52 protein-coding genes and 1 pseudogene (2 of these 53 only partly in view) are annotated in these 57,671 nt (G+C 70.1%); 27 read left to right on the top strand and 26 right to left on the bottom strand.

What is annotated here, in order from left to right:
- From ABZ552_RS17885 to ABZ552_RS17865, 5 genes are all read left to right on the top strand, one after another.
- Window positions 1-706: the 3' portion of a ferredoxin reductase gene (locus ABZ552_RS17885; RefSeq protein WP_281917434.1), read on the top strand. The gene continues 452 nt to the left of window position 1, outside the view; 706 of the gene's 1,158 nt are visible here — the last part of the coding sequence; its start codon lies beyond the left edge, outside the window; the stop codon is at window positions 704-706.
- A gap of 45 nt (window positions 707-751) precedes the next feature.
- Complete coding sequence (locus tag ABZ552_RS17880) at window positions 752-2,188, top strand: fatty acid desaturase (RefSeq protein ID WP_281877899.1); 1,437 nt, start codon at window positions 752-754, stop codon at window positions 2,186-2,188.
- A gap of 100 nt (window positions 2,189-2,288) precedes the next feature.
- Window positions 2,289-3,545 carry a fatty acid desaturase gene (locus tag ABZ552_RS17875; RefSeq protein ID WP_281877898.1) on the top strand — a complete coding sequence of 419 codons (1,257 nt, stop codon included), beginning with the start codon at window positions 2,289-2,291 and terminating at the stop codon, window positions 3,543-3,545.
- 103 nt (window positions 3,546-3,648) lie between these two features.
- Entirely contained in the window at window positions 3,649-4,269 is a 621-nt protein-coding gene (gene bluB, locus ABZ552_RS17870) for a 5,6-dimethylbenzimidazole synthase (protein WP_281880776.1), read from the top strand.
- A 140-nt stretch (window positions 4,270-4,409) separates the two neighbouring features.
- The gene (locus ABZ552_RS17865; protein WP_159847352.1) at window positions 4,410-4,580 is read left to right on the top strand and encodes a hypothetical protein; all 171 of its coding nucleotides are present in this window, start codon (window positions 4,410-4,412) and stop codon (window positions 4,578-4,580) included.
- A gap of 81 nt (window positions 4,581-4,661) precedes the next feature.
- Here the strand turns inward: ABZ552_RS17865 and ABZ552_RS17860 are convergent, their stop codons facing one another.
- Window positions 4,662-5,954 carry an acetyl-CoA C-acyltransferase gene (locus ABZ552_RS17860; protein ID WP_281877895.1) on the bottom strand — a complete coding sequence of 431 codons (1,293 nt, stop codon included), beginning with the start codon at window positions 5,952-5,954 and terminating at the stop codon, window positions 4,662-4,664.
- Between the two features lie 311 nt (window positions 5,955-6,265).
- Here ABZ552_RS17860 and ABZ552_RS17855 point away from each other — a divergent pair, with 311 nt between their 5' ends.
- Genes ABZ552_RS17855 through ABZ552_RS17840 form a run of 4 tightly spaced genes read left to right on the top strand, consistent with a single transcriptional unit; the run spans window position 6,266 to window position 9,144 of the window.
- Complete coding sequence (locus tag ABZ552_RS17855; protein ID WP_281877893.1) at window positions 6,266-6,967, top strand: helix-turn-helix transcriptional regulator; 702 nt, start codon at window positions 6,266-6,268, stop codon at window positions 6,965-6,967.
- Window positions 6,968-6,977: 10 nt separating this feature from the next.
- Window positions 6,978-7,415, top strand: a complete 438-nt coding sequence (locus tag ABZ552_RS17850; RefSeq protein WP_281877891.1) for a hypothetical protein — start codon at window positions 6,978-6,980, stop codon at window positions 7,413-7,415.
- A gap of 47 nt (window positions 7,416-7,462) precedes the next feature.
- Window positions 7,463-7,987, top strand: coding sequence for a hypothetical protein (locus ABZ552_RS17845; protein ID WP_281877890.1), 525 nt, complete (start codon window positions 7,463-7,465; stop codon window positions 7,985-7,987).
- Complete coding sequence (locus ABZ552_RS17840) at window positions 7,984-9,144, top strand: MAB_1171c family putative transporter (protein WP_281877888.1); 1,161 nt, start codon at window positions 7,984-7,986, stop codon at window positions 9,142-9,144. Before ABZ552_RS17845 ends, ABZ552_RS17840 begins: the two co-directional genes overlap by 4 nt.
- On the opposite strand, the gene raiA is transcribed toward ABZ552_RS17840, so the two are convergent.
- From raiA to cofD, 15 genes and pseudogenes are all read right to left on the bottom strand, one after another.
- Window positions 9,120-9,803 (bottom strand): ribosome-associated translation inhibitor RaiA, encoded by a 684-nt coding sequence (raiA, locus tag ABZ552_RS17835; protein ID WP_281880775.1) that lies wholly within the window; start codon window positions 9,801-9,803, stop codon window positions 9,120-9,122. The genes ABZ552_RS17840 and raiA overlap by 25 nt on opposite strands.
- Before the next feature lie 231 nt (window positions 9,804-10,034).
- Complete coding sequence (locus ABZ552_RS17830) at window positions 10,035-10,679, bottom strand: ComF family protein (RefSeq protein WP_357438313.1); 645 nt, start codon at window positions 10,677-10,679, stop codon at window positions 10,035-10,037.
- Window positions 10,680-10,942: 263 nt separating this feature from the next.
- Window positions 10,943-12,766, bottom strand: coding sequence for an MtrAB system accessory lipoprotein LpqB (lpqB, locus tag ABZ552_RS17825; RefSeq protein WP_357438310.1), 1,824 nt, complete (start codon window positions 12,764-12,766; stop codon window positions 10,943-10,945).
- 485 nt (window positions 12,767-13,251) lie between these two features.
- A pseudogene (gene mtrB / locus ABZ552_RS17820) lies at window positions 13,252-14,812 on the bottom strand (MtrAB system histidine kinase MtrB); the annotation flags it as partial.
- Between the two features lie 32 nt (window positions 14,813-14,844).
- Window positions 14,845-15,531 carry an MtrAB system response regulator MtrA gene (mtrA, locus tag ABZ552_RS17815; protein ID WP_174315456.1) on the bottom strand — a complete coding sequence of 229 codons (687 nt, stop codon included), beginning with the start codon at window positions 15,529-15,531 and terminating at the stop codon, window positions 14,845-14,847.
- A 69-nt stretch (window positions 15,532-15,600) separates the two neighbouring features.
- Window positions 15,601-16,248: a dTMP kinase gene (locus tag ABZ552_RS17810; protein WP_281917428.1), complete on the bottom strand. Its 648-nt coding sequence runs from the start codon at window positions 16,246-16,248 to the stop codon at window positions 15,601-15,603.
- Between the two features lie 130 nt (window positions 16,249-16,378).
- A complete protein-coding gene (gene ahcY / locus ABZ552_RS17805; RefSeq protein ID WP_281877884.1) occupies window positions 16,379-17,863 on the bottom strand; it encodes an adenosylhomocysteinase in 1,485 nt (494 codons plus the stop codon).
- A 115-nt stretch (window positions 17,864-17,978) separates the two neighbouring features.
- On the bottom strand, window positions 17,979-19,115 hold the full coding sequence (locus ABZ552_RS17800) for an alkane 1-monooxygenase (RefSeq protein ID WP_357438306.1): 1,137 nt from the start codon (window positions 19,113-19,115) through the stop codon (window positions 17,979-17,981).
- A gap of 189 nt (window positions 19,116-19,304) precedes the next feature.
- Window positions 19,305-19,925 carry a TetR family transcriptional regulator gene (locus tag ABZ552_RS17795; protein ID WP_281877882.1) on the bottom strand — a complete coding sequence of 207 codons (621 nt, stop codon included), beginning with the start codon at window positions 19,923-19,925 and terminating at the stop codon, window positions 19,305-19,307.
- A 40-nt stretch (window positions 19,926-19,965) separates the two neighbouring features.
- A complete protein-coding gene (locus ABZ552_RS17790) occupies window positions 19,966-20,148 on the bottom strand; it encodes a rubredoxin (RefSeq protein ID WP_043730863.1) in 183 nt (60 codons plus the stop codon).
- 9 nt (window positions 20,149-20,157) lie between these two features.
- On the bottom strand, window positions 20,158-20,325 hold the full coding sequence (locus ABZ552_RS17785) for a rubredoxin (RefSeq protein ID WP_281877881.1): 168 nt from the start codon (window positions 20,323-20,325) through the stop codon (window positions 20,158-20,160).
- A complete protein-coding gene (locus tag ABZ552_RS17780) occupies window positions 20,322-21,578 on the bottom strand; it encodes an alkane 1-monooxygenase (protein ID WP_357438302.1) in 1,257 nt (418 codons plus the stop codon). The genes ABZ552_RS17785 and ABZ552_RS17780 overlap by 4 nt, the downstream gene beginning before the upstream one ends.
- A gap of 185 nt (window positions 21,579-21,763) precedes the next feature.
- A complete protein-coding gene (locus tag ABZ552_RS17775; RefSeq protein WP_281877879.1) occupies window positions 21,764-22,282 on the bottom strand; it encodes an NUDIX domain-containing protein in 519 nt (172 codons plus the stop codon).
- Between the two features lie 34 nt (window positions 22,283-22,316).
- Entirely contained in the window at window positions 22,317-23,663 is a 1,347-nt protein-coding gene (locus ABZ552_RS17770; protein WP_281877878.1) for a coenzyme F420-0:L-glutamate ligase, read from the bottom strand.
- Complete coding sequence (gene cofD, locus ABZ552_RS17765; RefSeq protein ID WP_281880774.1) at window positions 23,660-24,613, bottom strand: 2-phospho-L-lactate transferase; 954 nt, start codon at window positions 24,611-24,613, stop codon at window positions 23,660-23,662. Before cofD ends, ABZ552_RS17770 begins: the two co-directional genes overlap by 4 nt.
- 536 nt (window positions 24,614-25,149) lie before the next feature.
- On the opposite strand from cofD, the gene ABZ552_RS17760 reads away from it, so the two are divergent.
- The 7 genes from ABZ552_RS17760 (at window position 25,150) to ABZ552_RS17730 (ending at window position 31,633) form a co-directional block, all read left to right on the top strand.
- Window positions 25,150-25,383, top strand: a complete 234-nt coding sequence (locus ABZ552_RS17760) for a WhiB family transcriptional regulator (RefSeq protein WP_029901515.1) — start codon at window positions 25,150-25,152, stop codon at window positions 25,381-25,383.
- A 123-nt stretch (window positions 25,384-25,506) separates the two neighbouring features.
- Window positions 25,507-25,986, top strand: coding sequence for a metallopeptidase family protein (locus tag ABZ552_RS17755; RefSeq protein WP_168434228.1), 480 nt, complete (start codon window positions 25,507-25,509; stop codon window positions 25,984-25,986).
- Window positions 25,987-26,273: 287 nt separating this feature from the next.
- Window positions 26,274-26,663, top strand: coding sequence for a DUF3499 domain-containing protein (locus ABZ552_RS17750; RefSeq protein ID WP_195046620.1), 390 nt, complete (start codon window positions 26,274-26,276; stop codon window positions 26,661-26,663).
- 52 nt (window positions 26,664-26,715) lie between these two features.
- The gene (locus ABZ552_RS17745; protein WP_281877876.1) at window positions 26,716-28,092 is read left to right on the top strand and encodes a phosphomannomutase/phosphoglucomutase; all 1,377 of its coding nucleotides are present in this window, start codon (window positions 26,716-26,718) and stop codon (window positions 28,090-28,092) included.
- Between the two features lie 118 nt (window positions 28,093-28,210).
- Window positions 28,211-29,413 carry a tobH protein gene (locus ABZ552_RS17740; RefSeq protein WP_357438298.1) on the top strand — a complete coding sequence of 401 codons (1,203 nt, stop codon included), beginning with the start codon at window positions 28,211-28,213 and terminating at the stop codon, window positions 29,411-29,413.
- Complete coding sequence (manA, locus tag ABZ552_RS17735; RefSeq protein WP_281877873.1) at window positions 29,413-30,633, top strand: mannose-6-phosphate isomerase, class I; 1,221 nt, start codon at window positions 29,413-29,415, stop codon at window positions 30,631-30,633. Before ABZ552_RS17740 ends, manA begins: the two co-directional genes overlap by 1 nt.
- 73 nt (window positions 30,634-30,706) lie before the next feature.
- Complete coding sequence (locus tag ABZ552_RS17730) at window positions 30,707-31,633, top strand: cation diffusion facilitator family transporter (protein WP_281877872.1); 927 nt, start codon at window positions 30,707-30,709, stop codon at window positions 31,631-31,633.
- Window positions 31,634-31,667: 34 nt separating this feature from the next.
- Here the strand turns inward: ABZ552_RS17730 and ABZ552_RS17725 are convergent, their stop codons facing one another.
- The gene (locus ABZ552_RS17725; RefSeq protein WP_281917423.1) at window positions 31,668-33,137 is read right to left on the bottom strand and encodes an NAD(P)/FAD-dependent oxidoreductase; all 1,470 of its coding nucleotides are present in this window, start codon (window positions 33,135-33,137) and stop codon (window positions 31,668-31,670) included.
- Window positions 33,138-33,589: 452 nt separating this feature from the next.
- On the opposite strand from ABZ552_RS17725, the gene ABZ552_RS17720 reads away from it, so the two are divergent.
- Window positions 33,590-33,805, top strand: coding sequence for a DUF4287 domain-containing protein (locus ABZ552_RS17720; RefSeq protein ID WP_281877870.1), 216 nt, complete (start codon window positions 33,590-33,592; stop codon window positions 33,803-33,805).
- 54 nt (window positions 33,806-33,859) lie between these two features.
- Here the strand turns inward: ABZ552_RS17720 and ABZ552_RS17715 are convergent, their stop codons facing one another.
- Window positions 33,860-35,218 carry a cation:dicarboxylase symporter family transporter gene (locus tag ABZ552_RS17715; RefSeq protein WP_357438292.1) on the bottom strand — a complete coding sequence of 453 codons (1,359 nt, stop codon included), beginning with the start codon at window positions 35,216-35,218 and terminating at the stop codon, window positions 33,860-33,862.
- A gap of 188 nt (window positions 35,219-35,406) precedes the next feature.
- Between ABZ552_RS17715 and ABZ552_RS17710 the strand changes: the two genes are divergently transcribed.
- Window positions 35,407-36,909 carry an ATP-binding protein gene (locus ABZ552_RS17710; RefSeq protein ID WP_357438344.1) on the top strand — a complete coding sequence of 501 codons (1,503 nt, stop codon included), beginning with the start codon at window positions 35,407-35,409 and terminating at the stop codon, window positions 36,907-36,909.
- Window positions 36,906-37,607, top strand: coding sequence for a response regulator (locus tag ABZ552_RS17705; protein ID WP_281877868.1), 702 nt, complete (start codon window positions 36,906-36,908; stop codon window positions 37,605-37,607). The genes ABZ552_RS17710 and ABZ552_RS17705 overlap by 4 nt, the downstream gene beginning before the upstream one ends.
- Here ABZ552_RS17705 and ABZ552_RS17700 read toward each other — a convergent pair whose 3' ends face one another.
- The 3 genes from ABZ552_RS17700 to ABZ552_RS17690 form a co-directional block, all read right to left on the bottom strand.
- Window positions 37,608-38,909, bottom strand: coding sequence for a cytochrome P450 (locus ABZ552_RS17700; protein WP_281880770.1), 1,302 nt, complete (start codon window positions 38,907-38,909; stop codon window positions 37,608-37,610).
- 123 nt (window positions 38,910-39,032) lie between these two features.
- A complete protein-coding gene (locus tag ABZ552_RS17695; protein ID WP_281877867.1) occupies window positions 39,033-39,755 on the bottom strand; it encodes a TIGR03089 family protein in 723 nt (240 codons plus the stop codon).
- Window positions 39,756-39,758: 3 nt separating this feature from the next.
- A complete protein-coding gene (locus ABZ552_RS17690) occupies window positions 39,759-41,168 on the bottom strand; it encodes an LCP family protein (protein ID WP_357438341.1) in 1,410 nt (469 codons plus the stop codon).
- Between the two features lie 272 nt (window positions 41,169-41,440).
- On the opposite strand from ABZ552_RS17690, the gene rfbD reads away from it, so the two are divergent.
- The 3 genes from rfbD (at window position 41,441) to ABZ552_RS17675 (ending at window position 44,411) form a co-directional block, all read left to right on the top strand.
- Entirely contained in the window at window positions 41,441-42,310 is an 870-nt protein-coding gene (gene rfbD, locus ABZ552_RS17685; protein WP_281917421.1) for a dTDP-4-dehydrorhamnose reductase, read from the top strand.
- An 80-nt stretch (window positions 42,311-42,390) separates the two neighbouring features.
- On the top strand, window positions 42,391-43,287 hold the full coding sequence (locus ABZ552_RS17680) for a glycosyltransferase family 2 protein (protein WP_281917420.1): 897 nt from the start codon (window positions 42,391-42,393) through the stop codon (window positions 43,285-43,287).
- A gap of 44 nt (window positions 43,288-43,331) precedes the next feature.
- Window positions 43,332-44,411, top strand: a complete 1,080-nt coding sequence (locus ABZ552_RS17675; protein ID WP_281877864.1) for an NDP-sugar synthase — start codon at window positions 43,332-43,334, stop codon at window positions 44,409-44,411.
- Window positions 44,412-44,528: 117 nt separating this feature from the next.
- Here the strand turns inward: ABZ552_RS17675 and ABZ552_RS17670 are convergent, their stop codons facing one another.
- Complete coding sequence (locus tag ABZ552_RS17670) at window positions 44,529-46,124, bottom strand: carboxylesterase/lipase family protein (protein ID WP_281877863.1); 1,596 nt, start codon at window positions 46,122-46,124, stop codon at window positions 44,529-44,531.
- A gap of 200 nt (window positions 46,125-46,324) precedes the next feature.
- On the opposite strand from ABZ552_RS17670, the gene ABZ552_RS17665 reads away from it, so the two are divergent.
- Window positions 46,325-46,552, top strand: coding sequence for a zinc ribbon domain-containing protein (locus tag ABZ552_RS17665; protein ID WP_281877862.1), 228 nt, complete (start codon window positions 46,325-46,327; stop codon window positions 46,550-46,552).
- A 9-nt stretch (window positions 46,553-46,561) separates the two neighbouring features.
- On the opposite strand, the gene ABZ552_RS17660 is transcribed toward ABZ552_RS17665, so the two are convergent.
- The 4 genes from ABZ552_RS17660 to ABZ552_RS17645 all read right to left on the bottom strand — a co-directional run bounded on the left by ABZ552_RS17660 (window position 46,562) and on the right by ABZ552_RS17645 (window position 50,321).
- Window positions 46,562-46,837 (bottom strand): SelT/SelW/SelH family protein, encoded by a 276-nt coding sequence (locus ABZ552_RS17660; RefSeq protein ID WP_159847259.1) that lies wholly within the window; start codon window positions 46,835-46,837, stop codon window positions 46,562-46,564.
- 18 nt (window positions 46,838-46,855) lie between these two features.
- The gene (locus tag ABZ552_RS17655; protein WP_281877861.1) at window positions 46,856-47,245 is read right to left on the bottom strand and encodes a YchJ family metal-binding protein; all 390 of its coding nucleotides are present in this window, start codon (window positions 47,243-47,245) and stop codon (window positions 46,856-46,858) included.
- A 135-nt stretch (window positions 47,246-47,380) separates the two neighbouring features.
- On the bottom strand, window positions 47,381-47,869 hold the full coding sequence (locus tag ABZ552_RS17650; RefSeq protein WP_281877860.1) for a hypothetical protein: 489 nt from the start codon (window positions 47,867-47,869) through the stop codon (window positions 47,381-47,383).
- A gap of 7 nt (window positions 47,870-47,876) precedes the next feature.
- On the bottom strand, window positions 47,877-50,321 hold the full coding sequence (locus ABZ552_RS17645) for an AAA family ATPase (protein ID WP_357438284.1): 2,445 nt from the start codon (window positions 50,319-50,321) through the stop codon (window positions 47,877-47,879).
- 434 nt (window positions 50,322-50,755) lie between these two features.
- Between ABZ552_RS17645 and ABZ552_RS17640 the strand changes: the two genes are divergently transcribed.
- From ABZ552_RS17640 to ABZ552_RS17625, 4 genes are all read left to right on the top strand, one after another.
- Window positions 50,756-53,617 (top strand): SWIM zinc finger family protein, encoded by a 2,862-nt coding sequence (locus tag ABZ552_RS17640; protein WP_357438281.1) that lies wholly within the window; start codon window positions 50,756-50,758, stop codon window positions 53,615-53,617.
- Window positions 53,614-54,714, top strand: a complete 1,101-nt coding sequence (locus tag ABZ552_RS17635; protein ID WP_357438278.1) for an AAA family ATPase — start codon at window positions 53,614-53,616, stop codon at window positions 54,712-54,714. The genes ABZ552_RS17640 and ABZ552_RS17635 overlap by 4 nt, the downstream gene beginning before the upstream one ends.
- Window positions 54,711-57,323, top strand: a complete 2,613-nt coding sequence (locus tag ABZ552_RS17630; protein WP_357438275.1) for a DUF5682 family protein — start codon at window positions 54,711-54,713, stop codon at window positions 57,321-57,323. The genes ABZ552_RS17635 and ABZ552_RS17630 overlap by 4 nt, the downstream gene beginning before the upstream one ends.
- 267 nt (window positions 57,324-57,590) lie before the next feature.
- Window positions 57,591-57,671 carry the start of a VWA domain-containing protein gene (locus ABZ552_RS17625; protein ID WP_357438272.1) on the top strand. 1,077 nt of this gene lie beyond the right edge of the window, so only the first 81 of its 1,158 coding nucleotides appear in the window; its start codon is at window positions 57,591-57,593; its stop codon lies beyond the right edge, outside the window.

Genomic DNA, 57,671 nt, shown 5'->3' with positions numbered 1-57,671 from the left:
TGTGCCGGTCGGCACCGTCGTGCGGCTGGCCGCGCCGCAGGGCGGATTCGTCCTGCCGTACCCGCCGCCGGAGAAAGTGCTGTTCCTCACCGCGGGCAGCGGTATCACCCCGGTGATGTCCATGCTGCGTGCGCTGGACCGCCGCGAGCTGTTCACCGATGTGGCACACCTGCACTCCGCCCGCACCGCGGACGACGTGATGTTCGGTGCGGAACTGCAGGCGCTGACCGAGCGCAACCCGGGCTTCGATACCCGCCTGCATCTCACCGCCGAGCGGGGCAAGTTCGCGCTCGCCGACCTCGACACCCAGTTCCCGGATTGGCGCGAACGCGACACGTGGGCATGCGGCCCGGCCGGGATGCTCGACGAGATCGAGAACCACTGGCGCGCCGCGGGCCTGTCGGACCGCCTGCACGTGGAACGCTTCGAGATCGAGCGCTCCGCGATCGGCGAGGGCGGCACGGTCACCTTCGGCAAGACCGGACGCACCGTCGCGGCGGACGGCGCGACCAGCCTGCTCGAGGCCGGCGAGTCCGCCGGCGTGCAGATGCCGTTCGGCTGCCGGATGGGCATCTGCCAGACCTGTGTGGTCACGTTGAGTTCCGGCTACGCGCGCGACCTGCGCAACGGTGAGGAGCGCCGCGAAGGCGACAAGGTGCAGACCTGCATCTCGGCCGCGGCGGGCGACTGCACCCTGGACGTGTAGTCCGGCAGGTACCCTCGATGGGGATCGAGTAGGGAAAGGACCCCGGTGGCCATCACCGACATCAAGGCGTTCGCGCACCTCACGACAGCCGATATCGAGACACTGGGTCAGGAACTCGATTCCGTCCGGCGTTCGGTGGAGCTGTCCCGTGGCGAGCGGGACGCGAAGTACATCCGGCGCGCGATCGCGGCGCAACGCGGTCTCGAGGTAGCGGCTCGCGCCGTGCTGTTCGGCAGCCGCAATCGCTGGGCCTGGCTGGCCGGCACGGCGTTGCTGTCGGTGGCCAAGATCATCGAGAACATGGAGCTCGGGCACAACGTCAGCCACGGGCAATGGGACTGGATGAACGATCCGGAAATCCACTCCAGCTCGTGGGAATGGGACATGACAGGTCCCTCCGCGCAGTGGCGCCGGGCGCACAACTACTCCCACCACACCTACACCAACGTGCTCGGCAAGGACGAGGACCTCGGGTTCGGCATCCTCCGGATGACCCGCGACGAGCAGTGGCGGCCGATCCACCTGGTGCAGCCGCTGGCGAATCTACTGCTCGCCGCGACCTTCGAGTGGGGCATCGCGCTGCACGACTGGAGCATCGAAAAGGAGCTGTCGGACACGCCGCGCTGGGAGATCGCCTCGGAGCCGAACGTGGCGTTCGCCCGCAAGATCTGCCGCCAGGTGGCCAAGGACTTCCTCATCCATCCCGCGCTCACGGGCCCGGCGTTCAAGCACACGCTGAAGGCCAACGCGACGGCGAACCTGGTGCGCAACCTGTGGGCGTACGCGGTGATCTTCTGCGGCCACTTCCCCGACGGCGCGGAGAAGTTCACCATCGAGCAGCTGGAGGACGAGACCAGCGGCGAGTGGTATCTGCGCCAGATGCTCGGCAGCGCGAACTTCAAGGCCGGGCCCGCCATGGCGTTCATGAGCGGCAACCTCTGCTACCAGATCGAGCACCACCTGTTCCCCGATCTGCCGAGCAACCGCTACCCGGAGATCGCGGTGCGGGTGCGCGAGCTGTGCGACAAGTACGACCTGCCCTACACCACCGGGTCGCTGGGCAAGCAGTATCTGCTCGCCTTCCGCACGATCCACAAGCTGGCGCTGCCGGACCGGTTCCTCAAGGCGACCGCCGACAATGCGCCGGAGACCTCCTCGGAACGCAAGTTCGCCGGTATCACGCTGCCGTCGCTCGGCACGGAGTCCACGCACTGGTTGCGCGTCGATCCCGAGACCGGCAAGCGGCGCGGCCTGCGTTCGGCGCTGCACGAGGCGAAGATCGTGCTGCGAGAGAAGGCGCGGCAGGAGAAGGAGATGCTCCGCGAGGCCAAGGCAGCCTTGAAGGAGAAGGCCGAGCACGAGCGGCAGGTGCTACGCGGGGCCAAGGTCGCACTGCAGGAACGGGCCCGCCACGAACAAGCCGCGCTGCGCGAGAAAGCCATGCGCGACAAGCGTTTCCGCTTCAAGCGAAGGGCGACCTAACCTACCACTCGGTCACCGGTATCGCAATAGGGTATTTGACACATCCACGGGCCACACCTCGGAAACCTACGCTCTCGTAACTTACGGTAAGGTAACCCGTATGGCGATCTCGGATGTCAAGGAATACGCGCACCTCACCGAGGCCGACGTGGAAGCACTCGGCGCGGAATTCGACGCGATCCGGCGAGAAGTCGAAGCCTCGCGCGGCGAGCGCGACGCGAGATACATCCGCAACGTCATCCGGTTGCAGCGCGTGCTCGAGATCAGCGGCCGCGCGGTGCTGTTCGCCAGCCCGAAGCGGGCCGCCTGGTTGTCCGGCGTCGCCCTGCTCAGCACTGCCAAGATCATCGAGAACATGGAGATCGGGCACAACGTCATGCACGGGCAGTGGGACTGGATGAACGATCCGGAGATCCACTCCAGCTCGTGGGAGTGGGACAACACCGGCGCGGCCAAGCACTGGAAGCACACCCACAACTACCTGCACCACAAGTACACCAACGTGCTGGGCATGGACGACGACATCGGCTACGGCCTGCTGCGGGTGACGCGCGACCAGCGCTGGAAACCGTTCAACCTGGGCAACCCGATCTACAACCTGGTGCTGCAGCTGTTCTTCGAGTACGGCGTGGCCATCCAGCATCTGGAGCTGGGCAAGCTGGTGGCGGGCCGGTATAAGCCGGGCACCCCCGAACGGGCCGACTTCGAGCGCAGGCGCGACGAGGCGCTCACCAAGATGGGCAAGCAGATCCTCAAGGATTACGTGATCTTCCCCGCCCTCACCGGTCGCGCGTTCCTCTCCACGCTGACGGCGAACCTGGCCGCCAACGCGATCCGCAACGTCTGGTCCAACGCCGTGATCTTCTGCGGGCACTTCCCCGATGGTGCGGAGAAGTTCACCAAGGCCGACATCGACGGCGAGACCCACGGCGAGTGGTATCTGCGCCAGATGCTCGGCAGCGCCAACATCTCCGGCGGCCCGGTCATGCACTTCATGACCGGCAACCTCAGCCACCAGATCGAGCACCACCTGTTCCCCGACCTGCCCAGCAACCGGTACGCCGACATCGCCGTGCGGGTGCGCGAACTGGCCGACAAGTACGACCTGCCCTACACCACCGGCTCGCTGCCGGTGCAGTACTTCAAGGCGTGGCGCACCATCCTCAAGCTCTCGCTGCCGAACAAGTACCTGCGGGCCACCGCCGACGACGCCCCGGAGACCGCCTCGGAACGCAAGTTCGGAGGCAGCACCACGGCAGGCATCGATCCGGTGACCGGACGGCGCCGCGGGCTGCGCACCGCGCTCGCCCAGGGGCGTCGGCGGTTCGCCCGGCGCGGCAAGTCCGCGGCACGCTGACTTCCGGCGCCACCGGCCGACAGTCGGAATCCGACGCGCGAGACCACGCCCTGCGCGGCGGGCTCACCGGGTTTGATTGACTCGGGCGGTGCATCCTGAGGTTCTGAGCGTCTACGAGGCCATCCGGCGGCGCCGCGACGTGCGCGCGGAGTTCACCGGCGAACTCGTCGACGATGCGACATTGTGGCGGCTGCTGGACGCCGCGCACCGGGCGCCGAGCGTGGGGAATTCGCAGCCCTGGGATTTCGTGGTGGTCCGCGAACCGGCGACGCTGCGCGAGTTCGCCGCGCACGTGGCACAGAAGCGCGCCGAGTTCCGCGACGCGCTGCCCCCGGAGCGCGCCGCCACCTTCGAGCCGATCAAGATCGAGGGCATTGTGGAGAGCGGCACCGGGGTGGTGGTCTGCTACGACCACGATCGCGGCGGACCGCAGGTGCTCGGTCGGGCGACGGTGCCCGAAACCGGCATCTACTCGGCGGTTCTGGCCATCCAGAATCTCTGGCTGGCCGCCACCGCCGAGGGCGTCGGCGTCGGATGGGTGTCGTTCTACGATCCTGTCTTCCTGTCCGGCCTGATCGGACTCCCGGAGGGCGTCCGTACGGTTGCCTGGCTCTGCGTGGGGCCGGTGCGCGAATTCCAGCGCGTTCCCGATCTCGAGCGCTTCGGCTGGCGCGCCGGAAGACCGCTCACAGAGGCGGTGCACCGCGAGACCTATCGCGGGTGACTTCCGGCCGCGCGGGCATCGTTACGCAACTGTGCACATCGTTGAGGGTTCAATCGAATACCCACTGGGTACGACATGGACGAAACTGCGTCTTACGCAGTGCTGTTCATCGTGGTTCGTCGGTTCCAGGAGGTTTGTCAATGGCCAATGTCGATGCTGTTCGGCTGTCGAGCGAGCTGGGCATCGATCTGGCACAGGCTACGTTGCGCCTGCGTCGGGAAGGCGTCCCCGGCGAGACCAAGCACCAGACCTGTCTGCGGATCCTCGCGGACGAGGGACGCAAGCGGCGGGGCATCCCGGGCAAGCCCTGACGCCGACGTCCGGCACCGGTAGCGAACTGTCGCCGACCGACGCGGAACTCCCGGTCGGCCGGCGACACCGCCCCAGTCGTATCAGACGCGTTCGAGCACCGCCGACGCGCCGATTCCGCCCGCGGCGCAGATGCCGAGCAACGCGGTCTCCTTACCGGTGCGGGCAAGTTCGCTGGCCATCGTGGTCACCATGCGCGCCCCGGTCGCGCCGAACGGGTGACCGAGCGAGATCGAGCCGCCGTGCACGTTCAGTTTGTCGATGTCCACCTCGCCGACGGCGGTGTCACGATCCAACCGGGTCTTGGCCCATTCGTCGCTGGCCAGCGCGGTGAGCACCGCCAGGGTCTGGGCGGCGAAAGCCTCGTGGATATCGACGAGATCCGCGTCGCCCAGCGACATTCCGGCTTTCTCCAGTGCGCGGGGCATGGAGATGGCGGGGCCGATCAGCACCTGGTCGGTCGGATCGACGCTCACATAGCTCCAGGACCGGAACGCCGCCAGCGGCCGGTACCCCAGGGCATACGCTTTCTCCTCGCTCATCAGCAGCACCGCGGCGGCCCCGTCGGTGAGCGGGCTGGCGTTGCCCGCGGTCACGCTGCCGTCGGCGGCGAAAACAGGCTTCAGAGCAGCCAGTTTCGCGACGCTGGTATCGCCACGCACCAATCCGTCGCGCTGGATCTCCACGTCTTCGGGGGTGCGGACGCGCAGCACTTCGTCATCGAAGCGGCCCGAGTCGATGGCGGCCGCGGCGCGGTGGTGCGAGCGGGCGGCGAACTCGTCCTGGTCCGCGCGGCTCACGCCGTGGATGCGCGCCATCTTCTCGGCCGACTCGCCCATCACCTCGCCGGTGGTGCGCTCGGCGATCTTCGGCCGGCTCGGCAGCAGATCGGTGAAAGGCGCCAGCCGCGCGACCGCGGACAGGTAGTCCTTCGGCTTCGGCTTGCCCAGCGCCAGCGGCGCCGCCGCGTGCACCACCTTCTGCGGCAGCTTGACCTCGGCATTGGAGGTGGAATCGCTACCGCCCGCGATCATGATGTCGTATTCGCCGCGCTCGATCGCGGCCGCCGCCGAGGTGACCGCCTGCAAGCCGGAGGCGCAGGCCCTGGTCACGGTGTAGCCCTCACAGCCGGGATCCAACCGCAGGTCCAGCGCGATCTCGCGGGCGATGTTCGGCGCCGCCCCGGGCAGGATGACGCCGCCCCAGACGATCGCCTCCACTTGCGCGCCGGGCAGCCCCGTCCGCTCCAGCAGTCCCCGCACCGCGGCGTCGGCCAGTGCGATGGAGTCCATCGTGGTGTACCCGGTGAACGCCCGCACGAACGGCGTGCGCGCACCGGACACGATCACGGCACGGCGAGCAGCTTTGGTGGCCATGCGATTTCCTTTCGAAAGCCTCGGACCACCAAACTTACTCTATAGTAAGTTCACCGTCGACCCCCTTCGCCGACGGTGAACCCGACGTAGCGACACTCCCCTCCGCCGCCGCTGAACCGGCCCGCCGCGCACCGTTGAGCGGCAGACCGGGACGTCCGTCCCGGCGAACGCCCCTGCCCGTTCCGGAACCGTCGTCCAGCCCTCCCCCTGGGCCTTCCGACGCAAAGTACGGTACCAAACTTTCGAATCATTTTCCAAATAGTTTCTATTGATTTGCCTAAGACCTCCCAGCGGCTTACCATGAACTCACTATGCATAGCCCTTCGGAGCTGTCGCGGCAGAAGAGATTCGGGCGAATCATCAAAGAACGCCGGGACGAGCTCGGTCTCACCCAGCTACAGATCGGCGACCTCGGGGGACCTTCGGCGCCGACCATCCGGAAGATCGAAGACGGCGAGGCGGCCATCAGCATGCAGACGCTGAACAAGCTCGACGCCCCGCTGCGCTGGCTGCCGGGCAGTGCCGCACGCACCTACGCCGGCGGCGTCCCCGCTGCCGACGAACCCGCGAACGCCGTGCGCGGCGTGGGTGACTCGGTCGTGGCCGGGCCGGACGCGATCCGCTTCGAAATCTCCGATCTCACGGGGCTTCTCGCGTCCTCCGGCAGGCTCAACGACGCCGTCGAGAACGGTCGCACCACCGACCCTCAGGTGATCGCGGCGGTCGCGGAACTCAACCGGGTGATCTCCAAGCTCTCCGCGCGGTACGCGACCGCCATGCTCGAACGCAACGGCGGCCCGGGCAGGCAATTGCATCCGCTGGTGGAGATGGCCTTCGCGCATCTGCTCGCGGTTCCCGCGGAGGCCAGTGACCCCGGTGAGTTACAGGAACGCCGGTACCGCCGCTGGCTGGCCGGTCGATCGGAGGACATCGATGCAGCGACCGAAGCCCGATTCCGCGCACGCTGGCTGGCGGCCAACGTGGCGACGACAACGGAGCGAAACGGCGAGTGACGAGGCAGCCATGACCGACACAGGACCCGACGGCGCGGCACTCGCGCTGAGCCACAAGATCAATCGACTGTTCGCCGTCGTGCATCCGCGCGACGCGCCGGAACGCAGCACGGAATCGGTCGCCGTCCAGGTCAGCGAATTCCTCGGCCGACCGGTGCACCCCGGCTACCTGAGGCGCCTGCGCGACGGCGAGTTCGACGACCCGGACACGGGCGCCGCAGTCGATGCCGAGATCCTCGCCGCGGTGGCGCGTGGCTTCGGCGTGGCCGCCGACTACCTGGTCACCCGCGGTTCCACCGCGGACGCGATCGACCGCGAACTCGAGTTGCTCGCCACCATGCGGGACGCGAACGTCGCCAGCATCGCGCTGCGTGGTTCGAACGTCGATCGGGCCATGCTCGCCAAGATCATCCAGAGCACCGAAGGGTCGGTGCCGCCGAGTCGGTAGCATGCTTCCCTACATGGGCCACTGAGCTTTTGTAGGAGACCGATCACATGGCCATCCAGGCCCGGTTCCGGAGCTTGACCCGGGACCTCCCGATACCCCACCCATGGAATCTGCGGACGTACGTGGATGACGTCGCGGCCTACCGGGGCCGCAGCATCAGCCTGTTACCGATCGACACCGCGCTGCTTGCGGGAACCGGATGCGGCACGGGCAGCGGCTTGTGGATCGCGAAGCAGGACAGCGACGTCATCGTCTACGGCGCCGACACCACCGAATGGCATGCCGAGCACATCATCATGCACGAGCTCGGCCACATGCTGCTCGGGCACGGTCCGGAGCAAGCCGAAGCCGGTGAGCCGCCCGCGAGCACACCGACCCTGGCCGCGGTCGCCGACCTGCTGCCCTCGATCTCGCCCGAGTCGATCGCCCACGTGCTCGGCCGCACCGACTACGGCACCCTCCGGGAGCGCGACGCCGAGACCTTCGCCGACATGGTGATGCTGCACGCGATGCGTCCGCCGCGGCGCGATTCGCTGCTGCACCGCACCTTCTTCCGCGACAGGCGGCGGTGACCTCGCCGATCCCGGCGCCCATCGCGATACCGCTGATCGTCTTCGTCGCGGTGGTCGTCCTCGGGCGATGCCTCCTGCTGCACCGAGCCACGGTCGACCGTCTGCTCAATCGGGCCATGCTGTGGGGTGTCGCCACGCTGATCCTGCTCGAGCGCGGCATCGCGCCGCTGATCGGGAGTCTGCTGCACCAGCTTTCGATGGCGACACTGCTGATGGAGGTGGCCGGTCTCTATGGTGCGGCCCGGCTGTGGTCGGGCGCCGACCCTACGCACGCAGCGGCTCGACAGCGGGTGTACGACCTGGCCGGGCTGGCCGGAGGCGCGATCATCCTGGCCGTCGGCACCGAGGCGCGGCAGGGCGGCCGGCTGCTGGGGCAAGCCCTGGACTGGCCGACGGCGGTGGTCTGGTCGATCTTGTGGATTCCGCTGGTCGCCGTTGGACGGCTGGCCTGGCGCGCGGCAGTGCGCGAACTGCGCTCGAGCGAATCCTCCACCGCCGAACGCATCGTCTACGGCACCCTGCTGACGACCCTGGTCGTCGGTTCCGGCGGCTTGGTCTTCTCCGCGGTGCAGCTCACCGGGCCGGGCGCGAGCGCGGACCCGGCCATGGTGCGTTGGGCCGCACCGACTTTCGCCGCCTCGGCACTCGGCGCGGCGCTGCTCGCCGTGCCGCTGATCGGTTCGCTGCGGGCCCGCGCGGGCTGGGACCGGGCCGGACGGTACTGCCGCCGCCTGCGGCCGCTCTGGCGCGATCTCACCGCCGCGGTACCCGAGGTCGTGCTCGCGCCGGATCATGCCGTGGCCGAATCCGACGCGCGGCTGCTCCGCATGACGGTCGAGATCCGCGACGCCCTGATGCACCTGCGGCACTACCTGCCGGGCGACGCGGGCGATGCCGACCAGGTAGCACAGATCCGGCGGGCCATCGCCGCCAGATCGAGCGGGGCCGCCGTGCGACCGCGGCGGTCGCACGATCCGGCGGGACTGCCGGTCGGCGATATCGACTCGGATCTGCGACTGCTGCTCGAGCTGGCACGCCGGTGGCCTGCGAGCGGCGTTTCGGCGAAAATCTCCGGGCATCCGGCCGGTGAGCCGAATGCCCGGAGAAGTGGGGACGGGTGGTGTCTGTTTCGTCAGGCCAGGCGGATCAGGCCGTAGTCGAAGGCGTGACGCCGGTAGACCACCGAAGGCCGGTCGGTCTCCTTGTCCTGGAACAGGAAGAAGTCGTGGCCGACGAGTTCCATCTGGTACAGAGCGTCGTCCACGGACATCGGCGTCGCCGAGTGCACCTTCGTGCGCACGATGTGCCCGGGACCCGCTTCGTAGTCCGGCTCCCGCCCTTCCTCCTCGTGCGCGTGCGCGGCACCGGATTCGCCGAGCCGCTCGAACAGGGAGTCGTCCACCAGATCGGCAGTGGCCTGGGCGACCGACAGCGGCGTCTTGTCGCCGTAGTGCACCCGGCGCCGATCCTTGGTGCGGCGCAGCCGGCTCTCCAGCTTCGCGGTCACCGACTCGAAGGCGGCGTAGAAGCTGTCGGCGCACGCCTCCGCCCGCACGACGGGACCCTTTCCGCGCGCGGTGATTTCGACGCGCTGGCAGTTCTTGCGCTGACGGCGGTTGCGCTCGTGGAACAGCTCGACGTCGAAGAGGAAGATCGATGGATCGAAGCGTTCTAATCGGGAGAGTTTTTCCGCGACGTAAACACGAAAGTGATCGGGCACCTCGACGTTGCGGCCCTTCACCACGATGTCGCCGCGCGGCGCCCGTGGTCGTTCCGTTGCGGGTTGCTCGAATGTTTCCTGGGTGCCGGCTTCCAGCACCGAAGGAGCGGGATCTTTCACTGAAGGTCGTGAAGAAGTCGTCACGCGTACCTCCCGGATCTGGCCGCACCGACCGATTCCAGTGCGGCGGGATTGAGCCGTGCCGATCGACAATTGCTCGGCACATGTGGTCCGAGGCGCCACCTCCAAACTTGCGGTTCGGGTGTGTGTCCGCGACGCTAGTCCGCCGACGCGCTGATCGCCAGTGTTCACGCAAATTTCCCGGAGTCAAGCAGCACACGTAACCAGAACGCCACGTGTCGGCAATCCGGCGCGCTCCAGCGCACGCACCGACTCGCGGGCCGTCGCACCGGTGGTCAGAACGTCGTCGACCAGCACCACCTCGGCATTCGCCGGTACTCCCCAGTCGGTAGCAGGACCGGGGGCCGTGGTCACCCGCCCCTTCAGGTTGCGAGCCCGCTCGGCGGGTGTCAAGCCCACCGAATCACGCACCCCTCGTCCCATCCGCAACAGGGGCATCAGCTGGCTGTTCGGCAGCCATCGCACAGCTACCGCGGCCGCCCGCGATACCGGATCACCACCCCTGCGGCGCGCCGCCGTGCCTCTGCTGGGTGCGGGCACCAGCACCAACGGCAGGCGTGGCGAACGCAACTCGGCGAGCGCGCTCGCCAGCGCCGCGCCGAGTGGCGTCGCCAGATCCCGCCGCCCCCGTTCCTTGGCGGCGAGCACCGCCCGCCGCGCGGGCCCGGCGTACGGCCCGAGCGCCCAGCACGGAACGCCGGGATCGGTGCGCGGCCACACTCGCACCGGCGGGCCGGACAGCGTGGCGGCGCAGGCGGCGCACCACTCGGCTCCGGGACGTCCGCAGCCCGCGCAGGCGGCGGGCAGCACCAGATCGAGCAGGGTTCGCATCGACCGAGTGTGCGCCCGGCCCCCGACATGTTCGCTCGATCACGTCGATCGCGATGCCACTGGAAGGAAGAACGTACGCCGTTGCGGCACCGACGTTCAGCTGCCGACCGGTCGCCTGCCGACCGGTCGCCGTTTGCCCGGCCGCTGGCCCTTGAATCCACCGAGCCCTGACGACGGCACCTCTGCTCGCGCTCGCCCATGACCACCTGCCCCACGCGGGATACCGGTGCGCCTTCGGCGGTCAACGTGGGGCCGCTGCGGGACTACCCAGGCAGCACAGGGACGGCGTTCGCGCCCAGCCCCGGCACCTCGCGCCAATAGGGCTGCCCTTGGTCGGGAGCGGAGGTCAGCTCCAGCACCGCGCGCGAGTCTGCGACGTACTGATGATCCGGGCTCGCGCTCACCGAACGCACCGGCGCCGTCAGGTTCTGCGACGTCAGCGGCGTCGGCTCCGAGCCGTCGACCGAGACCGTGCTGACCGGGTCCACATTGCCCTCGCGGGCGATGACGATGGTGTCCGCGTCGAGCCAATCGACCGACACCGCGGCCGTGCTGAGCCCGACCCCCACGGGAAGCGCCGAGGTCAGCGCCAGCTTTCCGTCGGGTTGGGGCACCACGACGGCGACGTACACCCTGCCGTCCGCGATCATCGCCGCGCGCACCCCGGAACGCGAGATGCGCAGTTCCGTGATCGGCAGCCGGGGTGCCGTGGCCGAGGACGCCGCCGTCAGCCCCGAGATGTCGACGTTCTGCACCGACACGTTCCCCGTCCCCCGATCGGTGACCGCGCGGATCACCCGCTCACCGTCGACCACCGCCCACGCCGCGCTGCCGTCCGCGGTCCACGACGGCCGGGAGATGGTGAAGCCTTCGGCCACCGGAAAGGCGTTGCCACCGTATGTGCCGACCATCAGGGTGCGCGACGGCACGCCAGGCGGTCGTGCGGCTTCCGCCACCGCGGCCACCAGCTGACCGTCCGGCGAGAGCGTCGCCGACTGCAAGTTCGTCACCGCGCCGAAGTAGCCGGGCGCGGGAGTGATGCCGCCGTTGGCGGCGATCTGGACCAGCCCGCCGCCACGCAGCGCGTGCAGCCCGGCCTGGTTGCGCGCGGAGGAGACCGGATTGAACTGCTGCACGTCCGCCACGCTCCAGCCATTCGCGGCGAATCGCTCGTCCAGCGGCTTGCCGTCGGCGAGCAGCATGTACGGGCCGAGGATGTCGGCACTGGACAGCGTGAGCACCACCTGTGCGGCCAGGAGTTCGCGCTCGCGCGGGTTCAGCGCCGACGCGCCGGCGAAGTCGATCTTGACACCACCGAGCCCGATGCCGACGCCGTCGGGGTCACCGTTGGCCTTGGTGATCGTCCCGCGCAGCGCGATCGGCGGCGTCAGCTCGTTGCGCAGCACCGACGCCAGCGCGGGCTGCGGCCCCTCGAGCAGCGAGCTGAGCAATCGCTGCGCCAGCTGGGCTTTCGGCACCGACATCCAGCGCAGGTCCGGGGCGGCCAGGTTGCCGGTCGGATCGATGAAGTACAGCACGTAGCGGCGGTAGGACTTGAAGAACGCGGTGGAGTCCATGACGACGCCGTCGGGCAATTCGTCGATGCGCCACTGGCCGTTGATCTTGGTCAGCTCGATCTTGTTCTCGACGAAGGGAATGTCGTCGTTGGGGCGGTACCCGCCGTCGGCGGACAGCTCCCCGACTTTGCGCGCGCGGATCAGGTAGTTGGCTTTGTCTCCCGAGCGCGACTCTCGCAACGTGTCCGGTTTCTCGACGATGACCGTGCCCGCCGCGTCGTCCCACTGGGTGGAGGCCGCGGGCGTCATGTACTGCCGGGCGGCCAGGTGCCGGTTGGTGGGATCGGCGGTGGCCTGGAGGAAGTCACGCAGCAGCAGATCGGGATCGCGGTCGGCGACCGGTGGCGGCGGCCCCTCGGAGGTGGGCTCCCGGTTGATGGTGCCCAGCGCCTCCGGCGCGGAGGACTCCGGCAGGCTGGCGCAGCTCGTGAGCGGCACCACGACCGCCAGCACCGCCGCCACAAGCACGCTCAGTCGCCGCATCCGCGTAGCTCCGACACGCATTGTCATGGCTGTCCGTCCCCCGATTCGCGTGACCCACCGGTCTGCGCCGACTCCGACGCGGGCGATCCGTTCGCTCCGGACACGGGCGCCGCTTCGGTCGAAACGCTGTCCGCGGGCGTCGCCGTGCCGTTGGCCGCTCCGTGCGGCCCACCCGTGCTCGGCTCGCCGCCTCCCGAGCCCGTGTCGTCGCCGTCGTCGCCACCCGGCTCCGAGCCGTGCGGCGCGGCCGCATCGTCCGAGAGCTCCGACCGCACGCCCACCGGCGCCACGGTCTCGGAGCCGTCCGGATGCGCGCCGACCGGATCGGAAGCATCCGCCTCCGCGTCATGACGCACGGCATTCGTCACCCGCGCGGCACCTGGATCGGCCGAGTCGCGCCGCGGCGCGCTCGCACCGCCCGGCTCGGCGACGGCCGGTTCCGCCGTACCCGCGTCGGCCGCGCCGCGATCGGCCGGCGGTTCCGGCTCCACGACGCGCATCGACTTGCGCGCCGGCTCCAAGGGCAGCGGGCTCGGGCCGAGCTTCTTGCCGCGCACCAGCGGCAACGTCAGGCGGAAGCTGGCGCCGAGCCCGGCCTCACCCCACGCTTCGAGCTTGCCTTCGTGCAGGTTCGCGTCCTCCACGCTGATCGACAGTCCGAGGCCGGTGCCGCCGGAGCGGCGCATACGGGACGGATCCGAGCGCCAGAACCGGTTGAAGACCAGCTTCTCCTCGCCCGGCCGCAGGCCGACGCCTTGATCGCGGACGACAACGGCGACGGAATTGGCATCGGCGTCGCCCCGCATCCGGATCAGCACCGGCTTGCCCTCGCTGTGGTCGATCGCGTTGGCGAGCAGATTGCGCAGCACCCGCTCCACGCGGCGCGGATCGACCTCGGCGACCAGCGGCTCCTCCGGCATGTCGCTGATGATCTCGACGCCGGCGTCCTTCGCCAGGTGCCGCACGGTCGAGATCGCGGCCCGCGCGCACATCCGCACGTCCAGCGACTCGACCTGGAGTTCGGCGACGCCCGCGTCGTGCCTGCTGATCTCCAGCAGGTCGTTGAGCAGGCCCTCGAATCGGTCCAGCTCGTTGACCAGCAACTCGGCGCTGCGGGCCAGGGCGGGATCGAGGTCGTCGCTGCTGCCGTGGATGAGGTCGGCGGCCATGCGCACGGTGGTGAGCGGAGTGCGCAGCTCGTGGCTGACATCCGAGGTGAACCGGCGCTGCAGATTGCCGAATTCCTCCAGCTGGGTGATCTGGTTGGACAGGCTCTCGGCCATCTCGTTGAACGCCTGGGCCAGTCGAGCCATGTCGTCCTCGCCGCGCACCAGCATGCGCTCCTTGAGCCTGCCGTCGGCGAAACGGCCCGCGATCCGGGCCGCGGAGCGGATCGGCAGGACCACCTGCCTGGTCACCAGGGCGGTGATCGCGGCCAGCAACACCAGCAGGACGATGCCGCCGACCAGCATGGTGCCGCGCATCAGCGACAGGCTGCGCTCCTCGTTGGCCAGCGGGAAGATCAGGTAGATCTCCAGGGTCGGGATCTCGGCGCTCGGGCTGCCGATGATCAGCGCGCGACCCCGGTAACCCCTCCGCGTCGTCGACGGTGGCGAACTGGTAGCTGACCTGGTTGCGCTGCACGAACCGGCGCAGCTCGTCGGGCACCTCCTGGATCGGGCCGGACGGGATCTGCTGCGGCGGCATCCCGCCGATGACGCTCAGCGCCGAATCGAAACTCCCTGCCGCGCCGGTGGATCGGCCGGTACCGGCCCGGTTGGACAGCGCGTTACGCGCCTCCTCCAGCCGCTGCGGCTGAGCGCCGATGTCGTGCACACCGGCAAGCTGGCTCTCCACCGTGTTGCGCGCACGGTCCATCTCCTCGACCGCGGCGTTGATCTTGGCGTCCAACAGCCGGTCGGTGATCTGACTGGTCAGCACGACGCCCAGAATCGTGATGACGATCAGCGACAGCGTCAGCGTGGACACGATGACACGCAATTGCAGCGAACGCCGCCACAGGTGGCCTAAGGCAATGCCGACCGCTTGGAACCAGGCCACCACCGGAGCCAGCGATCGTTGGAGACGCGAGATCACGCCATGGATCACGGCGGTCCGGCCTTGTAACCGACACCGCGGACGGTCAGCACGATCTCCGGGTTCTCGGGATCCTTCTCGACCTTCGCCCGCAGCCGCTGCACGTGGACGTTCACCAAGCGGGTGTCGGCGGCATGCCGGTAGCCCCAGACCTGCTCGAGCAGGACCTCACGGGTGAACACCTGACGCGGCTTACGAGCCAGAGCGACGAGCAGGTCGAACTCCAGCGGTGTCAGCGAGATCTGCGCGCCGCCGCGGCTGACCTTGTGCGCGGGCACGTCGATCACGATATCGGCGATCGACAGCAGCTCGGCGGGCTCCTCCTCGGTGCGGCGCAGGCGGGCCCGCACCCGGGCGACGAGTTCCTTCGGCTTGAAGGGCTTGACGATGTAATCGTCGGCGCCCGATTCCAGACCCAGCACGACGTCGACCGTGTCGGTCTTCGCCGTGAGCATCACGATCGGAACCCCGGAATCGGCCCGCAGCACACGGCACACGTCGATGCCGTTCATGCCGGGCAGCATCAGGTCCAGCAGCACCAAATCGGGGCGGATCTCGCGAACCGCCGCCAGGGCCTGTGTGCCGTCGCCGACCACGTGCGGGTCGAACCCTTCCCCGCGCAAGACGATCGTCAGCATCTCAGCGAGTGCCATATCGTCGTCGACGACCAGAATCTTCGGCTTCATAACTACTATGTTGTCATCTCCCAGGCCAGGATCGGGCCGCCACGCCAACACTGGTGCGAACCCGCGGCACAACCAACCTTATCGACCAACGATTTCGGCGATGCGCGCGGCCAGCGAAGCCGGGCCGTCCTCGGATCGATAGGTCCACCACGGTCCGCGCCAGTGGCGTTCGGCCAGCTCACGGTACACCGCGCCGGTCCGGTGCTGCAGACCGCCGTCACGCTCGTACGCGTCGAGCGCGCGCTCGGCGTCGAGTTCGCCACGCTTGCGGGCACGCTCGGCGGCGAGTTCGGTCGGCACGTCCAGCAACACCTGGAGCGCGGGCTCCGGCAGAGCGAATCGGCCGAACTCCAATTCGCCCACCCAATCCACGATTTCGCCGTCCGCCGACTGTCCGAGGCGGGCGGCCGAATAGGCGGCGTTGGAAGCGACATAACGGTCCAGGAGCACAACGTCGTTGTCGGCCAACAGCTTCGACAGCTCGTCTGCGGCGTCCGCGCGATCCAGCGCGAACAGCAGGGCCATGCCGCTGACCGAGCCCGCGAGGTCGCCGTGCGCGCCGCGCAGCGCCTCCGCGGCCAGGTCGGCGTGCACCGAGACCCGGTAGCGGGGGAAGGCCATCGTCGCGACGTGCAGCCCGCGACCACGCAGATCGGCGACCACCCGCTCGATCAGCGTCCGCTTACCCGCGCCGTCGAGCCCCTCGACCGCTATCAGCACTCCCATGACCAGGGAGAATACCCCGCCTACTACCCGATGCCACCACCGGCTGACCGGTGGGCATCCCCTGCTCCGGCGGGGTTCGCCGGGCCGGGTGTCCCGCCACCGAACATCGACGGGACATCCGGCAGGGCGGTCAGTAGCGGTAGTGGTCCGGCTTGTACGGGCCCTCGACGTCGACGCCGATGTACTCGGCCTGGTCCTTGGTGAGCTTGGTCAGCTCGCCGCCGAGCGCTTCGACGTGGATGCGGGCGACCTTCTCGTCGAGGTGCTTCGGCAGCCGGTAGACCTCGTTGTCGTACTCCTCCGGCTTGGTCCACAGCTCGATCTGGGCGATCACCTGGTTGGAGAAGCTGTTCGACATCACGAAGGACGGGTGGCCGGTCGCGTTGCCGAGGTTGAGCAGACGCCCTTCCGACAGCACCAGGATCGAGCGGCCGGTCTCCTTGAACGTCCACAGATCGACCTGCGGCTTGATGTTCAATTTCGTTGCGCCGGAACGCTCCAGCGCCGCCATGTCGATCTCGTTGTCGAAGTGGCCGATGTTGCCGAGGATGGCCTGGTCCTTCATCGCCTTCATGTGGTCGAGGGTGATGATGTCCTTGTTGCCGGTGGCGGTGATGACGATGTCGGCCTCGCCGATCGCCTTCTCCACGGTCACCACGTCGTAGCCGTCCATCAGCGCCTGCAGCGCGTTGATCGGGTCGATCTCGGTGACCTGCACCCGGGCGCCCTGTCCGGCAAGCGATTCCGCGCAGCCCTTGCCGACATCGCCGTAGCCGCAGATCAATATCTTCTTGCCGCCGATGAGCACGTCGGTGCCGCGGTTGATGCCGTCGATCAGCGAGTGGCGGGTGCCGTACTTGTTGTCGAACTTGCTCTTGGTGACCGAGTCGTTGACGTTGATCGCGGGGAACACCAGCTCGCCCGCCGCCGCGAACTGGTAGAGCCGCAGCACGCCGGTGGTGGTCTCCTCGGTGACGCCGCGTACCGACTCGGCGATCTTCGTCCACTTGCCGCGGTCGGTCTCGAAGCGCTCGCGCAGCAGGTTCAGGAACACCTTGTACTCGGCCGAGTGGTCCTCGTCCTCCGGCGGCACGACGCCCGCCTTCTCGAACTGCGCGCCGCGCAGCACGAGCATGGTGGCGTCACCGCCGTCGTCGAGGATCATGTTGGCCGGCTCGCCCGGCCAGGTGAGCATCTGCTCGGCCGCCCACCAGTACTCCTCCAGCGTCTCGCCCTTCCAGGCGAACACCGGGGTGCCCTTGGGCTCATCGACGGTGCCGTTCGGGCCGACGACCACGGCGGCCGCCGCGTGGTCCTGGGTGGAGAAGATGTTGCAGGAGGCCCAGCGGACCTCGGCGCCCAGGCTGGTCAGGGTCTCGATCAGCACCGCGGTCTGCACGGTCATGTGCAGCGAGCCGGAGATGCGCGCGCCCTGCAGCGGCCGCACCTCGGCGTACTCACGGCGCAGCGCCATCAGACCGGGCATCTCGTGTTCGGCGAGGCGGATCTCCTTGCGGCCGAAATCGGCCAGCGACAGATCCGCCACCTTGTAGTCGATGCCGTTGCGGACATCGGCGGTCAACGACGTGCGTGCGGGAAGTTCTGAGGTGGTCATCAGCCTCTCCTGGTTCGGCAAGTACCGAGGCAAGGCTAGTCGCTCACGACCGGGGGCGGACGACGCGGCCGCTCTTCGCACCGGCCGGGCCGGGACCCGGCGACCGCAGCGCCCGTTACGCCGTCGCCCCGCGCGCCGCCAGGATGCGGCCCCGCTTGCGCGGCTGAATGTTCGCCAAGGTGATGTCGCCGCCGTAGTGGGCGAGGACGCGGTCGTCCATCATCCACCGCCACAGCGGCGGGATGGCGGCCAGCACGATCATGGCGGCGTAGCCCGCGGGCAGTTGCGGGGCCTGCTCGGAGGTACGCAGGGTCTGGTAGCGGCGGCCCGGATTGGCGTGGTGGTCGCTGTGCCGCTGCAGGTGGAACAGGAAGATGTTGGTGACCAGGTGGTCGCTGTTCCAGCTGTCGCGCGGCGAGCAGCGAGCGTACATGCCGTTCGCGCGGCGCGCCCGCAGCAATCCGTAGTGCTCGACGTAGTTCACCGTCTCCAGCAGGCCGATGCCGATCACGGCCTGCAACAGCAGCCACGGCAGCACCTGGTAGCCGAACGCCGCGATCAGCGCGCCGAACAGCACCAGCGTCATCGACCATGCCTGCAGGATGTGGTTGTGCACGCTCCACCAGCCCTTGCCCTTGCGCGCGAGCCGCTCCCGCTCGAGTGCTAGCGCGGACCGGAAACTGCCGGAAACGCTGCGTGGCAGGAACTCCCACAGCGACTCCCCCAGCCGGGCGCTGGCCGGATCCTCCGGTGTCGCCACCCGCACATGATGGCCGCGGTTGTGCTCGACGAAGAAGTGCCCGTATCCGGACTGGGCCAGCGCGATTTTGGCCAGCCAGCGCTCCAGGTGCTCCACCCGGTGCCCGAGTTCGTGGGCGGCGTTGATGCCGATGCCGCTGACGAATCCGAGGGTCGCCGCCAGACCGAGCTTGTCGACCACGCTCAGGTCGTCACCGGCCCACATGTAGCTCGCGATCACCAGGCCGATCAGCTGCACCGGGAGCATCAAGTAGGTGCACCACCGGTAGTACCGGTCGTTGGAGAGCAGCTCGTAGTCCTCGTCCTTCGGATTGCTGCCGTCCACGCCGATCGACCAGTCCAGCACCGGGATGACGATCAGCACGATGATCGGGCCGATCCACCAGAACACCTCCAGACCGGTGTGCAGCACCAGTTGTGAGGGCAGCAAGGCCGACGACGGCGCGAGCAAGCCGAGAACCCACAGATGGCGTTTGGGATCGGGCGATCCCACCCGTTTGCCAACCGTTTGCACTTTTGCTCCACTCAGAGAAGACCCGAACACCGTCGCCTGAGAATACTTCGTGACTTGTGGTCCGTTACAACGATGCCGTCGGTTGAAACGCGATCGCTATTACAAGCCGTGCAGTCGGTTTTTAATGTGCTGCATATGCGCCAGGTCGCGAGCGGTGGCTCGCGCGGCTCAGCTCTGCACCCGCGCGGCGAGGATCGCTTCGACGTAAGGACTCAGCAGCGCGCTCAATTCCGCGGGCGCGTCGCGGCCAGGACCGGGCGGAGTGGGAATGTAGCTGAGGGCGATGCGCACCAGCGCGTGCGCGATCACGTCCGATTCGGCCGCCGTCGACGCCACCCAGCTGTGCTGGAAGGCGCGCGACAGCCGTTCGGTCGCGTGCTCGAGCAAAGGTCCCGCGTCGAGCGTGATCAGGCGCAGCAGATCCAGCTTCACCTCGCCCGCGACCAGGGACTGCACCAGCGGGTCGGACGCCGCGTCGAAGAAGAAGTTGGCCATCCCGTCGCGGAACGCGGCGCGGACGTCGCCGACGTTGCCGTTGATCGCGGCGTCGACGTGATCGACCAGGAAGTCGGCCAGGCGCAGCGCGTAGGCCTGGGTGAGGCCGCTGCGCGAGCCGAATTCGTTGTACAGCGTCTGCCTGCTCACGCCCGCCCTGGCCGCGACGTCACCGAGCGTGATCTTGGACCAATCCCGCTCGGTGAGCAGTTCGCGCATCGCGTCCAGGACCGACGTCCGCAGCAGGTCCCGCGCGGCCTCCTGGTAGGGAATCCTGGTTCCGTTGCGCGGCATACCCGCGACCCTGTCACGGGCGCCTGCCGCAGTCAAAATCTCACGACCGTTCGATTTCGACCATGTAGAAATCCGCCTTGGCGGCGCCGCAGTCCGGACAGGTCCAGTCGTCGGGGATGTCGTCCCAGCGGGTGCCCGGCGCGATGCCGTCCTCCGGCCAGCCCTCGGCTTCGTCGTATTCGAAACCACACTGGATGCACTGGTAGAGCTTGTACTCCGTCATTTCGTCGTCCTATGTCCCTATCGGCTCGAAGTCGATCTTTTCCCGTACACCACAGTCCGGGCAGCACCAGTCGTCCGGAACCGCCTCCCACCGGGTGCCCGCCGGAAAGCCCTCGTGCGGAGCACCTTTCGCCTCGTCGAAAACGTAGTCGCAGACGGGGCAGCGATACGCGCTCACGCTGTCTCCCTTTCGGCACCTCCGGCATCGGCGGAGCCGTAGCGCGCCAGCACCTTCTCCCGCTTGCGCGGATCGATATTGGCGCGGGTGATGTCGCCGTCGTAGTGCGCGAGCACCCGCTTGTCCATGACGCGGCGCCACAGCGGCGGGAAGTAGGCGAGCAGGATCATGCTCGCGTAGCCGCTCGGCAGGTTCGGCGCGCCGTCCCAGCTGCGCAGCGTCTGGTAACGGCGGGTGGGGTAGGCGTGGTGGTCGCTGTGCCGCTGCAGGTGGTACAGGAAGATGTTGGTGACGATGTGGTCGCTGTTCCAGCTGTGCACCGGGGCGGGGCGCTCATAGCGGCCGCCGGCCGTGCGCTGGCGCACCAGACCGTAGTGCTCGAGGTAGTTGACCGCCTCCAGCAGACTGAAGCCCACTACCGCCTGCAGGATCAGGTACGGCAGCAGCTCGATGCCGAACACCGCGATCAGGATCGCGAACAGCGCCACCGACATCAGCCACGCGCTGAGCACTTCGTTGCGCAGGCTCCACGGCTTCTTGCCGAGCCGTTCCAGCCGGACCTTCTCCAGGCGCCAGGACGACTTCAGGCTGCCCCACACGGTGCGCGGCCAGAACGCCCAGAACGTCTCGCCGACCCGAGAGCTCGCCGGATCCTCGGGCGTGGCGACGCGTACGTGGTGGCCGCGGTTGTGCTCGATGTAGAAGTGCCCGTAGCAGGACTGGGCCAAGGCGATCCGGGACAGCCAGCGCTCCAGGTCGACCTTCTTGTGGCCGAGCTCGTGCGCGGTGTTGATGCCGATGCCGCCGATCATGCCGACGGTGATCGCCAGCCCGATCTTGTCCACCACGTGCAGGCCGCCGTCGATGCCGAGCCAGCTCACCTCGTCGGCGGTGATCAGGTAGGCCGCCATGAGCAGCGTGGCGTACTGGAACGGCAGATACAGGTAGGTGAGGTAGCGGTAGTACTTGTCGTTCTCCAAGTACTCCATCACCTCGTCGGGCGGGTTGTCGCCATCCGGTCCGAAGAAGATGTCCGCGATCGGGATCAGCACGTAGACCAGGATCGGCCCGAGCCAGAACGGCACCTGCGCGAGGCGATGCCAGCCCAGCTCGTTCAAGCCCCAGATCAGCGGCAGGCCGATGAGGAACAGACCGGCCGGGGCGAACAAACCCCACAGCCACATGTAGCGCTTGCGATCCCGCCAGGCCGGTACCTCGACCGGCTGGGCGGACGTGTCGGCGTGCGTCGACATCGTTGTCTCCATTCCCGAAGGGCACGTCACATGTGACGTGCATTACCTCGTCTATGGACGATATAGGGACATTTGTCGCATGTCTAGACAAATGAGGCAATTTGTAAACACCGTCGGGCGCGGACGACGTGAGCCCCGGCCGGATGGGCATCCGACCGGGGCTCACGCGTTGGAATGCGGCTAGCTCACCGCAGCAGGACGTCGGCGTCGATGGGCAGCGCGTTCACCGGCCACCAGCGCAGGTCGGTCGATTCGTGGCTGCGCACCGGGATCGCACCGGCGGGGGCGGTGATGCGGAACAGGAGGTCCAGATGTCTGGTGGGCACGCCGAGCGAGCAGGTGATGGGGTGCGCCTGCGCGCCGTACAACCCCGGCGCCAGCCGCAGGTCCGCGATGCCGGACTCCTCGGTGGCTTCACGCAGCGCGGCGCCCGCGACCGTCTCGTCCCGCTCCTCGCAGTGGCCGCCGAGCTGGATCCAGCGTCCCACCCGCGGGTGCAGGGTGAGCAGCACCTCCCGCCCGTCGTGGGAGAAGACGACCGCGGAGGCGGTGATATGGCCCGGCGCGTGCTCGCGCAGGCAACCCCGCGGGGCCGAACCGAGGAAGGCCAGCATCGCCTCACGCAGCGATCGCTCCGGACCGGTTGCCGGACACCAGGTTTCGAGCAGTTCGGTGGCCGAAGCGTGCAGCGACTCCGCGCTCACCGGCGCTTCTCCCGCGCGGCGGAGAGGAGGCGCTTCACAGCTCGACCAGCCCGGCGCCCGCACCCGTCGGCTGCCGCGGAGTCAGGTCCTCGAGCGGATGACCGACGGCGATGGCGCCCAGGGGGCTCCAGTCCTCGGCCAGGCCCAGCACCGCACGCGTGACCTCCGGCGCGAAGATCGTCGACCCGATCCAGCAACTGCCGATCCCCTCGGTCGCCAACGCGACCAGCAGCCCCTGCACCGCGGCGCCCACCGCGACGGTGAACATGGTGCGCTCGTTCGCCCGCCTGCGCTCGTCCGGATAGTCGTGCGCGCCGTCCGGCACGCAGAACGGGATGATCACCTCGGGCGCGTCGAACAGGATGCGCCCGCGGGCGACCCGGCGCTCGATCCGTTCCGGCGGCAGGCCGTCCGCGGTCAGATCCGCTCGCCACTTCTCCGCCATCGCCTCGAGCAGCCGAGCGCGCAGTTCCGGCGTACGCAGCCACACGAACCGCACAGGGCGCGTGTGGTGCGGAGCGGGCGCGGTCAGCGCGACCGACACCGCCGAGCGGACGCGCTCGGGATCGACGGGCGCGTCGGAGAACTGGCGGATCGAGCGACGCAGCAGGATCGCCTCTCTGCGGCCGCGTTCGATCGCCTCCGCGGTGCCGAGCCAGAACAGGTCGTCGGTGCCGCCGCGGAGCAGATCGGCGGCGCCCGAGCCGTCGTCGACGATCGGCAACCCGCGCACCACGGCGACCGGGACACCGCCGAGTTTGCCTTTGACCAGGTCGGCGGCCGCGGCCAGTTCGTCCGCCACGGCCACCTGGGTGACGAACAGCTCGTTGCCCTGACCGTCGACCGCGCCGGCGTAGTCGTGCAGCACCCGCAGGCCCGCCGCGCCGATGGCGGCGTCGGTCTGCCCGTTGCGCCAGGCACGGCCCATCGTGTCGGTGACGACCACCGCGACCGTCACGCCCAGCCGCTCGGCGAGCGCGGCGCGCAACGCCTTGGCGCTGGCGTCCGGGTCGACGGGCAGCAGCACGAGTTCGCCCTGCTCGACGTTCGAGCCGTCCACGCCGGAGGCCGCCTGCACGATCCCCAGCTTGTTCTCGGTGATCAAAGTGCGGCCCTTGCGGGCGAGCACCCGCACCGCCTCCTGGTCCACGAGCCTGCGCCGGGCGGCGTCGCGCTCCTCGGGGTCCAGCGGCGCCTGCACGATGCGCCCCTCGACCTTGGCGACGATCTTGCTGGTCACCACCAGCACGTCCCCGTCGGCCAGCCAGGGCGCGCAGCGGGCGATGTGCGCGGCGAGGTCGTCGCCGGGACGGAATTCGGGCAGCCCGGTGACGGGCAGGATGCGCAGCTCCCCGGCCGCGTGATCGATGGGTGTGGTCACAGGGCGACTCCAGCGAGATCCAGGGCCTGACGCACCATTTCGGCGGTGGTGGGCGGGTCGGTCATCAACAAAGGCACGCTGCGCACCTCGACCCCGGGCACCTCGGCGGTGTCGGTGCTGTGGATCAGCCAGCCGTCCAGGATCCCCGTGGCCGAACGCGCGCCGTAGTACCGGCCGATCGCCTCGGCCGTGGTCTCCACCCCGATCACCGACAGGCACTCGTCGGCCATGCCGCGCAACGGCTTGCCGTCGATCACGCCGGAAACGCCGATCACCTTGGCCGCGGTGGTGCGCAGCGCGCCGCGGATCCCGGGCACCGCGAGGATGGCGCCGATGCTCACGACGGGGTTCGACGGCGCGAGGAGGACCACGTCGGCGGATTCTATGATATCGATCACATTTGGGGCAGGTTTGGCTTCATCGGCGCCAATTGTGGCGAATCCATGGGTGTCGATGTTCGCGCGGTAGCGAACCCACCACTCTTGAAAATGGATCGCGCGCCGTTCGCCAGGGTTGTCCGGATCGGTCACCACGACATGCGTTTCGCAGCGATCGTCGGTTGCCGGGATCAGTTTCACGCCGGGCTGCCACCTGTTGCACAGCGCCTCGGTGACCGCGGAGAGCCGGTACCCGGCGCGCAACATTTCGGTACGGATCAGATGCGTGGCGATATCGCGGTCGCCCAAGCCGAACCAGTCCGGCTGCGCGTGATATTTCGCGAGTTCCTCCTTGGCGTGCCAGGTCTCGCCGACCCGGCCCCAGCCACGCTCGGTATCAATGCCTCCGCCCAGCGTATACATGCAGGTATCGAGGTCGGGGCAGATCCGGAGCCCGTGCATCCAGACGTCGTCGCCGACGTTCACGATCGCGGAGACGTCCGCCTCGGGCAGCAGTTCCCGGACGCCCTGAAGGAAACGCGCGCCACCGACGCCGCCGACCAGCACGGCGATGCGGGGTCCGTTCGCGGGCGTGGCGTCCGCTTGTTGTCCAGTCACATCCGCACAGCCTATGCGTTGACGCGAACCCTCCCGTTCGCGGCAAATTTGCTATACATTTGCTATCGCAGATCACAAGACAGACTCGGAATGCGGCTGCGGATAGTAACGGAATAGCGACGGCGGCTTGACCATCGACGCGTCCGGCGTGTCTAATCACAGTCATGTCATTCCGGGTTCGCGCGAGAGGTCAACGCGCGAACCGCTTTTCGAACAGATGTTCGCATCGGTATGACAAGCTCGGGGACGTCCGCGGGACAACGTCGCGGGGTATGGCCGTCGGTGCGAGTGTTGGTCCGACGGAAAGAATCATTCTGCGCTAACACACAGTGAGGAGGCGGAGCGTGGCCAACGAGATGGTCTCGCCGACCGATTCCACAGCAGGCGCAGCACGTGGCGTCTGCGCAGATAACGGCGGCTGGAAGGACCAAGAGGGGGGTGACGGAGTCACGGCGCCCCGGCTCAGCCTGGTCGTGACCGGCTTCGACGAGATGTTCGAATCCATCGAAGAGCAGTGGCAGGAGCGCGCCCTGTGCGCGCAGACCGATCCAGAGGCGTTCTTCCCCGAGAAGGGCGGCTCGACCCGCGAGGCCAAAAGGATCTGCATGGGCTGCGAGGTACGCGACGAGTGCCTGGAATACGCGCTCGCGCACGATGAGCGCTTCGGTATCTGGGGTGGCCTCTCCGAGCGGGAGCGCCGCCGCCTCAAGCGCGGCATCGGCTGACAGACGTACGCGAAGCCCGGAGCCGCCCGTCCACGGGCGCTCCGGGCTCGCGCGACACGACCGGACAGCTCGCCGACCGCCTCGGTGCGGACGACACGAGCCCGCTGGCCTAGATTTTGTCTCATGGCACGTTCCCGTAAGCGCCGACCGCCGACCGCCCGGTCGGTGATCCGCCGCGGCCGCGGAGTGCGCGGGCCGATGCTGCCACCCACGGTTCCCGCCTGGCGGACCCGCGGCCAGAAGTTCGACCGGCTGGTCCTGGAGGCGTTCGCCCCGTTGGACTCCCGCTGGCACGACCGGCTCACCAAACTCGACATCGCGGTCGACGACGTTCCGAAGATCCGTCCGCTGCATCCCGATTCGGTCACCTGGCCGGATGAGGTGGTCGCCGACGGCCCGGTGCCCCTCTCGCGGCTCATCCCGGCCGGCGTCGACCGGCACGGCGCGGCGACCCGGGCGCGGGTGGTGCTGTTCCGCAAGCCGCTCGAGCTGCGCGCCAGCGACCCCGACGACCTGGTGGATCTGCTGCGGGAAGTGCTGGTCCAGCAGGTCGCGACCTACCTCGGCGTCGACCCGGACGTGATCGATCCGGAAGCCGAGTGAGTCCTACCCGTCCACGTGGCGGCGGCCCTCGAATGCCGTTGCGGGGCAGACGCGCACGCGTGTAGGCCGGTCGATCTCGGGTACTCCGGCACTCTCAGCCGCGACGAACCACTCGCGTTGCCGATCGGGACACCGTTGTCCGCGCGGCGGGCTACGTCGTGCAGATCACCGCAAGCCGCGTCGCGGCCTGTGGAGCGCCGTGCTGTCCTCGTTTCGCGACGCGCGGACCGAGATTCTTCAAGCGTGTCTGTCCCCATCGACGCGCCAGGGGGGTTACTCTCATCGGCGTGATTCCCATGCGTCGTTGCTGCCGACCAGGCTGCAAGAATCCGGCCGTCGCGACGCTCACCTATGTGTACTCGGACTCGACGGCAGTGGTCGGACCACTCGCGACGGTCGCCGAACCGCACTCCTGGGATCTCTGCGAAACGCACGGCTCACGCATCACCGCTCCGAAGGGCTGGGAACTGGTTCGCCACGAAGGTGGATTCTCCTCCAGCACACCGGATGACGACGATCTGACCGCGCTCGCCGAGGCGGTGCGCGAGGCGGGGCTACGCCGCCGCCCGCCGGAGCGCGAGCAGCGCGGCTATCGCGACTACGCTCCCCCGCCGCCGCGCACCACACGCACGGGTCGCCGCGGCCATCTGCGCGTCCTTCCGGACCCGCCGTCCTGATCGGACGAGGACGATGTCGGACCGGTCCGGCGCAACCACTAGGGTGTTGGGCATGACAGTCGCCCGCTCTGCCGAATTCGTGAACGCGGTGATCAAGGCCTACGACGTTCGCGGCGTGGTCGGTGATCAGATCGACGCGGATTTCGTCAGGGACGTCGGCGCGTCCTTCGCACGGCTGATGCGCGCCGAGGGCGCGCACCGGATCGTCATCGGGCACGATATGCGCGACTCCTCCCCCGAGCTGTCGGCCGCCTTCGCCGACGGCGCGCTCGGCCAGGGCCTCGACGTCGTGCACATCGGCCTGGCTTCGACCGACCAGCTGTACTTCGCCTCCGGCCGGCTGGACTGCCCGGGCGCCATGTTCACCGCCAGCCACAACCCCGCCCGGTACAACGGCATCAAGCTGTGCCGCGCCAAAGCGCTCCCGGTCGGACAGGACACCGGTCTGGCCACGATCAAGCGCGAACTGATCGACGGCGTGCCCGAGTACGCGGGCGAGCGCGGCACCGCGACCGAACTGGACCTGCTCACCGAGTACGCGGAATTCCTGCGCGGCCTCGTCGAGCTCGGCGGCATCCGCCCGCTCACCATCGCGGTGGACGCGGGCAACGGCATGGGCGGCCACACGGTGCCCGCGGTGCTCGGCGCCCTGCCCCAGGTGAAGATCGTGCCGCTGTACTTCGAGCTGGACGGCAGCTTCCCGAACCACGAGGCCAACCCGCTGGACCCGGCGAACCTGGTGGACCTGCAGAAGCTGGTCCGCGAAACCGGCGCGGACATCGGGCTGGCCTTCGACGGCGACGCCGACCGCTGCTTCGTGGTCGACGAGAACGGCGACCCGGTGTCGCCGTCGGCGATCACCGCCCTGGTGGCAGAGCGCGAACTGGCCAAGGAACCCGGCGCGGTGATCATCCACAACCTGATCACTTCCCGCGCGGTGCCGGAGCTGGTGCACGAGCTCGGGGGAACGCCGGTGCGCACGCGGGTCGGCCACTCGTTCATCAAGCAGGAGATGGCCGCCACCGGAGCGGTGTTCGGCGGCGAGCACTCCGCGCACTACTACTTCCGCGACTTCTGGGGCGCCGACTCCGGGATGCTCGCGGCGCTGCACGTGCTGGCCGCGCTCGGCGAGAAGGATCGGCCGGTGTCGGAGCTGATGGCCTCCTACGCGACCTACGCGGCCTCGGGTGAGATCAACTCCACCGTGGCCGACGCCAAGGAGCGGACGATGGCCGTGGTGGACGCCTTCGCCGACCGGGCGCACTCGGTGGACCGGCTGGACGGGGTGACCGTGCAACTGGCCGACAACGCGTGGTTCAACCTGCGCGCGTCCAACACCGAGCCCTTGCTCCGGCTGAACGTCGAGGCCCGATCGGCGGAGGAAGTAGACGCACTCGTGACCGAGATCCTGAGCATCGTGCGCTCCTGACTGGAATAGTGGAATCACAGGCCTTGGATTCGCCCGCCCCGGTCTCGCTGTCGCAGCCGGACCGGGAGGGCGTGGGGGCGGAAAAGACACAGCGCGATGAGGGGAGGTGGGACGCCCGATGATCGCTGGAACACCGGTGCTCGACCTCGACGATGCCGCATCACTCGAGGCCGCCGACGCAGGCGGCGCCCTTCGCTCGGCCGCCTCCGGCGGCGCCCAGGTACGCGCTACCGCGGCGGCCGTGGGTGAGGACGCGCTGGCCCGGCTGGCCGATCTGCGGCCCCGCAGCGTGGTGCTGGTCTCCGGTTCCGGACGTGCCTCGCGTGCCGCCGGACTGCTCGTAGCCGCGCTCGGCGATCGTGCCGGCCTACCCGTGGTGCCCGCCGCCGCTCTTCCGCCGTGGGTGGGGCCGCTGGACGTCGTCCTGGTCTCCGGCGACGACGCGGGCGATCCTCGCCTGATCGATGCCGTCGACCGGGCGCTGCGCCGCGGCGCCGAGGTGGTCGTCGCCGCGCCGCACGAGGGGCCGCTGCGCGCCGCCGCGGCCGGACGCGCCGCCGTGCTGGAGCCACGGGTGCAGGTACTCGGGCACAACCGCCTGTTGCGCTTCCTGGCCGCCGGAATCGCGGTGCTGCGCGCGGTCGACCCGCAGCGCACCGGGCCCGTCGTCCCGGAACTCGCCGAACTGGCCGACGTGCTGGACGCCGAGGCGCTGCGCGACGGCCCGCACAACGAGGTGTTCCACAACCCGGCCAAGACGCTGGCCGCCCGCATGCAACAGCACGGCATCGTGCTCGCGGGCGATTCCCCGGCGGCCGCTGAACTGGCCGAGCACGGCGCCGAGGTGCTGCTGCAGTCCGCGGGCAAGGTCGCCACCGCGGTGGATCTGGCCGAGGCCGTGGCGGCGCGGACCCGGATGGCCGAGGCGGCAGGCGAATCCGCGCCCGGCTTCGATCCGCTGTTCCACGACGAGGAACTGGACGGCCCCGCCCCGGTGGAGCGCATCCGGGTGTTCGTGCTCAGCGCCGATCGCGATCGCGCGGCCGCGCGCCGCCGCATCGCGGTGTTCGGCGGGGAGGGACCGAACCTGGTGGACGCCGATCTGGTGAATGCCGACGTCGACCTGCTGCACACCGAGATGACCGACCCCGCCGCCCCCGCACCGGCCCGCGCCGAGGAGCCCGCGCCCGCGAACGGCACCGAACTCGAACAGCTCGCGGTACTCGCGCTGCGACTGGAGATGGCCGCCGCCTACCTGCGCCTGATCGGCTCGCGCACCGCCGCCGCCGACAGCCAGGGGCAGTACGGGGGAAGCTACTAGTGCACGAACTCGTTGGTGCGCTGCGCTCGTATGCCTGGGGCTCGCGCACCGCGCTCGCTCAGCTGTGCGGCAGGCCGGTGCCGTCCGCGCATCCGGAGGCCGAACTGTGGTTCGGCGCTCACCCCGCCGACCCGGCGCACGTGCGCGTCGGCGACGGCACCACCTCGCTGCTGGACCTGATCGCCGGCGATCCGGACCGGGAGCTGGGCTTCGCCGCAGACCGATTCGGCGGGAAGCTGCCGTTCCTGCTCAAGGTCCTGGCCGCGGAGGAACCGCTGTCGCTGCAGGCGCATCCGAGCACGGAGCAGGCGCGGGCCGGCTTCGATCGGGAGAATCTGGCGAAGGTGCCGTTGGATTCCCCGCTGCGCAACTACCGCGACGACAATCACAAGCCGGAGCTGGTCGTCGCGCTGGAGCGATTCGAGGCGCTGGCCGGTTTCCGCGATCCGGACCGCACCGTCGCGTTGCTGCGCGCGCTGTCGGTGGACGGGTTGCGCTCCTATTGCGAACTCCTTGCCGCCCAACCGGATTCGGCGGGCCTGCGCACACTGTTCACGACCTGGATCACGCTGCCGCAGCATGTGCTGGCCACGTTGCTGCCCGAGGTGCTCGACGGGTGTGTGCGGTACCTGTCCGGCAAGGGCTCCCGCGAGTTCACGGCCGAGGCGCGCACGACGCTCGAGCTGGCCGAGGCATATCCCGGCGACGCGGGTGTGCTGGCGGCGCTGCTGCTGAACCGCGTGACGCTGGAGCCCGGGCAGGGCTTGTTCCTCGCGGCCGGGAACCTGCACGCCTACCTGCGCGGGGTGGGCGTGGAGATCATGGCGAACTCCGACAACGTCCTGCGCGGCGGCCTCACCCCCAAGCACGTCGACGTGCCGGAACTGTTGCGCGTGCTGGATTTCGAGCCGATCGGCCTGCCGGTGGTGCTGCCCGAACCGGCCGGCGACGGCTCGGTGCGCTATCGCACGCCCGCCCCGGAGTTCGCGCTGCGCCGCTTCGACCTGGTCGCCGGTTCCGCGCGGGTGCCGCTGACCGCGGCGGGGCCGGGCATCGTGCTGTGCACGGCGGGGACGGTGCGGCTGTTCCGGGAGGGCTCGTCGCTGGAGCTCACCCGGGGCGCCGCGGCCTGGATCTCCGCCGCCGACACCGACATTCGCGCGCAGGCGGTGGACGGTGCGGTCCAGCTGTTCTGCGCCTGCGTCGGTGCGGCCGGCTGACCGATCCGGAACGCCTGGTACCCGGTGCCCTAGTCTGTTCGCGGTAGGTGGAAAACAGAGAGGACATGCTTCCATGTCGGCTGGCGGTGGCAAGAAGGCGATCATCGCGGCGTTGACCGCGAACGCGGGGATCGCCGCGGCGAAGTTCGTCGGTGCGGCGATCACGGGATCGGGGTCGATGCTCGCCGAGGCCGTGCATTCCGTGGCCGACACGGGCAACCAGGGTCTGCTGCTGCTGGGACAGCAGCGCGCCGCGAAGGAAGCCGACGAGCTGCACCCGTTCGGCTACGCGCGCAATCGCTACTTCTACTCGTTCATCGTGGCGCTGGTGTTGTTCACCCTCGGCTCCGGTTACGCCATCTACGAGGGCATCCACAAGATCCAGCACCCGGAGGAACTGAGTTCGCCGATCGTGGCGATCGTCATCCTGGTGATCGCGATCGCGCTGGAGACCTACAGCTTCACCACGGCGGTGCGCGAGTCCGCGCCGCTCAAGGGCGGCGCGAGCTGGTGGCGGTTCATCCGCAATTCGCGCAGCCCGGAGCTGCCGGTGGTGCTGCTGGAGGACACCGGCGCGCTGATCGGTCTGGTCTTCGCGTTCGCGGGTGTCGGCCTGACCATGCTCACCCACGACCCGATCTGGGACGGCGTCGGCACGCTGGCCATCGGCGGCCTGCTCGGCGTCATCGCGATCGTGCTGATCGTGGAGATGCAAAGCCTGCTGATCGGTGAGGGCGCGACGCCGGAGGAGAACCGGCGGATCCGCGCGAACCTGGTCGACGAGACGCGCATCGACCGCGTGATCCACCTCAAGACCCAGTACCTCGGCCCGGAGGAGCTGCTCGTGGCCGCGAAGGTCGGCGTGGTGCCCGGGCTCGACGTCGCGGCGATCGCCGACGCCATCGACGACGCCGAGTCCCGCGTCCGCGCGGCGGTGCCCGCGGCACGCGTCATCTACCTCGAACCCGACCTCTACCGCACCGAACTCGCCAAGGGCTAGGCGGGACATCCCACTCGCGCGGGGACCTGCGCGGTCAGCGGTGTTGGAGAGCGGGAGCGCGTAACAGATCGAGGGGATCGGTGCGAACCCCGAAACGGTCGCGCAGGGCGTGGCGCGCGGCGTGCAGCCCGCACATGCCGTGGACTCCCGGGCCGGGCGGGGTCGCTGACGAGCACAGGTAGACACCCGGGATCGGTGTGGCGTAGGGGTTCCAGCGCGGGGCGGGACGGAAGGCGAACTGCCGCAGGGTCATCGCCCCGGCGGAGATGTCGCCGCCGATGTAGTTCGCGTTGTGCGAGGGCATCTCCGCGGCGGTGATCACGTTCTTCGCGACGATCAGATCGCGGAAACCCGGCGCGAACCGCTCGACCTGAGCGATCACCTCGGCGCTGACATCGCGGGTGGAGCCGTTGGGCACGTGGGCGTAGGTGTAGAACGTGTGGCCGCCCGCGGGCGCGCGAGTGGGATCGACCACGTCCGGCTGAATGGACAGCACATAGGGCCGTTCGGCGTGCCGCCCCATGGCCACGGCGTGTTCGGCGGCCATGGCCTCGGCGCGGGTGCCGATCACGTGCACCGTTCCGGCCAGCGCGCAGCCCTCGGCCTGCCACGGCACCGGCCCGGAGAGCGCGAAGTCGATCTTGCACGCCGCACCGCCGTACCGGAATCGCCGCAGCCGCTTCGCGTACCGCGCGGGCAACCGGTGCTCGGCGATGCGCAGCAGTTCGGCGGGAGCCAGGTCGAGCAGGACAGCGCGCGCGTCGGCGAACTCGTCGAGCGAATCGACCCGGTGCCCGGTGTGCACCCGGCCGCCGAGACGTTCGAGTTCGGCGATGAGCGCGTCGGGAATGGCCTGACTGCCGCCGCGCGGAATCACCCAGCCCCCGACATGGGCCAGTGCGCCGAGCATCAGCGCCGCGCCCGCGGCCGTGATGGCACGCGGCGGAATGATCGCGTGCGTCGCGATGCCGGTCAACAGGGCGGGCGCGACCTGTTCGCGAAACCTGATGTCCCACAGCGGCGAGCCCTGCTCCAGGGTGCGCAGGCCGAAACGCATCGCGGTCGCGAGCCCGGACGGGACGCGGCGCAGATCCGACATCGCGAGGTCGACCACGTCCGGCCAGTGCCGTACCAGCGGAGCGAACAGTTTGCGCCAGGCCGGGCCGTCGGCGCCGAGATCGTCGACCGTCCGTTCCAGGTCCCGCCAGGCCAGTCCGGCCACGCCGCCGTCGAGCGGATGCGCGTAGGAGACCTCCGGCGCGAGCAGGTCGACGCCGTGCGCGGTCAGGTCGAACGCGCGGAAGAACGGCGCGGCCGCCGCCATCGGGTGCGCGCCCGCGCACAGGTCGTGCCGATAGCCGGGCAACGTCAGTTCCGCGGTGCGGCATCCACCCCCAGCCGTCGCCTCGGCCTCGTACACCTCCACGGCGAGTCCCGCCCGGGCCAGGATCACCGCGGCGGCGAGCCCGTTCGGACCGGAACCGACCACCACCACATCAGCCATATCCCCACGCTACCGGCCGACCTGCTCTCGACGCGGTCGCCGACACCGCAGCACCGCCGCACCCAGCAGTACGGCACCAGACGCGCGTCGTCAGTGCGGACGCCCCACCGCTTCGAGCATGGCCGGACGCCAGGCCTGCTCCGGACGACCCGGACTCGTTCTCGAAGGCCGGAACATGGCCCCGCCTCCAGACCTCGCCGACCGCGGCGAGCCACTCCACCACCAGGACGTCCGATCGCCGGCCGCGCTGCTCAGGTCGAAGACGGCCGCCGCGTTCGAGGGTGGCCAGACCGTGCGCGGGCCGCCTCGGTGCGCGCGCCCACTTCGGACTCCACCGAGCCATAGCGAATCCTGTTTCAGGTGATCCCGAACACTTGGGCGGGACCGGCGACGACTTTCCGAAGCCCGCGCCGTCCGCACCAACGAACGCACGACGAGCAAGGAGAACCACCATGGCGACCAAGCCGCACGGCCCCGCGTCCTACTTCCCCGCCATCGAGGCCAAGTACGGCCGCGCCATCGAGGAGTGGAAGACCGCCATGCGCGACTCCGGACTGACCTCGCACAAAGAACTCGTCGAATGGCTGAAGACCGAGCACGGCTTCGGGCACGGCCACGCCACCGCCCTCACCCAGCACCACCTGCACCCCGAGAAGTGGGCGGCCTGACCCCGGACACCACGAAGGGCCCGCAGATCCTGCGGGCCCTTCGTCCTGCGAGCGCTATGCCTGGACCAGGTCCTTGGTCTCGGCCTCCTGCGGCTGCGCGGGCGTGCCGTGGTCGTCGTCGACCATGGTCCGCTCGTCGAAGGGCGCCTTGCGGTCGAGCACGTCGCGTACCCGATCGACGTCCACGGTCTTGGTCCAGGTACCGATCAGCACCGTGGCGACCGCGTTGCCGGAGAAGTTGGTCAGCGCCCGCGCCTCGGACATGAAGCGGTCGATGCCGACGATCAAGCCGACGCCGTCGAGCAGTTCGGGACGATGACTCTGCAATCCGCCCGCCAGCGTGGCCAGCCCAGCACCCGTCACACCGGCCGCGCCCTTGGACGCGACGATCATGAACAGCAGCAGCCCGAGTTGCTCGCCGATGGACAGCGGCTTGCCCATCGCCTCGGCGATGAACAGCGACGCCATGGTCAGGTAGATGGCGGTGCCGTCCAGGTTGAACGAATAGCCGGTCGGCACGACGACGCCCACGGTGGTGCGTTCCACGCCCATGTGGTCCATCTTCGCGATCAGCCGGGGCAGCGCCGATTCCGACGACGAGGTCGCGACGATCAGCAGGTACTCCCGCGCGAGGTAGCGGACGAGCTTGAAGATCGATACCCGCGAGACGCTCCACAGCAGCAGTCCGAGCACGCCGAAGACGAACACCACGCAGGTGAGGTAGAACGCCAGCATCAGCGTGCCCAGCTTCACCACGGCGTCCAGGCCGGTCTTGCCGACCACATTCGCGATCGCCCCGAACGCGCCGATCGGCGCCAGCCACAGGATCATCACCAGGATCCGGAACACGAGCTTCTGCAGCAGCGCCACACCGCGCAGGATCGGCTCGCCCGCCGTGCCCATGGCTTGCACCGCGAAACCGACCAGCAGCGCGACGAACAGCGCCTGCAGGACATTGCCCGTGGTGAGCGAGGACAGCAACGTCGAAGGGACGATGTTCTGGATGAATTCCCAGGTGCCGCCCGCACTGTGCGCGGTGTTGGCCAGGTCGTGACCGGCTTTGGCCGACTTGCCGATATTCAGTCCCGCGCCGGGTTGCAATAGATTGCCGACGACCAGGCCGATCCCGAGCGCGATGGTCGACATGACGAGGAAGTAGCCGATGGCCAGCCCGCCGACCTTGCCGACGGTGGCCGCCGCGCGCACCGAGCCGATCCCGAGCACGATGGTGCAGAAGATGACGGGAGCGATCATCATTCCGATGAGGTTGACGAAGATGGTCCCCAGCGGGGCGAACGACTGCGCGGCGCCGGGCGCCAGCCGGCCGACCAGGACGCCCGCAACCACCGCCACGATGACAGCCAGATACAGCCAATGAGTGCGGTCGCGCCGCGTGCGAGTCGAGTCGCTCATAGCGAGGATTTCCCTTCGAACGGTACCGACGCGAGGTGGCTCACGCCTTCCAGGCAGAATGATGGTCGGCCGGGTGATCCCGGTCACTGTTTGGTGCATTACGTTCAGCGGAGGCAGAGCTTGTGAGACGCGGTCGGCTCTCCCTCGCCGGGCAGGCGTTCGTCTTCCAGTTGGTCGTACTCGCGGTGATGATCGGGATCGGTGTGGTGCTCGCGGTCCTGGACGCCAGGCACGACAGCGACGTCACCACCACCAGGGAGGTCACCGACGTCGCGGTGAGCGTGGCCGACGCGCCCTCCACCGTCGACGCGCTGCGCAGCGCGGATCCGACGGCGCTGTTGCAGCCGGTGACCGAGGAGATCCGGCGCGAGACCGGCATGGACTTCATCGTGGTCATGGCGCCGGACCGGACCCGTTACACGCACACCAACCCCGCGATGATCGGGCTGCCGTTCAGCGGCACCATCGATCGCGCGCTGGCCGGCGAGACCTTCACCGAGACCTTCACCGGCACGCTCGGCCCCTCGATCCGGGCGGTCACGCCGGTGCACGACAACGGGCGGATAGTCGCCTTGGTCTCCGCGGGCGTGACCCGTGCCAAGATCGGCGACCAGGTCGCCACCCAGCTCCCGGTGATCCTGGGCGTCGCGGGAGCGGGCCTGGTGCTGGCCGCGGGCGGTTCATTCCTGCTCAGCCGCAGGCTGCGGCGGCAGACCCACGGCCTGGCGCCGGACGAGCTGCGCGTGATGTACGAGCACCACGACGCCGTGCTGCACTCGGTGCACGAGGGGTTGGTGGTGTTCGGGCCCTCCGGCGAGGACGCCGAGGTGGTCAACGACGAGGCGCGCCGCCTGCTCGACCTGCCGCCGGGCCAGGTCCGGCGCAGCGACCTCCCGCTGTCGCTGCAGCGGATGAGCTGGGGCACCGTCCGCGACGAGACGCACGTGACCACCGACCGGATCCTGCTGGTCAACCAGGACACCGTCGAATGGGAAGGCCGGGCGATCGGCACGGTGATGACCATCCGCGACCACACCGAATTGCAGGCGGTGATGGGCGAATTGGATTCCGTGCGCAGCTTCGCGGAGTCGTTGCAGGCGCAGGCGCACGAGTCGGCCAACCGGTTGCACACCGTGGTCACCATGGTCGAGCTGGGCCGCCATCGCGAGGCCGTCGAGTTCGCCACCGCGGAACTGGAGCTGTCCCAGGCGCTGATCGACCGGCTGTTCGCCGCGGTGGGCGCGCCCGCCCTGGCCGCGTTGCTGCTCGGCAAGGTGAACCAGGCCGCCGAACGCGGCATCGAGCTGACGATCACCGACGACACCGCGCTGGACTCGGTGGAGCCGCTGTCCCCCCACGAAACCGTCACGCTGGTCGGTAATCTCGTCGACAACGCGATCGATGCCGCGGCGGACAGCACGTCCGGCTGGGTGGAGGTCACCCTGGCGCACCGGCGCGACGCCGCGGACGAGTCGATGCTCTACATCCGGGTCGCCGACAGCGGTCCCGGCATGTCCGCGGAGATGTTCGCGCGCGCGTCCCAGCGCGGGTATTCGACCAAGGCCGCCCATCACGGTCTCGGACTCGCGCTCGTCCACCGGCTGGTGGCTCGCCACGGGGGCAGTATCCGCACCCAACGGGATCCCGAAAGCGCGGTGACCGTGACGATTCCACGAAAGGAAGCGCGATGATCCGTGTGCTGATCGTCGAGGACGAGCCGCTGATCGCCGAGGCGCACCGCGCCTACGTGGAGCGCATCGCCGGATTCACGCCCGTCGGCGTCGCCCACACCGGACGCGAGGCGATGCGCGCGGCGGCCGACGCGGCGGCCGAGGGCACGCCGATCGATCTGGTGCTGATGGACATCGGCCTGCCCGACGCCAGCGGCCTCGACGTCGCCGCCGCGCTGACCGGTCTGGCGCCGCGCCCGGACGTCATCGCCATCACCTCGGCGCGGGACCTGGCCATGGTGCGCACCGCCGTGTCGCACGGCGTCGTGCTGTATCTGCTGAAGCCGTTCACCTTCGCCGCGTTCCGCGACAAACTCGACCGTTACCGCGAGTTCCGCACCGCGCTTCCGGCCGGTGAGAGCGCCATCTCCCAGCACGACATCGACCGGGCGCTGAGTGCGCTACGCACCCCCGACCAGCGCGCGGCGACACCCAAGGGCGTCGCGCCGCAGACCCTCGACGAGATCTCCCGCACGGTGCGCGCGGCCGAGGGCGAGGGCGTGACCGCCGCGGACACCGCGACCTCGGTCGGCGTCTCGCGCATCACCGCCTGGCGTTACCTGGAGAAACTGGCCGACGACGGGCTGGTCGTCCGGCGCTCGGACTACGGCAGGGCCGGGCGTCCGAAGACCCGCTACGTCTGGAAGACCACCGGTTGATCAGACCGGCTCCGGCGCCTGCGCGGGTTGCCCGAGACGCACCGGCAGCCGCTCGTAGCCGTGCAGGGTGAACAGCGCGCGCCGCTTCGGCGAACCGTCCGGGCGCAGTCCGGGGAACCGCTCGAAGAGGGCTCGCAACGCGTAGACGCCTTCCATCCTGGCCAGGCTTGCCCCCAGGCAGACGTGCACGCCGCTGCTGAACGACAGGTGCTCCTTGGCGTTGTCGCGCCCGACGTCGAATCGCCCGGGATCGGCGAAGACCGCCGGGTCGCGGTTGGCTCCGGCCAGCGACAGCACCACCGTGTTGCCCTCGCGCACCGTGATCCCATCGATCTCCACGTCGGTCAGCGCGGTCCGCGCGGTGGTCTGCACCGGTGAGTCGAAGCGCAGGATCTCCTCGACGGCGTTGGGCCACAGCTCCGGTTCCGCGCGCAGCCGCTCCAGCTGATCCGGGTGCGCCAGCAGCTGCGCGACACCGTTGCCGATCAGGTTGACCGTCGTCTCGAAGCCCGCTCCCATGAGCAGGCTCGCGGTGGCCTTGAGCGCGTAGGAGTCCAGCTCCCCCGCGGTGACCAGCGCGGAGAGGATGTCCTCGCCCGGCTCGCGGCGCAATCGTTCGATGTGCTGGTCGAGGTAGTCGTTCATCACCTCCATGGCGCGCAGCGCGTCGCGGTACGCCCGCCACGGGATGCCGACGTCCAGCAAAGGCGTCATCTGATCGCCCCAGTGCAGGAACCGCGCTTTGTCCTCGTCGGGGAACCCGAGCATCTCCGAGATGATCGCGATCGGCACCTGGGCGGCGAACGACCGGATCAGGTCCGCCGAACCGTGCGCGGGCAGCGCGTCCAGCAGCTCCGCGGTGACCGTCTCGACGCGGTCGCTGAGCCTGCGGATCGCGCGCGGGGTGAACGCCGAGGCGACCGGCTTGCGCATGGCCGTGTGCTCCGGCGGATCGATCACCAGCATCGAGGGCGGCTCGACCGGATTCGGCGGCAACGGGAAGCGTTCGGCCAGTTTCTGCAGCGGCTTGGGGATGTTGAAGCTCTCGGTGGTGCGCACACCGAAACGGCTGTCGCGCAGGATGGCGCGGCACAGCTCGTGGTCGAAGGTCGCCCACGCGATGGAGGTGCGCAGCAGCCTTCCCTGCCCACGCAACCGCTCGATGAGCGGATACGGGTCGTCGAAGCCCGCGGGCCCGCCCATCAATTCGGCGAACGGGTCACCGTGGCGCGCCTGCAGGCGCAGGACGAGGCGCGGCGCGCCCTGTACGGACAACCAGCGGAACCAGTAATGCGGCTGCATACTCCAAACCCCCTCGTCGTGCGGTGACTCCACCGTACGGAACGCTACCGGGTTGTGGAACGTGCTCAGGTCGGATTCGGCGCTGATACCGTGGTAGGAGCCGCTACCGGCCGTGCGCCGCGCTCATCCGCGCTGCGCGGTCACCCGCTCCGCCGCGACGCGCCGCTCGCGCTGCGCCGGATCGGGGTTGATCACCTGCACCAGCGACGCGCCCGCGGCGAGCACCGCGAGATACCCGTCGATCAGTTCGGCCGGCGTGTCCCACGGCGTGCTGGACAGCACCCGGTCCCCTTCGGCGAAGCCCTGCCGCATGGCGGACTTCCGCGCCTCGGCGAGCACCTCGGCGACCGGCATGCCGTCCAGCGCGACCCCCGCGCCGCGAGGCAGGAACTGATCGCCGTGCACGCGCACGGAGGTGGCGAAGTCGGTGACGCCCACCGGCACGTCGCGCACCGGGGACCCCATCGCGTCCAGCGACAGCGCCGCGACCTCGCCCACGCCGTCGGCGTCGTCCAGGCGATCCAAAGTGACCAGGGCGAGATCGGCGTCCTCGTCCGGGCGCAGCACCACCTCGGTACCCGCCCACCAGCAGCCGAGCAGCACGGCGGCGGTCTGCCAGTGCGCGGGGAGCAGGACCGCGACCCGGGCGCCCGGGCTCAGGCCGAACTCGTCGCGAATCAAGTTGGCGGTCTTGGCCGCCCAGTTCGCCAGGGTCGCGCCGGACAGCTCGATGCGGGCGCCGGTGGCGTCGTCGTAGTAGGTGACGCGCGGGCCCGCGGGATCGCGGGCGAGGATCGGATCGAGTACCGCTTCGGTGAGGGTGTTTGCCTGGTCGATGTCACGCATGGTTCAGTTCACGCATTTCGGTCCGTTCTGGCCTGCGTCGATCGGTGGAGCGGGCGGGACTGGTGTGGCCGCCGCCGACGATCCGGACAGGTCGAACATCCGGCTCGCCGACGAGCCCGGACCAGAATAGTCGCTCGCCAGTACGACGCTCACCGAATCCGGGGACAGCGCCGGATCCGCCAGCACCGGCAGCCCGCCCAGCGTCTTGGCCACCGCCTGCGCCTTCGGGCTCCCGGTGTCCGCGGCGAGCACCCGGCTGCTCGTGACGCGGCCGCCGGCGTAGTTGGACACCGTGCCTTGACGGAAACCTTTGGCGCTCAGAGTCTGCGCCACGTCGGCCGCGAGGCCGCCGACGCCGCCCGCGTTGTAGACGCTCACGGTCACCGTCGCGGGATCGAAGCCCGGCTCGGCGTTGCGCGGGGCCGGGGCGTCGCCGACCAGCGACGCGACGTAGGACTTGACCGCCTTCGGCTCGACCTTGACGACGGATTCGCCGGTGCCGGTTTCCCCGTTGAGGTCGGCGACCGGGATGGTCTCGAATTTCACCTGGCCGCCGGACAGATCCTTGAGCCGCTGCAGGAACGCCAGCACGTCCCAGTCCTCGTCCAGCACGATCGTGCGCCCCACCGCGTCGCTGAGCTGCTGCAGCTTGACCGGATTGGCCAGCGTCTTCGCGCTGAGCACCTGCTGCACCAGCTGTGCCATGAACACCTGCTGGCGCACGATGCGGTCGATGTCGCCGCGCGGCAGATCGTGGCGCTGGCGCACGAAACTCAGTGCCCGCGGCCCGTCCAGGCGCTGACGTCCCGCCGGGAACCGCGCGCCGGACATCCATTCGTCGACCGGGTTCTTCAGGCACACTTCCACCCCGCCGACGGCGTCGGTGAGCAGCGCGAAGCCGAGCAGGCTCACCTCCGCGTAGTGGTCGACGGTGATGCCGGTGAGACCGGCCACCGTCTTGATCAGCGCCTGCCTGCCCGCCTGGGTGGACTGCCGCTCCGCGTCGGCCTGCGCGACCCCCTGCTCGGTGAGCTTCTGCAACTGCGTCGCCTTGGTCGCGCCGTAGGCCGAATTGATCTTGCCCATGCCCAGGCCGGCGATGTTGACGTAGGAGTCGCGCGGGATGGAGATCGCGGTCGCCGAGCGTCCGTCGTTCGGCACGCGCAGCAGCACGATGGTGTCGGTGTTGGTGCCGACCTCGTCGCCCGCGTGCAGCATCGCGCGCTCGGCCTCCGACAGCGGGTTGCCGTGCGCGTCGGTGCGGCTGTCCACCCCGACCAGCAGAATGTCCACCGCGCCGTCGCGGCTGCCGCCGAGGCCGAGATCGCCGAGGCGCTCGATGTCGGCGACCAGCGCGTCCACGCTGTGCCAGGCGAAACCGGTGAGCGCCAGCACGATCACGGCGGCGGCCACGGCGAACGAGCGCAGCGGACCGAAGGAAGGGTCGCGGGTTCCGGTCCGCCGCGCCGCCGATGTGCCCCTCCGCTGCGACAAGTCTCATCCTCTCGCCGAAAACCCGCTCTCGCCGAAAAATTGGTGTCCTGGCGACGCGCGCGCAACCGATCCGCCACCATGGTTACCGCTCGCCCCGCCCGATTTCGGGATTCCCCGATAGCTCAAGGCTATCGAACGGTTATCGCGAACGGCCGCAACCGAGGGACCGGCGGCGTGCCAGACTTGCGCCCGTGACCGACCCCACCGCCCCCCAACCCACCGTATCCGCCCGCCTCGTCGTCACCGGGGCGCACGGACAGGTGGGCCGGGAACTGCGGCGTCTCGCCCCGGCCGCCGACGGCTACGGGCGCGCCGACCTCGACATCACCGATCCCGTCGCCGTGCGCGCGGTGCTCACGCCCGGCGACGTGGTGCTCAACTGCGCCGCCTATACCGCCGTGGACCGGGCCGAAACCGAAGCCGAAGCCGCGTACGCGGGCAACGCCACCGGACCAGCCGTGCTCGCCGAGGTCTGCGCCGACCTCGGCGCCCGGCTGATCCATCTGTCCACCGATTACGTCTTCCCAGGTACCCAGGATCGGCCGTACGACACCGCCGATGTGACCGGACCGACGTCCGTGTACGGGGCGTCCAAGCTCGCGGGCGAAGAAGCGGTGCTCAGCCGCTGCCCGGACGCGCACGTGGTGCGCACCGCGTGGGTATACAGCGGGCGCGGCGGCGATTTCGTCGCGACGATGCTGCGGCTGGAGCGGGAACGCGACACCGTCGACGTGGTCGACGACGAGATCGGCTCGCCCACCTACGCCGCCGACCTGGCCGCCGCGCTGCTGGAACTGGCGGGCCGGCCGGACGCCCCGCGGGTGCTGCACGCCACCAATGCGGGGCGGGCCAGTCGATTCGAGCTCGCCCGCGCCGTATTCGCGGGTGTCGGCGCCGATCCAGGGCGGGTCCACCCGTGCGACTCGTCCCGGTTTCCCAGACCCGCACGGCGCCCGGCGTATTCGGTGCTCTCGCCGCGGGCCTGGAACGACGCCGGACTGACGCCGCTGCGGGATTGGCGCACGGCGCTGCGCGACGCGCTGGCGCGGCGGTCCGGCTAGGCGGTGCCCGCGCCGGTGCTCCCACCATGCGCGGGCCATCGACGGACGGCGTCCGGCCGCGCCCATTAGAGTTGGCTGTCGTGAGTGATTCCGATTCCGCCGCGCCCGCGGGCCTGGCCGTCGTCACGGTGACCTACTCGCCGGGTGAGCACCTCGAGCACTTCATCAGCACCTTGGCCGCGGCCACCGCGGAGAAACCGCAGGTGATCCTCGCCGACAACGGGTCGGAGGACGGTGTGCCCGAGCTGGTCGCCGAGGCCAATTCGCACGTGCGGCTGCTGCGCACCGGTGGCAACATCGGCTACGGCGGCGCGATCAACCGGGCGGTCGCGGAGATCGATCCGGGCATCGAGTTCATCGTGATCGCCAACCCGGACATCCGCTGGGGCACCGATTCCATCGATAAACTGCTCGCCGCCGCCAAGCGCTGGCCGCGCGCGGGCGCGCTGGGGCCGCTGGTGCTCGAGCCGGACGGCAGCGTCTACCCGTCGGCCCGGCGGGTGCCCGGCCTGCTCGACGGCGCAGGCCACGCGATCCTGGGCACGGTGTGGAAGTCCAATCCGTGGACCCGCCGCTACCGGCAGGAGAACGAGGAGATCTCCGAACGCGCCGTCGGCTGGCTGTCCGGGTCGTGCCTGCTGGTGCGGCGCGCGGCGTTCGACTCGATCGACGGCTTCGATTCCCGCTACTTCATGTACATGGAGGACGTCGACTTCGGCGACCGGATGGGCAAGGCGGGCTGGCACAACGTGTTCGTGCCGGACGCCGAGGTGACCCATGCGAAGGGTCACGCCGCGGGCCGCCATCCCGAGAAGATGCTGCCCGCCCACCACGCGAGCGCCTACCGGTTCCAGGCAGACCGGCATCCGCACTGGTGGCAGGCTCCGCTGCGGCTGGCGTTGCGGGCCGGACTTGCGATCCGCTCGCGGATTGCGGTTCGATCTGCCCTGCGCCAGCAGGCGCGCGACGCCGGGTAACCGGCGGCGCAGGCGAGAAACGACCTTGTGAACAGGGGAGCTTGATGGCAGGAAATACAGGCACCGACGCGGTGATCCTGGTCGGCGGGCAGGGCACGCGGCTGCGTCCGCTGACCCTTTCGGCGCCCAAGCCGATGCTGCCGACGGCCGGGCTGCCGTTCCTGACCCACCTGCTCGCCCGTATCGCGGAGGCCGGGATCACCCACGTGGTGCTGGGTACGTCGTTCAAGGCCGAAGTGTTCGAGGAATACTTCGGCGACGGCTCCGACCTCGGCCTGGAGATCGAGTACGTCACCGAGACCGAGCCACTCGGCACCGGCGGCGCGATCCGCAACGTGCTGCCCAAGCTGCGCGCGGACAACGTCATGGTGTTCAACGGCGACGTGCTCGGCGGCACCGACCTCGGCGCGGTGCTCGACACCCACGAGTCGACCCGCGCCGACGTGACGCTGCACCTGGTCCGGGTCAGCGACCCGCGCGCGTTCGGCTGTGTGCCCACCGACGAGGACGGCCGGGTCACCGCGTTCCTGGAGAAGACTCAGGACCCGCCCACCGACCAGATCAACGCCGGGTGCTACGTCTTCCGTCGCGAGTACATCGAGAAGATCCCGGCCGGGCGCCCGGTGTCGGTGGAGCGCGAGGTGTTCCCGGCGCTGCTGACCGAGGGCGCCCGCCTCCAGGGGTACGTCGACGCGTCGTACTGGCGCGACATGGGCACCCCCGAGGACTTCGTCCGCGGTTCCGCCGACCTGGTCCGCGGCATCGCCCCCTCCCCCGCCCTGCCCGGTCAGCGTGGCGAGTCGCTGGTCCATCCCGGCGCGGGCGTCGCCCCGGGGGCGGTGCTCATCGGCGGCACGGTCGTGGGCCGCGGCGCCGAGATCGGCGCGGGCGCACGCTTGGACGGCGCGGTCGTCTTCGACGGCGCTGTGATCGAGGCGGGCGCCACGGTCGAACGCACGATCATCGGGTTCGGGGCGCGCATCGGCCCGCGCGCGCTCGTGCGCGACGGCGTCATCGGGGACGGCGCGAACATCGGCGCGCGCTGCGAACTGCTGCGCGGGGCCCGCGTGTGGCCCGGCGTGGAGATCCCGGACGGCGGCATCCGCTTCTCCACCGACGTCTGACGCGCGCGGCCGCAGATTCCCGCCGGAGCGTATCGGACTTCGATCTACGCGGGCGGAACGCCGATCACGCGGTCTCGGGTATCCACACCTGCGGTCGCCAGGCGCGGACAACGCCTGCTAGGAGAACCCGACGGCTTGCTGCCCCCAGGCGGTGTGCAGGTCACGGTCCGGGTCGTCGACCACGCGGTCGACGCTGTCGAGGAGCAAGGTGGTGCGGGCGGGCAGGCGGTAGGGCGGCCAGTGTTTGGAGCCGTCCAGGGCGGCGGGAACGCCGTGGGCGGCGAAGGCGAGCCAGCGGCGCATCATCCGCCCGGAGACCTCCATCGCCGCTCTGCGCCCGCCGAGCCAGAACGTCGGGTCGAGGTTGAGCGTGCCGAAATTGCCGAAGACATAAGGCAATTCGGTGGCGTGGCCGGCGCCGACCCGGGCCGCGCGCAGCATCGGGGTGGCGTAGTCGAACCGGTACATCCAGGTGGGCGAATGCTCGGCGTGACCGTCGGCCACCCAGTGCGCGGGCATCCGGAACGCCGCGTCGGTGGACATCGCCAGGGCTCCGCGCGCCTTGCCGAGGTCCGGGTAGGCCGAGGTGATCTCGGCGATCCGCTCCGCGGACATCTCCGGGTGGCTCGCCGCGACGTCCCGCAGCATCGCGTTCACCGCGTCCGGGGTCACCGGCATGATCGGTGAACGCAGCAGCCGGAACAACGACGCCTCGTCCTTGTTCGTCCCGATGATCAACGGCACCCGGTGCGACCCGCCACGCTGGAACCGGTCGATCGGGTAGGTCGGCAGGAGATCGCCGTCGACCACGGGCGCGGCCGCGAGCCTGCCCGGCTCCTTGAGCGGTATCTCGTCGAGCAGGACACCCGCCGCCGTCACGATCCGCTCGATCGGGCATTCCAGCAGCTCCGCCGCCCGGGCCGGGGGCAGTTCGATCAGCTCGAGGAAACGCTGCGCGACCGTCGCCGCCCGCTCCGGACCGAACACCGTGGTCGCGGGCGGGCTCTGCGCGATCGCCTTGTGGAACAGGCCCGCCGCGCGCGGCGCGGTGAGCAGCGCGGTGACGCAGCCCGCGCCGGAGGACTCGCCGAAGAGCGTGACGTTGCCGGGGTCGCCGCCGAACGCGGCGATGTTGTCGCGCACCCACTCCAGTGCGGCGATCTGGTCGCGCAGGCCGAGGTTCGGCGCGAAGTCCTCGCCGAGCGAGGACAGGTCGAGGAAGCCCAGCGCACCGAGGCGATAGTTGACCCCGACGACCACGACGTCACCGGTCGCGGCCAGTTTGCGCCCGTCGTAGATCTGCTGCGCGGCGGTGCCGAGGCAGTACGCGCCGCCGTGCAGCCAGACCAGCACCGGGCGCGGCTCGGTGTCCGCGACGCGGTGCGGATCGCCGGTCTCGGGCCGTGGTGACCAGACGTTGAGCCAGAGGCAGTCCTCGCCCATGGTCAGGCCCGAGTCGATGGGGACCATGGTGCCCATCGTCTGCGGGGCGATCTGCCCGAACGAGGTGCAGTCGCGCACTCCCTCCCAGGGCTGCGGGGGCTGCGGCGGCGCGAACCGGGCCGGTCCGGTGGGGGCCGTGGCGTAGGGGATGCTGCGCCAGACGGATACGGAGCCCTCGCGCACGCCGCGGACGTCGCCGTGCGCCGTTCGCGCGATGGGCTCGGCGAAACCGTCGGGACCGGGCACCGCCTCGGAGAACTGAGCGCGCATCGCGGACCTCCTCATCCTTCTTTTCGAGAGTACGTCGAAGATCAGCACGCCAGCGTCGCGATGTGGGACATCGCCGCGTCGACTCCCATTCATCCGCTGTTCAGGCCCTGCCGTCGGCTGCTGTGTCGAATCGGTCACGGCGGCCGCCGCCACTTCCGATCGTCTGGAGGATGCGCGGACGCAGGCCCTAAACTGAGCGGATGCCGAGTTACAGCTATCGGTGCCGCAGTTGCGGCGACACGTTCGAGGTGACCCGCCCGATGGCGGAGTCGTCGGCGCCGGCGACCTGCCCGGTCGGCCACGACGACACGGTCAAATTGCTGACCACTTTCGCCACCGTCTCCCGGGGCGGCGTGAGCGCGCCCGCGCCGAGCCCCGCTGCGCCTCCGGCCGGCGGCGGCTGCTGCGGTGGCGGCTGCTGCGGCTGACTTCCGGCGTCAGTCGCGCCGGTCGGCGTGACCGAGATCGCGGTCGGGTGCCACCCGGTCGCGCACCCGCTGCTTGAGCACCGCGATCTCGGGGAAGCCGCCGTCGGTCTTGCGTTCCCAGATCTGTTCGCCGTCGACGGTGATCCGGAAGATCCCGCCCGAACCCGGGAGCAGCGCGACCTCGTCCAGGTCGGTGGCGAACGTGCTGAGCAGTTCCTGCGCCATCCAGCTCGCCCGCAGCAGCCAGCGGCATTGGGTGCAGTACTCGATCGCGACGCGTGCCATGCCCGCTGACGCTACCGGTCACTCGGCGTGCGTGCCGTCCAGGTAGACCCAGGCGCCGTCGGAGCGAGCGAATCGACTGGTCTCGCGCAGTGCGCCGCGCCCGTCCGCATCTCGGTAGTGCGCGACGAACGCCACCGTTCCGGTGTCGTCGAACAGCCCGCCGCGGTCGGTGCGGGTGATCTCCAGGAACAGCCAGCGCTGGGCGGGGTCCACCGTGAGTTCGCGCGGGCGGGTGCGCGGATGCCAGGAACGCAGCAGATAGTCGACATCCCCCACCGCGAAGGCGGTGTAGCGCGAGCGCATCAGCGCTTCGGCCGTGGCAGCGGGACGCTCGCCGCGCAGCACCGGACCGCAGCAGTCGTCGAAAGCCTCGCCGCGCCCGCACGGGCACCGTCGTGATTCGCTCATGCCACGTCCTTTCCGGCCCGAGTGAGGCACCGCATGGTCACGCTCGCCAACGTCTGCCCAAATCCGCTCATATCGTGCCTCTGTCCGGCCGGGCGGCATACTCCACGCGCACACTTGACCGCATCATCGCCGGGGTCAATCTCGGCGCGCCTCCACGGCCGCCAAGTCCGCGGCCAAGGCGACGGTCTGTTCCCGCCAGCGCCGTAGATCGGTGACGCTGGGCGCGAGTTCGTAGTCGTGGTGGTGGGCCGCGCGCGACAGCGCCGCCCAGAGCACCGCGACGCGCGCCGCCACGTCCGGTCCCGCGAAGGCGCGCAGCGCGATCAGCTGCGCCCGCATCGGGCAGCGGACCAGCGCGGGCGCCAGCCGCAGCCACAGTTCGTCCACGGCCTGCTCCAACGCGATCCGCAGGATCCAGGCTGTCGCCCGGGACCACAGTCCGCCCGCGTCGGTCACCGATCCGGCGAGCAGCAGATCGACGGTCTCCAGCCGCTCGGCGATCGACGGCCGATCGGCGCGCGGCCGACGCGCGCCGTTGTTCCGCCCACGCTGTCCGTGCCGGGGCGCGCGACCGCCGCCCGCGGGCCCACGGCGCGCGCCGACCGGCTTGCGCCGCCCGGTCATCCGCGCTTCACCTGGCCAGCCACGCGACGAATTTCTCGGTCTCACCGATCAACTCGCGCATGTCCCGCCCGATCGGCACGTGCGCGCCCGCCGTGGCGTCGCGCAGTGCGTCCACCACCCACCGCCCTTCCCGCTCGATCAGATTCTTGTTCAGGTCGTCGACCTTGCTACCCACCCCGAAGACCGCCAGCGCCACCTTCGCCCTGGTGGAGTGGGCGGCATCGATGTGGCGTTCCACCTCGCGGTGATTCATACCCGCGGCGAGCAGGGTGCGCCGCGCCCTGGCCAGACTGGCCGCCTCCACCGCCGAACGGCAGCAGGTGGCCACCAGTTCGTCGGCGATCGCCGCGGGCAACTGGGGCGTGCGGACCAAGGCGCGGGCGTCGTCGAGATAGCGTCGGATCGGGTCGCTGGACACCCGCACCTCGACCACCGAGCGGTCGCGGCGCTGCACTTCCAGGACGGTCGCGTCGAGCTGCATCCGCCGCACCGCCTCGGCGAGGCGCTCGTCATGGGTGAAGACCACCACCTGACGGGTCCAGGCCACCGTGGCCAGCACCTGCGCCAGGCCGTCCACCTTGGCCGGGTCCATCGCCTGCACCGGGTCGTCGATCATGACGAAACGGAACGGGCTCTCCTCCACCGTGGCGCGCGGCAGGAACAACGACAGACCCAGCGCGTGCAACTCGCCCTGGCTCATCACGCCCAGCGCGGCCCCGTCCACCTCGTCGACGGTCACGTCGAGCAGCACGCGCCGCGCGGTGCCCGCGTTGCCCTGCAAGCGGATCGCGCCCAGCTCGACGTTGCTCTGCTGCCGCAGCGTGCGCCACACCCAGCGGGCCGTCGTCTCCAGCGGCGTCATGCGCTCGCCGCGCAGGCCCGCGGTAGCCGCTTTCAGCCAGTCCTCGGCCTTCTTCACCGTGCGCAGTTCCGCCGCGTGCGCGGCCACCTCACGCGCGCCCTCGAGCCAGGTCACGATCCGCGGCACCAGCGGGGTCCACACCTCGTCCAAGCGGTCGAGTTCCTTGCGGGTGCCCTGCTGCAGCAGGTCGAGTTCGTCCACCAACCGCGCGTGCGCGCTGCGCAGCAGCTCGGGCAGGTCCGGGGTGTATTCGGCGGTGGTCAGCGCGGCCCACTCGGCCCACGCCTCGCGCACCGCCGTGGTGTCGACCGACGGCGGGTTGCGCGGGTCGAAATCCAATTCGGCGGGAACGAGTTCGGGAAGCGCCCGCGCGGCCCGCACGGCGTCGCCGAGTTCGACGCGGGCGGTGGTGAGCGCGTCCACCCGGGCGGCGAGCCGCTCGATGGCCGTGTCGGTCTCGCGTGCCCAGTCCTCGTCCAGTGCGCCGCGGCCGCACACCGGGCAGGGGCACGGCCCGCTCGCCGCCTGATGCGCACGCGCCATGCGCAGCAGTTCGAGCAGGCGCAGATCGGCTTCGGCGTCGTCGGTGGCGCCCTCGGCGATGGCCGCGCCCCAGGTCTCGAGCCGGGTGGCCACCGCATCGACTTCGGCGTCGCCGGGCAGCGCGAGCCGCACGATCGCGCGCAAGCCGTCCGGGCCGGCCGGGTCGTCCACCACGCCCAGCACTTCGCGACCCACCGCGGCGAGGTCCGGTTGAGCGGGCCGCAGCAATCCGGCGACCCGGACCGCCCGGTCGTCGGCCACCGACGCGAGCAGTTCCAGCAGCTCCAGCCGCTCCTGACGCGAATCCCGCACCGCGCGTTCGAGTTCCAGGCGGCGCATCCGGATGCGTTCCTGCGCCAGGGTGAGTTCGTCGAGACCCAGCAGTTGGTGCAGCGCGTCGAACAGGTCGCTCGGCTTCCCGTCCACCAGCGCGCCGAGTTCGCTGTAGGACAGGAACGGACGGTAGAGCTCGAGCTGGGCCGCCCACCGGTCCATGTCGAACGCCGACGGCGGCGCGGGCGGATAGCGCTGGGTCCAGTCCGCGTCGGGCAGGTCGGCGTCGGCCGCCCATTCCTTGGCGATGGTGAGCCGGGGCGCGTCACCGGCGGTCAGCAACTCCAGCTCGATGCGGGCAGCAGCGCCGTCGTGCAGGTTGCGCCAGCCTTCCCGCCAGGCCGCCGAGCGACCGTCCCACCGACGGTTTCCACCGGTCAGAGCCATTTCGGCGGCTTCGGCGAAACTGGATTTGCCGCTGCCGTTGCGGCCGACCACGAGCGTGAGACCCGGACCGGGTGGCAGTTGCAGCGTCGTCTCGGGACCGATGCCGCGGAAACCGCGTACCCGGATGGCGCTCAGAAATATGCCGGAATGATCGAATGTCGTTGCCCCATCACCCGATTCGGCGGCGCCCAGGGCGCGCAGCACGGTCCGCGTGACCGAGGGCGTGACCGCCGGATCCTCGGCGAGGCGCCGGGTCACCACCTCCGAGAGCCGGGGCGGCGCGTCCGCGGAACCGACGGCCTGGACAGCGTCGGGATCCAGGCGCATGCGAAAAATCCCCTCCACCATCGAGCCGCCACACGTCCTCCGACCCCGTGCGCGGCGCCTTGTCGAAGCTGTGCGAAACGCTACCCGATCGCGCCGGGATCGCCCAGCGCACCCAGGCGAATCTGCCCGCGGGGATGGATATGGTCATCGAAACGCCTGCGCCCTGTCTCGATGTCCACCCCTCGCCAACCCCGGCGGGCAGCTCGATGGTGTCTACACCCGTTCCGGGTGGCTCGGTCGAGCCGAACAGGACAGAATGCCAGAGCGTCCCCATCGGCGCAAGATTTGTCCGAATGACGAATACGGCGCCGAGACAAGCGCTTCCGAGCGCGGCGCGGCACCGGTGGCGGCACATGTCGGTGCGCTGCGGTAGAAATCCGGTCAACCGAGCAACGAAGGAAGGCGATGAGCCACCACCGAGCTGGAGCCGTGCGATGACGACGCCGTGGACCGAAGACCAGGTCGCGGCGCTGGCGCCCGACGCGAATTCGCTGTCGGCGGCCCACAAGCTGGTGCATCGCTGGCGCGAGTGCGGGCAGCACGGCACGGCGCTGTGGGGGCGGTGCCAGGGCAGCGGCGCCACGCCGTATCAGACGATCGTCGACCTGTCCGGCCCGGCGTACCGGTGCTCCTGCCCGAGCCGCAAATTTCCCTGCAAGCACGCGTTGTCGCTGTTGCTGCGCTGGGCCGCGGGCGAGGTCGCCGTCGCGCCGGAGACCGCGGACTACGCGGCGTCGTGGATCGGCGGCCGTGCGGCGCGGGCCGCCACGACAGCCGACCGCCCCCGCACCCCGAACCCCGCTACCGCCGAACAGCGCCGGGTGCGGGTGACGGCCGGGCTGGAGGAACTCGACACCTGGCTCGGTGACCAGGTACGCACCGGGCTCGCGCAGGCCGACCGCTCGTATCGCGCCTTCGAAGCCGTGGCCGCCCGGATGGTCGACGCGCAGGCTCCCGGCCTCGCCGCCACCCTGCGCAGGCTCCCGGCCGCCGTGGCCACCAGGACCGACTGGCCCGAGGTGGTGCTGCGCGAGTACGCGCGGATGCACCTGCTGATCGCCGCGCACCGGCAACTCGACGCGTGGCCGGCTCCGCTGCGTGCCAGCATCCGGACCCACGTCGGCTATCCGAACCCGGCCGAGGCGGTGCGCGCCGAACCTCCGGTCCGTGACCGGTGGATGGTGTTCGGCTCGCGGATCACCGAGGACGAGCGCCTCTATACCCGGCGCACCTGGTTGTACGGGCGGACGAGCGGGCGCTGGGCGCTGGTGGTCGACCATTCCTTCGGTTCCCCCGGCTTCCCCGCCGACGTTCCCGCGCTCGGGCAGCTGGCCGACGCGCAGCTGCATTACTACCCGGGCGCCGCGCCGTTGCGCGCGTTGTGGGGAGAACGGCACAGTGCCGCCGAACCTTTCACCACGCTGCCCGTCGACGCCGATCGGCCCGCCACGATCGCCGCCGCGCTGGCCGCGCACGCGTCGGCGCTCGGCGCCGATCCGTGGGTGCGCTCGTGGCCGATGCTGCTGGCCGACGTGATCCCCACCCGCACCGAGCAAGGCTGGTTCGTCACCGACGCCGATGGCACGGCGCTGCCGATCCGGCCCGGGGAGCAACCGTGGACGCTGCTGGCCGTCTCCGGCGGTCATCCGGTCACCGTGGCAGGCGAATGGAGCGCCGACGGATTGGAGCCGATTTCGGTGTTCGCCGCGGGTGAGGTCGTCGACCTGGCCGCCACCGAGACCTTCGGGCCCGAGCCGGACCGCCCGGCTCCCGGCAACGCGGACCTCACTTCCGTCGCGTTGCTCGGCACCGCGCGCCGCGCCCCGGATTCCGCCGCACTGCCGCCCCCGATCGCACGCGCGGCCGGCCGGTTGCCGAGCGATCCCGCGACGCGTCTGCTCGAAACCGCCGCGTTGCACGACCTTTTCACCCGCGGTGGAGTCACACCGGCCACCGCGGCGGCGCCGGAGCCCGCACCGGACGACCCACGGCCGTCACTGCCGCGTCCGGCGGCGGCGCGGCTGGCGCGCATGCTGCGGGAACGTTCGGCATTCCTTCCCGAATGGTTCGAGGCCGCGCTGCCGTACGACTACCGCGCGCCGGACGCCCTCTGCGAGCAGCTGCTCGAGCACGCGAAGATCAATGCCTCGTTACGCGAGCCGCTGCTGCGCCTCGCGGGTGCCCGCGGCAGCTGGCTGGCGGCCCGGCATCCGGCCTGGCGGGAACTCGTGCGGCGGTCGTCGACCACGTCCGAGCGTTCCACCGACACCTGGCTGTTCGGCCAACCAACCGAGCGGCGCGACTGGCTCGCCGACCTCCGGCGCGCCGACGCAGGCGCGGCGAGGGCGCAGTTGACCGCGGCGTGGCCGAAGGAGTCGGGCCCGCTGAAGGCCGAACTGCTGGCCGTGCTCGCCGAAGGACTCGGCCCGGACGACGAGCCCCTGCTCGAGACGGCGTTGGACGACCGGCGCGCCGACGTGCGCCGCACCGCCGCCGGACTCCTCGCGCTGCTGCCGGAATCGGCGTTCACGCGTCGGATGCGCGAGCGAGCGAGCGCGTGGATCCGCGCCGAGCACCGGATGCTGCACACGAATGTGGTGCTCACGCTGCCCGATACGCTCGACGCCGCCGCGCAGCGCGACGGGATCACCGATCGCACCGTGGAATTCGCCTACCGCTGGAACGGCGCGCCCGACGTGCTCGCGGCCCGGCTCCGGCAGGTGGTCGCCGCCACCCCGCTGACGCACTGGGCCGGTGTGCTCGGCACGCCGCAGCAGGCGGTGCGCGCCACGATCGAAGACCGGTTCCGGCAGCCGGTCTTCGACGGCTGGGTGGATGCCGCTCTGGCGCAGCGCGATTCGGCCTGGGCGCGGGCGCTGTTCGAGGCGGGCGTGCCCACCGACCTCGCGATGCTGCGCAGGAGGGAACTGTTCGCGCTGCTGCCGCGGGCGGATCGGACCGCGCACCTGGTGCGGCTGGACGGCTCGTGGCTGTCCGAAATAGAAGCGCTGCTGCCCGCGACGGGCCACCCGTGGCCGGACGCGCTGGCCCAGCACGTGGTGCTGCTGCTGTTCGAGCGGGCCCGGGCGGCGGCGCGGCGCCCCGAGACGCACGGCGCGGCGCCGAACGCGCATCGGTCGCTGCTCGCCGCGGCCGCGGTCCACCTTCCGGTCACCGCCGCGGACACGCTGTCCGCGGTGGCCCGCCGGTGCGACGATCCCGCCTGGGCACGAGCCTTCGACCAGCTCGCCCACGACCTCACCCACCGCTCGATGATGCTCGAGGAGTTGCAGTGACCACCACCGACCCGGCGCCGGACCTGCTGCGCCCCCATGCCGAACAGGCGTACGCCGACGAGTTGCGCGCCCTCGCCGCCGCCGACGACCGCCCCCGCCCGCCGTCTTGGCGGTTGTCACCGTGGGCGGTGGTCACCTACCTGCTCGGCGGCACCCTCCCCGACGGCACCGTGATCACCCCGAAGTACGTGGGTCCGCGCAGGCTGATGGAAGTGGCGGTCGCGACGCTGGCCACCGACCGGGCGCTGCTGCTGCTCGGCGTGCCGGGGACCGCGAAGACCTGGGTGTCGGAACACCTTTCCGCCGCCATCAGCGGTTCCTCGACGCTGCTGGTGCAGGGCACCTCCGGCACGGCCGAAGAGGCGATCCGCTACGGCTGGAACTACGCGCGGTTGCTCGCGGAGGGCCCGAGCGAGGCGGCGCTGGTGCCGTCGCCGGTGCTCACGGCCATGCGGACAGGCTCCATCGCCCGGCTCGAGGAACTCACCCGCATCCCCTCGGACGTGCAGGACGCGCTGATCACCGTCCTGTCCGAGAAGACGCTGCCGGTGCCCGAGCTCGGTATGGAGGTGCAGGCCGCCAAGGGCTTCAACGTCATCGCCACCGCGAACGACCGCGACCGCGGGGTGAACGAGTTGTCCTCCGCGTTGCGCCGCCGGTTCAACACGGTGGTGCTGCCGCTGCCCGCGAGCGAGGACGAAGAGGTCGCCATCGTCAGCAGGCGCGTCGAGCAGCTCGGTTCCGCGCTGGAACTGCCCACCGTGCCCGCGGCGGCCGAGGAGGTGCGGCGGGTGGTGCGGGTCTTCCGCGAACTGCGCTCCGGCAGCACCGCCGACGGCCGGACCAAGCTCAAGTCGCCGTCCGGAACGCTGTCCACGGCCGAGGCGATCTCGGTGATCACCAACGGCATCGCCCTCTCGGCGCACTTCGGCGACGGTGTGCTGCGCGCCTCCGACATCGCAGGCGCGGTGCTCGGCTCGGTGATCAAGGACCCGGTGGCCGATGCCGTCGTGTGGACCGAGTACCTGGAGGCCGTGGTCCGCGAGCGACCCGACTGGGCGGACTTCTACCGCGCTTGCCGCGAGGTCACCGGGTGACCTCCGGCACCGGATCCACCGCGGTGACCAGGGTGTTCGGCATCCGCCACCATGGTCCCGGGTCCGCGCGCTCGCTGCGGCTGGCCCTGGCGGACTTCCGGCCCGACATGATCCTCATCGAAGGTCCCGCGGACGCCGATCCGCTGGTTGGCTACGTCGCCGCCGAGGGGATGACCCCGCCGGTCGCGCTGCTGGCGTACGTTCCCGACGCACCCGCCAAGGCCGCGTTCTGGCCGTACGCGGTGTTCTCGCCCGAGTGGCAGGCGCTGCGGTACGCGGTGGACAACGACGTGCCGGTGCGGTTCTGCGACCTGCCCGCGACCGTCACGCTCGCGACGGAGGACGAGCCCGGCGACCGGTTCGACCCACTCGCCGCTCTCGCCGAGGCGGGCGGCTACGACGACGCCGAACGCTGGTGGGACGCCGTCGTCGAATCCGTGCCCGACGCCGAGGCGTTCGACGCGATCACCGAGGCGATGGGCGCACTGCGGGAGACCGCCGAGCGACCTGTGCAAGGCGACCCGGCCTCGGGCACCGGCCCGGCGAACGGGAACCCGTCTAACGGCGAGTCCACGGACGCCGGAACCGTCGGCACAACGCCGGCGGCCGAACCCACCGCAGACCGCCCAGCACAACGCGTACCCACGAGCACCGGAACCACGGGAGACCGGCACCTGGACGGTCCCGCATCCGCAGACCACGCGACGCCGCCCGCGGAAGACCCTTCGGCGAACCGCGCGCCTGAACCGGATGGGGACCGAGCGGCCACCGAATCGGGGCGCGGTCGATCCGAGAGCGATCAACCCCGGACCGCCCCACCAGCACAGGATCGATTCACGAAGAGCCCTGCGCCGGAATTCGATTCGGTCGCGGAGGCGGTCTCCGAATCGGTTGCCGAATCACCGCCAGAGCCACTCGTGGTCGACGCGCACACCTTGCGGCGCGAGGCCTACATGCGGCAGACCATGCGCAAGGCGCTCAAGGACGGGGCGGTGCGGCTGGCGGTGGTGTGCGGTGCGTGGCATGCGCCCGCGCTCACCGGCGCGCTGGGTCCCGCCGCGCCGGACGCCCGGTTGCTCAAGGGGCTGCCGAAGACCAAAGCCCGGCTCACCTGGGTGCCGTGGACGCATTCGCGGCTGTCCACCTCCTCCGGCTACGGCGCAGGCGTCACCTCGCCGGGCTGGTACCACCACCTGTTCACCGCCACCGAGCAGCCGATCACCCGCTGGCTCACCAAGGTGGCGGGGGTGCTGCGCGCCCACGATCTGCCCGTTTCCAGCGCGCACGTCATCGAAGCGGTCCGGCTCGCCGACACCCTCGCCGCGCTGCGCGGCCGGCCGCTCGCCGGTTTGCCGGAGGTCACCGAGGCCACGCGGTCGGTGCTGTGCGGCGGTGACGAAACGATGCTGCGGTTGGTGATCGGCGAACTCGTGGTGGGTGAGGCGCTCGGCGCCGTGCCGGAGGAGACGCCGACCGTGCCGCTGGACGCGGACCTGCGCGCCACGATCCGTTCGCTGCGGATGAAGCAGGAGCCCGCGATCCGCGCCATCGACCTGGATCTGCGCAAGCCACGCGAGGTCGAGCGGTCACGCCTGCTGCACCGCCTGCGGGTGCTCGGCATCGAGTGGGGCACGCTCACCACCAGCGACGTTCGCAGCACCGGCACCTTCCGAGAGACCTGGACGCTGCAATGGCATCCCGAGTACGCGATAGCGGTCATCGAGGCCTCGCGCTGGGGTACCACCATCCGCACCGCGGCGGAGGCGAAGATCCTCGACACCGCGAGCCGCGCCGACCGCTCGGTGGGCGAACTGACCGCCGCGCTGGAAGTCGCGCTGCTCGCCGACCTGGGCGGTGCCACCGACGGTTTGATCGCCCGGCTGGAATCCACGGCGGCGCTGGACCACGACGTGACCCACCTGCTGGCCGCGTTGCCCGGCCTGATCCGCACGCTGCGCTACGGCGACGTGCGCGGCACCGACACCAAAGCGCTGGCCCACGTCGCCGACGGGTTGCTGGTGCGCATCTGCGCGGGCCTGCCCGCGGCGGTCACCGGGTTGGACACCGACGCTGCCACCGATCTGCGCGGGCTGCTGGACGCGGCGCACACCGCCATCCACACCAGAGACGACGGCTGGGCCACCGGCGAGTGGCTGGCCGCGCTGCGCCGCGTCGCCGACCGCGACGACGTGCACGGCGCCCTGGTGGGGCGCGCCGTCCGCTTGCTCGCCGACGCGGGCCGCATCGATGACGCCGAATCCGCGCGCCGCCTGTCCGCGGCCCTCTCGGTAGGCGCAACGGCCGCGGCCAAAGCGGCGTGGATCGACGGGTTCCTCGGCGGACGCGGCCTGCTGCTGGTGCACGACCGGGAGTTGTTGCGGCTCATCGACGACTGGCTGCGCGGACTGGGCGACGACACGTTCGTCGAGACGCTGCCGCTGCTACGCCGCACCTTCGGCGGGTTCGAATCAGGTGAGCGCCGCGCGATCGGGCAGGCGGTCCGCGACGGCGGGTCCGCGGCCGCCGCGTCGGCTGTCGCCGGAATCGACGCCGACCGCGCCACAGTCGCGGTGCGTGCGGCAGCGGAGATTCTGGGGGTCACGATATGAGCAGTCAGGCGGGGATGTCGGCCTCGCGGCAGCACCACGCCGTCCATATCGAAAGCGCACAGAGCACAAGACGCCAGGCCCGCAGACGACAGCGCAGCACTATCGCCCGCACCGAAAGCGGGGACAGTGTGAGCGGGTCAGGCCCGGCGGCGCCAGTTCAGCGTCCACCCGTGACGTCCGCGCATGCCGGAAAGGACACAGCATGAGCGGTCAGGCCTGGAGGCGGCAACGCAGCGAGGTTCCCGCTCTAACCTGGAAGGACCCGGCATGACCGACGAAGCGCAGTCCCGGCGTTGGCGCTTGGTGCTCGGCGCGGCCGCGGAGGAAGGATTGGGCGGGCTTGGCTCC

This window comes from Nocardia sp. NPDC019219 (assembly GCF_040632645.1).
In the GTDB taxonomy this organism is placed as follows: domain Bacteria; phylum Actinomycetota; class Actinomycetes; order Mycobacteriales; family Mycobacteriaceae; genus Nocardia; species Nocardia sputorum.
Note: the sequence above shows the minus strand (reverse complement) of the source record. Positions and strands in the feature narration are given on the sequence as shown.

Coding starts and splice junctions, on each gene's coding strand:
- ABZ552_RS17875 (WP_281877898.1), top strand. CDS start 2,289: ATGGCGATCTCGGATGTCAAGGAATACGCGCACCTCACCGAGGCCGAC.
- ABZ552_RS17865 (WP_159847352.1), top strand. CDS start 4,410: ATGGCCAATGTCGATGCTGTTCGGCTGTCGAGCGAGCTGGGCATCGAT.
- ABZ552_RS17860 (WP_281877895.1), bottom strand. CDS start 5,954: ATGGCCACCAAAGCTGCTCGCCGTGCCGTGATCGTGTCCGGTGCGCGC.
- ABZ552_RS17855 (WP_281877893.1), top strand. CDS start 6,266: ATGCATAGCCCTTCGGAGCTGTCGCGGCAGAAGAGATTCGGGCGAATC.
- ABZ552_RS17850 (WP_281877891.1), top strand. CDS start 6,978: ATGACCGACACAGGACCCGACGGCGCGGCACTCGCGCTGAGCCACAAG.
- ABZ552_RS17845 (WP_281877890.1), top strand. CDS start 7,463: ATGGCCATCCAGGCCCGGTTCCGGAGCTTGACCCGGGACCTCCCGATA.
- ABZ552_RS17830 (WP_357438313.1), bottom strand. CDS start 10,679: ATGCGAACCCTGCTCGATCTGGTGCTGCCCGCCGCCTGCGCGGGCTGC.
- lpqB (WP_357438310.1), bottom strand. CDS start 12,766: ATGACAATGCGTGTCGGAGCTACGCGGATGCGGCGACTGAGCGTGCTT.
- ABZ552_RS17810 (WP_281917428.1), bottom strand. CDS start 16,248: ATGGGAGTGCTGATAGCGGTCGAGGGGCTCGACGGCGCGGGTAAGCGG.
- ahcY (WP_281877884.1), bottom strand. CDS start 17,863: ATGACCACCTCAGAACTTCCCGCACGCACGTCGTTGACCGCCGATGTC.
- ABZ552_RS17795 (WP_281877882.1), bottom strand. CDS start 19,925: ATGCCGCGCAACGGAACCAGGATTCCCTACCAGGAGGCCGCGCGGGAC.
- ABZ552_RS17790 (WP_043730863.1), bottom strand. CDS start 20,148: ATGACGGAGTACAAGCTCTACCAGTGCATCCAGTGTGGTTTCGAATAC.
- ABZ552_RS17780 (WP_357438302.1), bottom strand. CDS start 21,578: ATGTCGACGCACGCCGACACGTCCGCCCAGCCGGTCGAGGTACCGGCC.
- ABZ552_RS17760 (WP_029901515.1), top strand. CDS start 25,150: ATGTTCGAATCCATCGAAGAGCAGTGGCAGGAGCGCGCCCTGTGCGCG.
- ABZ552_RS17755 (WP_168434228.1), top strand. CDS start 25,507: ATGGCACGTTCCCGTAAGCGCCGACCGCCGACCGCCCGGTCGGTGATC.
- ABZ552_RS17745 (WP_281877876.1), top strand. CDS start 26,716: ATGACAGTCGCCCGCTCTGCCGAATTCGTGAACGCGGTGATCAAGGCC.
- ABZ552_RS17740 (WP_357438298.1), top strand. CDS start 28,211: ATGATCGCTGGAACACCGGTGCTCGACCTCGACGATGCCGCATCACTC.
- ABZ552_RS17730 (WP_281877872.1), top strand. CDS start 30,707: ATGTCGGCTGGCGGTGGCAAGAAGGCGATCATCGCGGCGTTGACCGCG.
- ABZ552_RS17725 (WP_281917423.1), bottom strand. CDS start 33,137: ATGGCTGATGTGGTGGTGGTCGGTTCCGGTCCGAACGGGCTCGCCGCC.
- ABZ552_RS17720 (WP_281877870.1), top strand. CDS start 33,590: ATGGCGACCAAGCCGCACGGCCCCGCGTCCTACTTCCCCGCCATCGAG.
- ABZ552_RS17715 (WP_357438292.1), bottom strand. CDS start 35,218: ATGAGCGACTCGACTCGCACGCGGCGCGACCGCACTCATTGGCTGTAT.
- ABZ552_RS17710 (WP_357438344.1), top strand. CDS start 35,407: ATGATCGGGATCGGTGTGGTGCTCGCGGTCCTGGACGCCAGGCACGAC.
- ABZ552_RS17705 (WP_281877868.1), top strand. CDS start 36,906: ATGATCCGTGTGCTGATCGTCGAGGACGAGCCGCTGATCGCCGAGGCG.
- ABZ552_RS17700 (WP_281880770.1), bottom strand. CDS start 38,909: ATGCAGCCGCATTACTGGTTCCGCTGGTTGTCCGTACAGGGCGCGCCG.
- ABZ552_RS17695 (WP_281877867.1), bottom strand. CDS start 39,755: ATGCGTGACATCGACCAGGCAAACACCCTCACCGAAGCGGTACTCGAT.
- ABZ552_RS17675 (WP_281877864.1), top strand. CDS start 43,332: ATGGCAGGAAATACAGGCACCGACGCGGTGATCCTGGTCGGCGGGCAG.
- ABZ552_RS17670 (WP_281877863.1), bottom strand. CDS start 46,124: ATGCGCGCTCAGTTCTCCGAGGCGGTGCCCGGTCCCGACGGTTTCGCC.
- ABZ552_RS17665 (WP_281877862.1), top strand. CDS start 46,325: ATGCCGAGTTACAGCTATCGGTGCCGCAGTTGCGGCGACACGTTCGAG.
- ABZ552_RS17660 (WP_159847259.1), bottom strand. CDS start 46,837: ATGGCACGCGTCGCGATCGAGTACTGCACCCAATGCCGCTGGCTGCTG.
- ABZ552_RS17655 (WP_281877861.1), bottom strand. CDS start 47,245: ATGAGCGAATCACGACGGTGCCCGTGCGGGCGCGGCGAGGCTTTCGAC.
- ABZ552_RS17650 (WP_281877860.1), bottom strand. CDS start 47,869: ATGACCGGGCGGCGCAAGCCGGTCGGCGCGCGCCGTGGGCCCGCGGGC.
- ABZ552_RS17645 (WP_357438284.1), bottom strand. CDS start 50,321: ATGCGCCTGGATCCCGACGCTGTCCAGGCCGTCGGTTCCGCGGACGCG.
- ABZ552_RS17640 (WP_357438281.1), top strand. CDS start 50,756: ATGACGACGCCGTGGACCGAAGACCAGGTCGCGGCGCTGGCGCCCGAC.